The 56276-nt window shown below is 64.5% G+C and carries 50 protein-coding genes and 6 pseudogenes (1 of these 56 only partly in view); 29 read left to right on the plus strand and 27 right to left on the minus strand.

The genetic code is table 11. The annotated features are described in order from the left end of the window. Positions 1-197 precede the first annotated feature (197 nt). The 3 genes and pseudogenes from ACTGJ9_RS00280 to ACTGJ9_RS00290 all read right to left on the minus strand — a co-directional run. A complete protein-coding gene (locus ACTGJ9_RS00280) occupies positions 198-416 on the minus strand; it encodes a hypothetical protein (RefSeq protein WP_456678405.1) in 219 nt (72 codons plus the stop codon). A 308-nt stretch (positions 417-724) separates the two neighbouring features. Beyond that, on the minus strand, positions 725-1753 hold the full coding sequence (locus ACTGJ9_RS00285; RefSeq protein ID WP_456675450.1) for an SAM-dependent methyltransferase: 1029 nt from the start codon (positions 1751-1753) through the stop codon (positions 725-727). Beyond that, a pseudogene (locus ACTGJ9_RS00290) lies at positions 1750-1950 on the minus strand (DUF1295 domain-containing protein); the annotation flags it as partial. The gene ACTGJ9_RS00285 and the pseudogene ACTGJ9_RS00290, both read right to left, overlap by 4 nt. Positions 1951-2165: 215 nt before the next feature. On the opposite strand from ACTGJ9_RS00290, the gene ACTGJ9_RS00295 reads away from it, so the two are divergent. From ACTGJ9_RS00295 to ACTGJ9_RS00315, 5 genes are all read left to right on the plus strand, one after another. Next, positions 2166-3188 (plus strand): flagellar motor protein MotA, encoded by a 1023-nt coding sequence (locus ACTGJ9_RS00295; RefSeq protein ID WP_456675451.1) that lies wholly within the window; start codon positions 2166-2168, stop codon positions 3186-3188. 23 nt (positions 3189-3211) lie between these two features. Beyond that, on the plus strand, positions 3212-4240 hold the full coding sequence (locus ACTGJ9_RS00300) for a peptidoglycan -binding protein (protein WP_456675452.1): 1029 nt from the start codon (positions 3212-3214) through the stop codon (positions 4238-4240). Further along, on the plus strand, positions 4240-4686 hold the full coding sequence (locus ACTGJ9_RS00305; protein WP_456675453.1) for a GNAT family N-acetyltransferase: 447 nt from the start codon (positions 4240-4242) through the stop codon (positions 4684-4686). The genes ACTGJ9_RS00300 and ACTGJ9_RS00305 overlap by 1 nt, the downstream gene beginning before the upstream one ends. 73 nt (positions 4687-4759) lie before the next feature. Next, the gene (locus ACTGJ9_RS00310; protein WP_456675454.1) at positions 4760-5029 is read left to right on the plus strand and encodes a hypothetical protein; all 270 of its coding nucleotides are present in this window, start codon (positions 4760-4762) and stop codon (positions 5027-5029) included. Between the two features lie 208 nt (positions 5030-5237). Beyond that, positions 5238-6509 (plus strand): Nramp family divalent metal transporter, encoded by a 1272-nt coding sequence (locus ACTGJ9_RS00315; protein WP_456675455.1) that lies wholly within the window; start codon positions 5238-5240, stop codon positions 6507-6509. A gap of 69 nt (positions 6510-6578) precedes the next feature. Here ACTGJ9_RS00315 and ACTGJ9_RS00320 read toward each other — a convergent pair whose 3' ends face one another. Next, entirely contained in the window at positions 6579-8405 is a 1827-nt protein-coding gene (locus ACTGJ9_RS00320; RefSeq protein WP_456675456.1) for an ABC transporter ATP-binding protein/permease, read from the minus strand. A gap of 201 nt (positions 8406-8606) precedes the next feature. Here ACTGJ9_RS00320 and rpmE point away from each other — a divergent pair, with 201 nt between their 5' ends. Continuing rightward, positions 8607-8834 carry a 50S ribosomal protein L31 gene (rpmE, locus tag ACTGJ9_RS00325; RefSeq protein ID WP_007599895.1) on the plus strand — a complete coding sequence of 76 codons (228 nt, stop codon included), beginning with the start codon at positions 8607-8609 and terminating at the stop codon, positions 8832-8834. A 124-nt stretch (positions 8835-8958) separates the two neighbouring features. Here the strand turns inward: rpmE and rcdA are convergent, their stop codons facing one another. From rcdA to ACTGJ9_RS00340, 3 genes are all read right to left on the minus strand, one after another. After that, positions 8959-9468: a protease adaptor protein RcdA gene (gene rcdA, locus ACTGJ9_RS00330; RefSeq protein WP_456675457.1), complete on the minus strand. Its 510-nt coding sequence runs from the start codon at positions 9466-9468 to the stop codon at positions 8959-8961. A 63-nt stretch (positions 9469-9531) separates the two neighbouring features. Then, positions 9532-9900 carry a hypothetical protein gene (locus ACTGJ9_RS00335; RefSeq protein ID WP_456675458.1) on the minus strand — a complete coding sequence of 123 codons (369 nt, stop codon included), beginning with the start codon at positions 9898-9900 and terminating at the stop codon, positions 9532-9534. A 105-nt stretch (positions 9901-10005) separates the two neighbouring features. Beyond that, entirely contained in the window at positions 10006-10197 is a 192-nt protein-coding gene (locus ACTGJ9_RS00340; protein WP_456675459.1) for a DUF1192 domain-containing protein, read from the minus strand. A 112-nt stretch (positions 10198-10309) separates the two neighbouring features. On the opposite strand from ACTGJ9_RS00340, the gene ACTGJ9_RS00345 reads away from it, so the two are divergent. From ACTGJ9_RS00345 to ACTGJ9_RS00360, 4 genes and pseudogenes are all read left to right on the plus strand, one after another. Continuing rightward, a complete protein-coding gene (locus ACTGJ9_RS00345; protein ID WP_456675460.1) occupies positions 10310-11344 on the plus strand; it encodes an NAD(P)H-quinone oxidoreductase in 1035 nt (344 codons plus the stop codon). Between the two features lie 104 nt (positions 11345-11448). Continuing rightward, positions 11449-14325: an EAL domain-containing protein gene (locus tag ACTGJ9_RS00350; RefSeq protein ID WP_456675461.1), complete on the plus strand. Its 2877-nt coding sequence runs from the start codon at positions 11449-11451 to the stop codon at positions 14323-14325. A 405-nt stretch (positions 14326-14730) separates the two neighbouring features. After that, entirely contained in the window at positions 14731-15582 is an 852-nt protein-coding gene (locus ACTGJ9_RS00355) for an IS110 family transposase (RefSeq protein ID WP_456675462.1), read from the plus strand. Next, positions 15579-15773: pseudogene (locus ACTGJ9_RS00360) on the plus strand (transposase); the annotation flags it as partial. The gene ACTGJ9_RS00355 and the pseudogene ACTGJ9_RS00360, both read left to right, overlap by 4 nt. 417 nt (positions 15774-16190) lie before the next feature. Here the strand turns inward: ACTGJ9_RS00360 and ACTGJ9_RS00365 are convergent. Further along, positions 16191-16463: a DUF7662 domain-containing protein gene (locus ACTGJ9_RS00365; RefSeq protein ID WP_456675463.1), complete on the minus strand. Its 273-nt coding sequence runs from the start codon at positions 16461-16463 to the stop codon at positions 16191-16193. 146 nt (positions 16464-16609) lie between these two features. Here ACTGJ9_RS00365 and ACTGJ9_RS00370 point away from each other — a divergent pair, with 146 nt between their 5' ends. Beyond that, a complete protein-coding gene (locus tag ACTGJ9_RS00370; RefSeq protein ID WP_456675464.1) occupies positions 16610-18106 on the plus strand; it encodes a diguanylate cyclase in 1497 nt (498 codons plus the stop codon). A 111-nt stretch (positions 18107-18217) separates the two neighbouring features. On the opposite strand, the gene ACTGJ9_RS00375 is transcribed toward ACTGJ9_RS00370, so the two are convergent. Continuing rightward, positions 18218-19093 (minus strand): UTP--glucose-1-phosphate uridylyltransferase, encoded by an 876-nt coding sequence (locus ACTGJ9_RS00375; protein ID WP_456675465.1) that lies wholly within the window; start codon positions 19091-19093, stop codon positions 18218-18220. Between the two features lie 252 nt (positions 19094-19345). Here ACTGJ9_RS00375 and ACTGJ9_RS00380 point away from each other — a divergent pair, with 252 nt between their 5' ends. Together ACTGJ9_RS00380 and ACTGJ9_RS00385 are read left to right on the plus strand one after the other, a co-directional pair. Next, positions 19346-20695 (plus strand): lytic murein transglycosylase, encoded by a 1350-nt coding sequence (locus ACTGJ9_RS00380; RefSeq protein WP_456678406.1) that lies wholly within the window; start codon positions 19346-19348, stop codon positions 20693-20695. Between the two features lie 148 nt (positions 20696-20843). Beyond that, a pseudogene (locus tag ACTGJ9_RS00385) lies at positions 20844-22538 on the plus strand (SGNH/GDSL hydrolase family protein). A 77-nt stretch (positions 22539-22615) separates the two neighbouring features. Here the strand turns inward: ACTGJ9_RS00385 and ACTGJ9_RS00390 are convergent. Together ACTGJ9_RS00390 and ACTGJ9_RS00395 are read right to left on the minus strand one after the other, a co-directional pair. Further along, complete coding sequence (locus tag ACTGJ9_RS00390) at positions 22616-22984, minus strand: CsbD family protein (protein WP_456675466.1); 369 nt, start codon at positions 22982-22984, stop codon at positions 22616-22618. 72 nt (positions 22985-23056) lie between these two features. Beyond that, on the minus strand, positions 23057-23794 hold the full coding sequence (locus tag ACTGJ9_RS00395) for an SDR family NAD(P)-dependent oxidoreductase (protein WP_456675467.1): 738 nt from the start codon (positions 23792-23794) through the stop codon (positions 23057-23059). 98 nt (positions 23795-23892) lie between these two features. Between ACTGJ9_RS00395 and ACTGJ9_RS00400 the strand changes: the two genes are divergently transcribed. Together ACTGJ9_RS00400 and ACTGJ9_RS00405 are read left to right on the plus strand one after the other, a co-directional pair. Continuing rightward, positions 23893-24672, plus strand: a complete 780-nt coding sequence (locus ACTGJ9_RS00400; RefSeq protein ID WP_456675468.1) for an SDR family NAD(P)-dependent oxidoreductase — start codon at positions 23893-23895, stop codon at positions 24670-24672. Positions 24673-24765: 93 nt separating this feature from the next. Continuing rightward, positions 24766-25653 carry a TauD/TfdA dioxygenase family protein gene (locus tag ACTGJ9_RS00405; RefSeq protein WP_456675469.1) on the plus strand — a complete coding sequence of 296 codons (888 nt, stop codon included), beginning with the start codon at positions 24766-24768 and terminating at the stop codon, positions 25651-25653. 211 nt (positions 25654-25864) lie between these two features. On the opposite strand, the gene ACTGJ9_RS00410 is transcribed toward ACTGJ9_RS00405, so the two are convergent. Next, positions 25865-26509, minus strand: a complete 645-nt coding sequence (locus ACTGJ9_RS00410; protein WP_212330468.1) for a YqgE/AlgH family protein — start codon at positions 26507-26509, stop codon at positions 25865-25867. A 142-nt stretch (positions 26510-26651) separates the two neighbouring features. Here ACTGJ9_RS00410 and ACTGJ9_RS00415 point away from each other — a divergent pair, with 142 nt between their 5' ends. From ACTGJ9_RS00415 to ACTGJ9_RS00440, 6 genes are all read left to right on the plus strand, one after another. Continuing rightward, positions 26652-27491 (plus strand): protein-disulfide reductase DsbD domain-containing protein, encoded by an 840-nt coding sequence (locus tag ACTGJ9_RS00415; RefSeq protein WP_456675470.1) that lies wholly within the window; start codon positions 26652-26654, stop codon positions 27489-27491. Positions 27492-27611: 120 nt separating this feature from the next. After that, positions 27612-28994 (plus strand): oligosaccharide flippase family protein, encoded by a 1383-nt coding sequence (locus ACTGJ9_RS00420; RefSeq protein WP_456675471.1) that lies wholly within the window; start codon positions 27612-27614, stop codon positions 28992-28994. Between the two features lie 109 nt (positions 28995-29103). After that, positions 29104-29271, plus strand: coding sequence for a hypothetical protein (locus ACTGJ9_RS00425; RefSeq protein WP_456675472.1), 168 nt, complete (start codon positions 29104-29106; stop codon positions 29269-29271). Further along, a complete protein-coding gene (locus ACTGJ9_RS00430) occupies positions 29268-29555 on the plus strand; it encodes a type II toxin-antitoxin system RelE/ParE family toxin (RefSeq protein WP_456675473.1) in 288 nt (95 codons plus the stop codon). The genes ACTGJ9_RS00425 and ACTGJ9_RS00430 overlap by 4 nt, the downstream gene beginning before the upstream one ends. 215 nt (positions 29556-29770) lie before the next feature. Then, positions 29771-30595 (plus strand): sulfite exporter TauE/SafE family protein, encoded by an 825-nt coding sequence (locus ACTGJ9_RS00435; RefSeq protein WP_456675474.1) that lies wholly within the window; start codon positions 29771-29773, stop codon positions 30593-30595. A 334-nt stretch (positions 30596-30929) separates the two neighbouring features. After that, entirely contained in the window at positions 30930-32183 is a 1254-nt protein-coding gene (locus ACTGJ9_RS00440) for an IS110 family RNA-guided transposase (protein ID WP_456675475.1), read from the plus strand. A gap of 241 nt (positions 32184-32424) precedes the next feature. Here ACTGJ9_RS00440 and ACTGJ9_RS00445 read toward each other — a convergent pair whose 3' ends face one another. The 12 genes and pseudogenes from ACTGJ9_RS00445 to cysG all read right to left on the minus strand — a co-directional run bounded on the left by ACTGJ9_RS00445 (position 32425) and on the right by cysG (position 43661). Beyond that, the gene (locus tag ACTGJ9_RS00445) at positions 32425-33213 is read right to left on the minus strand and encodes a 3-hydroxybutyrate dehydrogenase (RefSeq protein ID WP_148755238.1); all 789 of its coding nucleotides are present in this window, start codon (positions 33211-33213) and stop codon (positions 32425-32427) included. A gap of 1 nt (position 33214) precedes the next feature. Beyond that, the gene (locus tag ACTGJ9_RS00450; protein WP_456675476.1) at positions 33215-34390 is read right to left on the minus strand and encodes a DUF3734 domain-containing protein; all 1176 of its coding nucleotides are present in this window, start codon (positions 34388-34390) and stop codon (positions 33215-33217) included. A gap of 78 nt (positions 34391-34468) precedes the next feature. After that, a complete protein-coding gene (locus ACTGJ9_RS00455; RefSeq protein WP_456675477.1) occupies positions 34469-34972 on the minus strand; it encodes a CAP domain-containing protein in 504 nt (167 codons plus the stop codon). A gap of 91 nt (positions 34973-35063) precedes the next feature. Beyond that, the gene (locus ACTGJ9_RS00460) at positions 35064-36101 is read right to left on the minus strand and encodes a sulfate/molybdate ABC transporter ATP-binding protein (RefSeq protein WP_456675478.1); all 1038 of its coding nucleotides are present in this window, start codon (positions 36099-36101) and stop codon (positions 35064-35066) included. Next, positions 36091-37002 carry a sulfate ABC transporter permease subunit CysW gene (cysW, locus tag ACTGJ9_RS00465; protein WP_456675479.1) on the minus strand — a complete coding sequence of 304 codons (912 nt, stop codon included), beginning with the start codon at positions 37000-37002 and terminating at the stop codon, positions 36091-36093. Before cysW ends, ACTGJ9_RS00460 begins: the two co-directional genes overlap by 11 nt. An 11-nt stretch (positions 37003-37013) precedes the next feature. Then, complete coding sequence (gene cysT, locus ACTGJ9_RS00470) at positions 37014-37799, minus strand: sulfate ABC transporter permease subunit CysT (RefSeq protein ID WP_456678407.1); 786 nt, start codon at positions 37797-37799, stop codon at positions 37014-37016. An 87-nt stretch (positions 37800-37886) separates the two neighbouring features. Further along, positions 37887-38901, minus strand: a pseudogene (locus tag ACTGJ9_RS00475) (sulfate ABC transporter substrate-binding protein). A gap of 112 nt (positions 38902-39013) precedes the next feature. Beyond that, positions 39014-39736, minus strand: coding sequence for a phosphoadenylyl-sulfate reductase (locus tag ACTGJ9_RS00480; RefSeq protein ID WP_456678408.1), 723 nt, complete (start codon positions 39734-39736; stop codon positions 39014-39016). A 5-nt stretch (positions 39737-39741) separates the two neighbouring features. After that, complete coding sequence (locus tag ACTGJ9_RS00485; RefSeq protein WP_456675480.1) at positions 39742-40257, minus strand: DUF934 domain-containing protein; 516 nt, start codon at positions 40255-40257, stop codon at positions 39742-39744. Further along, a complete protein-coding gene (locus tag ACTGJ9_RS00490; protein ID WP_456675481.1) occupies positions 40244-41899 on the minus strand; it encodes a nitrite/sulfite reductase in 1656 nt (551 codons plus the stop codon). Before ACTGJ9_RS00490 ends, ACTGJ9_RS00485 begins: the two co-directional genes overlap by 14 nt. Positions 41900-41910: 11 nt before the next feature. Continuing rightward, positions 41911-42228, minus strand: coding sequence for a DUF2849 domain-containing protein (locus ACTGJ9_RS00495; protein ID WP_456675482.1), 318 nt, complete (start codon positions 42226-42228; stop codon positions 41911-41913). Continuing rightward, positions 42225-43661, minus strand: a complete 1437-nt coding sequence (cysG, locus tag ACTGJ9_RS00500) for a siroheme synthase CysG (protein ID WP_456675483.1) — start codon at positions 43659-43661, stop codon at positions 42225-42227. Before cysG ends, ACTGJ9_RS00495 begins: the two co-directional genes overlap by 4 nt. Positions 43662-43897: 236 nt before the next feature. On the opposite strand from cysG, the gene cysD reads away from it, so the two are divergent. The 3 genes and pseudogenes from cysD (at position 43898) to ACTGJ9_RS00515 (ending at position 49079) form a co-directional block, all read left to right on the plus strand. Next, a complete protein-coding gene (gene cysD, locus ACTGJ9_RS00505; RefSeq protein ID WP_456675484.1) occupies positions 43898-44692 on the plus strand; it encodes a sulfate adenylyltransferase subunit CysD in 795 nt (264 codons plus the stop codon). Positions 44693-44710: 18 nt separating this feature from the next. Continuing rightward, positions 44711-46623, plus strand: a pseudogene (cysC, locus tag ACTGJ9_RS00510) (adenylyl-sulfate kinase). A gap of 290 nt (positions 46624-46913) precedes the next feature. Next, a complete protein-coding gene (locus ACTGJ9_RS00515) occupies positions 46914-49079 on the plus strand; it encodes a malate synthase G (RefSeq protein ID WP_456675485.1) in 2166 nt (721 codons plus the stop codon). A 112-nt stretch (positions 49080-49191) separates the two neighbouring features. Here ACTGJ9_RS00515 and ACTGJ9_RS00520 read toward each other — a convergent pair whose 3' ends face one another. After that, complete coding sequence (locus tag ACTGJ9_RS00520) at positions 49192-49347, minus strand: Thivi_2564 family membrane protein (RefSeq protein ID WP_007599832.1); 156 nt, start codon at positions 49345-49347, stop codon at positions 49192-49194. Between the two features lie 273 nt (positions 49348-49620). Here ACTGJ9_RS00520 and ACTGJ9_RS00525 point away from each other — a divergent pair, with 273 nt between their 5' ends. Continuing rightward, positions 49621-51714, plus strand: a complete 2094-nt coding sequence (locus ACTGJ9_RS00525; protein ID WP_456675486.1) for a methyl-accepting chemotaxis protein — start codon at positions 49621-49623, stop codon at positions 51712-51714. Between the two features lie 13 nt (positions 51715-51727). On the opposite strand, the pseudogene ACTGJ9_RS00530 reads toward ACTGJ9_RS00525, so the two are convergent. Together ACTGJ9_RS00530 and ACTGJ9_RS00535 are read right to left on the minus strand one after the other, a co-directional pair. Further along, a pseudogene (locus tag ACTGJ9_RS00530) lies at positions 51728-52380 on the minus strand (DUF2865 domain-containing protein). A gap of 16 nt (positions 52381-52396) precedes the next feature. Further along, positions 52397-53167, minus strand: coding sequence for a L,D-transpeptidase (locus ACTGJ9_RS00535; protein ID WP_456675487.1), 771 nt, complete (start codon positions 53165-53167; stop codon positions 52397-52399). Positions 53168-53374: 207 nt separating this feature from the next. Here ACTGJ9_RS00535 and ACTGJ9_RS00540 point away from each other — a divergent pair, with 207 nt between their 5' ends. The 4 genes from ACTGJ9_RS00540 to ACTGJ9_RS00555 all read left to right on the plus strand — a co-directional run. Next, on the plus strand, positions 53375-54487 hold the full coding sequence (locus tag ACTGJ9_RS00540) for an AI-2E family transporter (protein WP_456675488.1): 1113 nt from the start codon (positions 53375-53377) through the stop codon (positions 54485-54487). 75 nt (positions 54488-54562) lie between these two features. Continuing rightward, positions 54563-54934, plus strand: a complete 372-nt coding sequence (locus ACTGJ9_RS00545) for a DUF883 family protein (protein WP_456675489.1) — start codon at positions 54563-54565, stop codon at positions 54932-54934. A gap of 89 nt (positions 54935-55023) precedes the next feature. Next, a complete protein-coding gene (locus tag ACTGJ9_RS00550; RefSeq protein WP_456675490.1) occupies positions 55024-55476 on the plus strand; it encodes a hypothetical protein in 453 nt (150 codons plus the stop codon). 190 nt (positions 55477-55666) lie between these two features. Further along, positions 55667-56276 carry the 5' portion of an OpgC domain-containing protein gene (locus tag ACTGJ9_RS00555; protein ID WP_456675491.1) on the plus strand. 533 nt of this gene lie beyond the right edge of the window, so only the first 610 of its 1143 coding nucleotides appear in the window; its start codon is at positions 55667-55669; its stop codon lies beyond the right edge, outside the window.

Consider the following 56276-nt stretch of genomic DNA (forward strand, 5'->3'; position numbering starts at 1 on the left):
ATGCAAACGCGTTTGCGGGCGGCTCATTGCCACACACGCTATCGCCCTGACTTCAGGCTGCTTTTCCGGACTCACCAGATTGTGAGTCCGGTTCCATCAGCGCGCGCTGCGACAGAACATCGCGGGATCGAGCGCACGGCGCCAGACCCCGCGCCGGCGATGACGCCGTTCGTGGGGCCTGCAGAACGGTAGCGAACTCATCGCTTGGCAGGCGGACCACTCTTGTTGCCGGGCAATCCCTTGACGTTCGCCGGATCCTGCTCCTGCACCGATTGATTTTGAGATGCCGAGCCAACCGTGCCGGTACCAGCCGGCGGCCCGTTCTTGTTGCCGGGCGCGCCCGCAATTCCTGCCCCGGAGTTCTGCGCACTGGTTGCCGCGCTGCCGGACTCGGCACGAGCAGGGCCACCCGGGATTTGTGCGGCCGACCCGGGCTTGTCCTGTTCAGAGACGTAACCCGAAGCACCGGAGTTTTGAGTCTTGATGCCTTTGTCGGCTTCATTCTGGAGATTGTGCGATGGCGAGGCCTGCTGCGCCATCGCCGGTGCCGTAAAGCCGGCCACCAAAGCAATTGCTGCGAGTGCGAGTTGTCGCATGATGTTTCCTCCTCAGGAACGTTCGCCGATAACCGCCGAGGAGCCCGACGTTTCCGATCACCGCCGGAATTCTTTTGCAAGCAGGCGCCGCTGCTTCCCGCTCGGCGCACAATCGATCCGTACCCGCCCTAACCTGCCGTCTTCATCCGGTAGTGGCTCACGCCCCATTCGGTTCCGTCGGCGTAGCCGAACAGGCCGGCGGTGGCGAGGAAGAACCAGCGCCAGCGCCGCATCCACAACGCGGTGTCCTCGCCATAGACGTTCCGCAATGAAACTTCGATGGAGTCACGATGCGCGTCGAAATTGGCGAGCCAGTCGAGCGAGGTGCGCTGATAATGCGTGCCGCTCCAGCGCCATTCCTTCTCGATGGCGAAGATATCGTCATACTGCCTGACGAGTTGATGGCTCGGCATTACGCCACCGGTGAAGAAATGCTGCGCGATCCAGTCCTCGCGATTGGCGCGGTCGAACTGGTAGGAAGCGGCGCGATGGGTGAAGATGTGCAAGAAGAAGCGCCCCTCCGGCGCAAGCCAAGCGCGCACGCGGGTCATCAGCTTGCGCCAATTCATCATATGCTCGAACATTTCGACCGAGACGATGCGATCGAACCGGCCCTCCGGCGCGAACACGTTCATGTCGGCGGCGACGACGCGCAAATTGCGCAGACCGCGGCTCCGCGCCATCTCCTCGATATACGCGCGCTGCGACTGCGAGTTCGATGCCGCGGTCACCTTGGCATGCGGAAACTGCCGCGCGATCCACAGCGACAGCGAACCCCAGCCGCAGCCGAGTTCGAGGACGGTCTGCCCGTCGGCGATCCCCGCATGCTCGACGGTCTGACGCAGCGCTTCCTCCTCGGCCTCCCGCAAGGTCGTCGCATCGGTCTTGTAGAAGCAGGAGGAGTATTTGCGGTTCGGGCCCAGCACCTGCGCGAAGAAGCTTTGCGGCACTTCGTCATGCTGGCTGTTGGCCGTGTCGCTGTGCTCGGCGATCGGCCTTATCATCATGCGTCCGGCGAAAGCGGCATCGTCGGCTGCGCTATGCGCGGCGAGGCGCGTTGCGGTGCGCGAGCACAGCCGCTGGATCGCGGCGCGAACCACGAGGTCCGGCAGCGGCACGCGTTCGGCAGTCCCGATGATCGCGGAGACGACGCTCATGCGGCCCTTCCCTCTCTGGGTGGCAGGGGAAAGAACATGCTCGTTCGGGATTGATAGGCGCGATAGCGCTCGCCGCGCGGTCGCAGCATCCGCGCTTCCAAAGGCGGGATGCCGGTGACATGGACCAGGATCCAAGGCATGAAGATTGGCGTGAGCAGGCTGGCCCGGCCCCACGGATAGACCGCCGAGAGCGTGATGGCCGCCGGTCCACCGGGAAACATCGCCATGCAAAAATCCGACCTAAACCTGTGGAATACTGAAGTTTTGCAAAATACTTCTGTATCAAAGCCGGGTTTCAGCTTTGGGTTCCCCGAGCCCCCTTCCCGAAATCCGCACATCCGGCGCTTTTTTTGGGCGAGCGCTGTGCCATAGTGCGGATGCAAGCAAGCTTTCGTAACGGATGATACCGGCCATGCCGTCTGGCGCCTCGCCCCGCTCCTCCCTCGATATTGAGTACACAAAACTGTCCTCGCCCAGTGTCTTCCTGGTGCGGATGCTGGTTTTTCTGGTGCTGTGCGCGCTGGTCGGCGTGGTGCTCTACAAGCAGATCATCCAGGCCTTCTTCGCCAATCCCGGGCTGAACGCCCTGATCGGGGCCGTGCTGTTCATCGGCATCGTGCTGGCCTTCCGGCAGGTGATCCGGCTCTATCCCGAGGTGTCCTGGGTCAACAATTTCCGCATCGCCGACCCCGGCCTGGCGCCGGCCCGGCACCCCAAACTGCTGGCGCCGATGGCGATGATCCTGGGCGGCGAGCGCACCGGGCGGATGTCGATCACCCAGACCACGATGCGGCATCTGCTCGATTCGATCGCGACCCGCCTGGACGAGGCCCGCGACATCTCCCGCTACATGACCGGCCTGCTGGTCTTCCTCGGCCTGCTCGGCACTTTCTGGGGCCTGATCGAGACGGTCGGCTCGGTCGGCAAGGTGATCGACGGCCTCAAGGTCGGTGGCGACGCGGGCGCGCTGTTCGACACGCTGAAGGAGGGCCTCGCCGCCCCGCTCGGCGGCATGGGCATCTCGTTCTCGAGCTCCCTGTTCGGCCTCGCCGGGTCGCTGATCCTCGGCTTCCTCGACCTGCAATCGAGCCAGGCGCAGAACCGCTTCTACACCGACCTCGAAGACTGGCTCGCCACCACCGTGCGCGAGTACGGCAGCAGCGAGGTCGCCGCCGTCGCCAGCAGCGGCGGCGGGGTTGCCAGCGGCGAGCTCCAGGCGGCCGTCGAGCGGCTGCGATCCGTGCTCGAGGAGGGCAGCGCCAGCCGCACCACCACCGCGTCGATGGCGAGCCTCGCCGAAGCGATCCAGGCGCTGGTCTCGCACATGCGCACCGAGCAGCAGATGATCCGCGAATGGGCCGACGGCCAGGGCGAGCAGAACCGCGAGATCCGCCGCCTGCTGGAGCGCATCGCGCGCCAGCCCGAGAAGAGTTAGCAATCAGCATTTGAGAGGCGAGCATGGCTCTAGCCCGCGGCCGCCGCAGCGAAGGCGCCTTCAACTACTGGCCCGGATTCGTCGACGCATTGTCGACGCTGGTGCTATCGATCGTGTTTCTGCTCTCGGTCTTCCTGGTCGTGCAGTTCTTCCTGTCGCAGGAGGTCACCGGCAAGGACAAGGCGCTGGAGCAGCTCAACGCCAAGATCGCCCAGCTCAACGAGCTGCTGTCGCTGGAGAAGCTCGGCAAGCTCTCGCTCGACGACCAGGTCTCGCAGCTGAAGGCGGGCCTCGCCTCGGCAGAATCCGAGCGCGACCGGATGAAGGGCCTCTATGAGGGCCTCGCCAATGCCGGCAACGACGCGCAGGGCAAGACCGCCGAGCTCGGCAAGGCGCTCGATTCCGAGAAGGCGGTGTCGGCGCGGGCGCTGGCGCAGATCGAGGTGCTGAACCAGCAGATCAGCGCGCTGCGGCGGCAATTGGCCGCCCTCGAGGAGGCACTCGACGCCAGCGAGAAGCGCGACAAGGAATCGCAGAACCGCATCGCCGATCTCGGTTCTCGCCTGAATGTCGCCTTGGCGCAGCGCGTGCAGGAATTGTCGCGCTACCGCTCCGAATTCTTCGGGCGCCTGCGCGCCATTCTCGGCAACCGTCCCGACATTCGCGTGGTCGGCGACCGCTTCGTGTTTCAGTCCGAAGTGTTCTTCGACACCGGACAGGCAACGCTGCTGCCCGAGGGCCGCGCCGAGCTCGACACGGTCGCGGCCGCGCTGATCGATCTCGACAAGAAGATCCCGAGCGAGATCCCCTGGGTTCTCCGCGTCGACGGCCACACCGATCTGCGGCCGGTGAGCGGCGCGAACTTCAAGTCGAACTGGGACCTGTCGGCAGCGCGCGCGATCTCGGTGGTGCAATATCTGATCTCGCTCGGCGTACCCGCCCAGCGCCTGGTCGCCGCGGGCTTCGGCGAATTCCAGCCGCTCGACACCGCCAACACCGAGGACGCCTACAAGCGCAACCGCCGCATCGAGCTGAAGCTGACGGAGCGGTAGTGAGCGCGCTCCACCTCCGCCCCTACCTGGCCGCCGACGAAGCGGCGACGATCGCGCTGTGGCATCGCACCTGGCAGCAGACCTATCCCCAGATCGATTTTGCCGCGCGGGTGGACTGGTGGCGCGAGCGCTGGCGCAACGAGCTGGTGCCGAACGCCGCGATCGTGGTTGCCGAACAGGACGGCGCGCTGACCGGCTTCGTCACCATCGACCTGGCAGGCTATCTCGACCAGCTCGTGGTCGACCCTGATCATTGGGGCTCGGACGCGGCACGGCTGCTGGTCGACGAAGCCAAGCGCCTGTCACCATCGGGCGTCACGCTGCTCGTCAACAAGGACAACAGCCGCGCCATCCGCTTCTACGAGCGCAACGGCTTTGCCCATGCCGGCGAGGATGTGAACCCGACATCGGGACGGCCGGTGCTGAAGATGGCGTGGCGGCCGTGACAGCAGTCACGGAGCAGCCCGACGCCGACGCGGTTTGCTCGTGTCGCAACCCGCAAGCAGATGGAGAGGATCGATGCGGCTGAGCGATCTGGCCAAGGGCTCTTCGGTCTTTCTGGCCGTCATGCTCGCCGGCTATGTCTCGACGATCTATGTCGACCAGCGCCTCGCGCCGCCGCCCAAGACGGCGAGTGAGCCGGCCAGTGAGACAGCGCCGGCGAGCAGCCCTGCTCCGTCAGGCAGCCCGGCTCCGCCCAGCGGCGGGTCGGCCTGTATCGGTGAAGGCGGCAGCTGGAAGAATTGGCCGTGGCCGAACGTGCCGATGGGCTCGCCAAAGTGCCCGTGAGCGCAGCCGCCTCGACCAAACCACGAAAACAACCCCATGCACAGTAGCCGATGATAGCGGAATCAAGGGCTTACGCGGGCAACATCGGCTTGGCTCAGGCGAGTGTCGGGCAATCCCGTTGATCCAAATCGTGAGACCTGTGCTTCCAGGAACGATGTTCGCAACGCGCGCTTGAGGGAGTGTTCCTGCAAGCAGCGCACGGCGATAGATGTCCAGCGAGGACGACGGAAAGAAACAGGGTCTGGGAAAGGCAATCGGACTGGGCGTCATCACAGGCGCGGCCGACGACGATCCTTCCGCAATAGGAACATACGCCAGCGCCGGGGCGCAGTTCGGGCTACAGATTCTCTGGATCGCGCCCGTCGTCCTGCCGATGATGTTTACCGTCGTCTACCTGTCCTCGAAGCTTGGACAGGTCTCCGGCCGCGGCCTGTTCCACGTCATTCGCGACTTCTACCCGCGCTGGCTGCTCTGGGCCGTGCTGGTGGGCGTGATGATCGGCAACACCATCGAGGCGGCTGCAGATCTCGGCGGCATGGCGGCCGCGCTGGGCATCTTCATTCCGCTGCCAATTCCCTGGATCGTAACGCTGGTTGCCCTGGTGCTGCTGGCGCTGCAAATGCTGGGATCTTATGCGACGATCCGCTCGATCTTCCGCTGGCTTGCTCTGGCGCTGCTCGCCTATGTCGTGGCCGCCTTGCTCGCCAAGCCGGATCCCGCCGAGGTCCTGAGCGGGACATTGCTTCCCGCTGTGCACTTTGATCGCGAATTCCTTTCCATTGTCGTGGCGATCATCGGCACCTCGCTGTCCGCCTACATCTACACCTGGGAATCCAACCAGCAGGTCGAGGAGAAGATCGAAGACGGCAAGACCCGGCTTTCCCAGCGCATCGGCGCCTCCAATGCCGAGCTCGCACGCAGCCGGCGCGACGTGCTCCTGGGCATGCTGTTCTCCAACGCCGTGATGTATTTCATCATCATGTCGACCGGAGCCACGCTCCACGTCCACGGCCAGACCAACATCGAGACCGCGGCGCAGGCGGCGGAAGCGTTGCGTCCTCTTGCCGGCGCGGGTGCGAGCGTGCTGTTCACGGCCGGCATCATTGGTGTCGGGTTTCTCGCGGTGCCCGTGATGACGGCCGGTGCGGCCTACGACCTGGCGCAGGCGTTCGGCTGGAAGGCGAGCCTTCACGCCCGTCCCGTTGAAGCACCGGCGTTCTATTGGGCCATTGCCGGGCTCACGGCAGTTGCCGTCGTCCTGAACTTCCTTGGCTTCAATCCGATGCGAGCCCTGGTCTGGTCGGGAATCGTCCAGGGATTTTCAACGCCCCCACTGCTGTTGCTGATCATGCTCATGACCAACAGCCGCAAGATCATGGGCGACAAGGTGAACTCCCGCTGGATGAATGCGCTCGGCTGGGTCACCACGGCAGCGGTATTCTCGGCGAGCGCCGGGCTCGTGGCGACGTGGTTCCTTTGAGGACGAACCTCTTCGTCCTGTTGCGGGGCGCGGCGGCAACAGCGCTGACGCCGCCGGAGCAGCCACGCCTCACGCTCCCTCGAACTGCAACCTCGCCAGCCTGGCATAGAGCCCGTTCTTAGCGACCAGCTCGGCATGCGTGCCCTGCTCGACGATCTTGCCCTGGTCCATCACCAGGATGCGGTCGCAGGACAGCACGGTGGCGAGGCGGTGTGCGATCACCAGCGTGGTGCGGTGGCTCATCAGCTCCTCGAGCGCGGTCTGCACCAGCGTCTCGCTTTCGGCGTCGAGTGCGGAGGTGGCTTCATCGAGCAGCAAGAGCGGTGCATCGCGCAGGATGGCGCGCGCGATCGCGATGCGCTGGCGCTGGCCGCCGGAGAGCGTCACGCCCCGCTCGCCAAGCGGGGTGTCGAAACCCTCGGGCAGGCGGCGGATGAACTCGGTGGCATGCGCGAGCTCGGCGGCGCGCTCGACCTCGGCATCACTCGCATCGGGCCGGCCGAAGCGGATGTTGTCGCGGGCGCTCGCGGCAAACACGTTGGATTCCTGCGGCACCAGCGCGATGCGCGCGCGGAAGTCGCGCGGATCGGCAGCCTTCACCGGGACGCCGTCGAGCGAGATCGCGCCGCCCCGCGGGTCGTAGAAGCGCAGCAGCAGATGGAAGATCGTGCTCTTGCCGGCGCCGGACGGGCCGACGATCGCAACCTTCTCGCCGGGCCGCACCGCAAACGACACCGCGTCGAGCACGTTGACATCGGGCCGCGCCGGATAGGAGAAGCTGACGTGATCGAAGCCGACCTCGCCGCGTCCCGGCACCGGCAGCGCGCGCGGCGACGCCGGCGCCCTGATGTCGGGCTGCACGTGCAAGATCTCGAACAGGCGTTCGGCCGCGCCCGATGCAGCCGACACCTCGCCCCAGACCTCGCTGAGCTGGCCGAGGCCCGCAGCCGCGAACGCCGCATAGAGCACGAACTGGCCGAGCCGGCCCGGCGTGATCGCGCCGGTCAGCACGTCATGCGAGCCGATCCAGAGGATCCCGACCACGCTTGCGAACACGATGAAGATGACGATGGCGGTGAGAACCGCGCGGGCTTGCGTGGAGGTGCGTGCCGCCTCGTAGGCCTGCTCGACCTCGCCGCCAAAACGCTTCGCCGCCAGCCCTTCGCTGGTATAGGCCTGCACGGTGCGGATCGCGCCGACCAGCTCGCCCGCATAGGCGGACGCATCGGCCAGCGTGTCCTGCGCATTGCGCGACAGCCGCCGCACCCAGCGTCCGAAGGCGACCAGCGGCAGCACGATCAGGGGAATCGCAAGCAGCACGAAGCCGGACAGACGCGGGCTGGTGATCACCATCATCGCCGCCGCGCCAAAGAACATCATCAGATTGCGCAGCGCGATCGACACCGAGGCGCCGACTGCGGATTTGATCTGCGTCGTGTCGGCGGTGAGCCGCGACACCAATTCGCCGCTGCGCGCGGAATCGAAAAACGCCGGCGAGAGCGAGAGCAGATGGGCAAACACGTCGCGCCTGAGATCGGCGACGATGCGCTCGCCGATCGTCATCACGAGGTAGTAGCGCGCAGCGCTTGCGAGCGCGAGCACGGCGACCACCGCGATCATCACCGAGAAGTAGCTGTTGATCAGCGCGATGCCTTCCGGGGTCAGGCCGAAATCGATCATCCTGCGGACCGCGACCGGCACCAGCAGCGTGGTCAGAGCCGCGACCGTCAGCGCGACAAAGGCGAGCGCCGCCCGGCCGCGATAGCGGGCCACGTAAGGCGCGAGCGCCATCAGCGGCCGCAGCCGGGCGCGGCCCTTCGCGGGCTGCTCGATCAGCTCGACTTCGATCGACGGGACTTCTGCCGGCCCGGTTTCAAGCCGTTCTACTGCGCTCATGAGATCCGACCAAAAGAGATAAGTCTGCTCCAGATAGGCCGGGGGCACCGGTCGTGGCAAATCCGGGATGTCCCTTAGGGGACCGCCCGGTTCTGCTGTCGCCACAATGGCTTGTTTTAAGGGGGGCTGTGGGGTATAGACCCGCCAAATCCGTCATTCGATAGCCACTCAAGCAAGGCGCCGGGCGCCCCAGGAATTGCCATGAAAGCCGAGATTCATCCGAATTATCATACGATTAAGGTCGTGATGACCGACGGAACCGAGTACCTGACCCGCTCCACCTGGGGCAAGGAAGGCGACACGCTGAACCTCGACATCGACCCGAAGTCGCACCCGGCCTGGACCGGCGGCAACGCCCAGCTGATGGATCGTGGCGGCCGTGTCTCGCGCTTCCAGAAGAAGTTTTCGGGCTTCCTCAAAAAGGATTGATCCTGGCCGCAACGCTGGAGACGAAAAACGCCCCCGCAAAGCCGGGGGCGTTTTTGTTTTGGGGTCTTGTCATTGCGAGTTGGGACCGGCTTGAGGAGCCGACGCGCAATGACGGGAGGGGACCTTACCGCTCGAACGCGGCCTTCAGCGCGTTGAGGTGCGGCACCAGCGGATTGCCGATCGAGGGGTGATCGACCGGCGGGGTGTGGATGGTGGTGTCGAGACGGCGCACGCGGGTCTGCAGGCTCATCGAGCGATGGATCAGCTCCTGGAGCTGCGACGGCAGCTTCTCGATCGTGTCGGAGGGGCCGGGATCGGCGGCGGAGAGCTTGACCTTGGTCTTCTCGCGGTTGGCCTGGCCCAGCGTCATCTCGCCTTCCTTCACCGCGCGATGCAGCAACAGCCACGAGGCGAGCTGCATCAGGCGCGTGGTGAGACGCATGCTCTCCGTCGCATAGGTGAGACTGACGGCGCGATCGAGCGCCTTGGCCTCGGCACGGCCGGCGCCGTCGAGATAGGCGGCGGTCTCTTCGACGAGATCCATGCCTTCGCGGAACAGGGCGCCGAACGCCGCAGAATTGGTGAACCGCTCGCTGAGTTGAACGAGAGCGCCGTCGGCTTGCAAACGTTCCATGGTTAACGCCCCTTACGCAACTGTTTACCCGTCCGGCTTTGGCGCCGGCTTATGATGAACAAATCATTGCGCGCCGGGATCGCGGAGTCCAGCGACAAGAGCGGATATGGTTTCCGCGGGTCTTTCCTCGAGATTCAACCAGAACGAGACGCAAAAAAGAGCCGCCGGAAAACCGGCGGCTTTGAAAGTTGATAACAGGGAGGCGTCAAACAGAGTGGACAGGAGCCACTCGGTGTCCAAACGAGGACAGTTCCAGTCATAAACTCGAAAGCTTAATGTGGAGTAAACGAACGATTTTTTTGAGGGTTCGTTAGCCATGTCGGTCAGTGGCCGAGCGGGTTGCGAAACAATCTCTCCACCGTCGCCCCCGGCCAAGGCCGAAGGCAAATCCTCATGGTGAGGAGCGCGCTCTTCGCGCGCGTCGCGAACCATGCAGCGCCCCGCTCTCGCCCGCGGCCATCCTTCGAGACGACCGCTTCGCGGTCCCTCGGGATGGGGATTGTGTGAGTGGCCAGCTTTAATCCAGCGTCGATTGGCCTACGACTTGAAGACGCTGTTCGCCGCATCGCGCGAGGCGCGCTTTTTGCTGGCGGCTTCCTCCAGCCGCGCGATCTCGGCCTTCAGCAGGGCAACCCGCTCGGTCAGTTCCTCGACCGACAACAGTGAGAGATCCTGTCCGATCTCGTGGGTGACCTTCTTGCGCGGGCGGTAGTCGTCTTCCATCGGCATCGTCATCCTCCTGCGTGCACGTGGACCAAACAGCCTTGGGCGGTTGCCAGCTTGGGCGGCGCTGGCTAAGCAATGACCTCGTTTCATCCGCACCTTTGCTCAAGGACACATCATGGACAAGCTGCCCGCGCAAATGACCGTGGTCGCCATCTCCAAGCCCGGCGGACCGGAGGTGCTGGTGCCGGAACAACGCACCGTTCCGCAGCCCGGTCCCGACGAGATCCTGGTCAAGGTGCAGGCCGCCGGCGTCAACCGGCCCGACGTGGCGCAGCGCTCCGGCGCCTATCCGCCGCCGCCCGGCGCCAGCGACCTGCCCGGCCTCGAAATCGCGGGCGAAGTGGTTGCCGTCGGCAGCAATGCCAAGCGGCACAAGATCGGCGACAAGGTGATGTCGCTCGTCGCCGGCGGCGGTTACGCGCAATACTGCATCGCGCAGGACGCCCAGGCGATGAGCGTGCCGTCGGCGCTGTCGATGAAGGAAGCCGGCGCGCTGCCGGAAACCCTGATGACGGTCTGGCACAATGTGTTCGAGCGCGGCGGGCTGAAAGCCGGCGAGACGCTGCTGATCCACGGCGGCTCCTCCGGCATCGGCACCATGGCGATCCAGCTTGCGAAAGCGTTCGGCGCAAAAGTGTTCGTCACCGTGGGATCGCAGGACAAGATCGATGCCTGCCTCAAGCTCGGGGCCGACCGCGCCATCAACTACAAGAGCGAAGATTTCGTCGCCGTGGTCAAGGAAGAGACCGACAAGGCCGGCGTCAACCTGATCCTCGACATGGTCGCCGGCGACTATGTCGATCGCAATTATGACGCCGCCGCCGTCGATGGCCGCATCGTGCAGATCGCAACCCTCAACGGCCCCAAGGTCAGCGTCAACATCGCCAAGGTGATGGTGAAGCGGTTAACCCATACCGGCTCGACCCTGCGCCCCCGTAGTCATGCGGACAAGGCGGCGATGGTGGCTGCGATTGAAGCGAAAGTGATGCCGCTTTTGCGCGAAGGCCGGATCAAACCCCTGATGGACAGCTCTTTCCCGCTGGAAAAGGCATCCGACGCACATCGGCGCATGGAGACCTCAGCACATATTGGCAAAATTGTGTTGGAGGTTCAGGCCGCTGGCCCACGCGGCCAGGCGGAAACCCTTTGATTTTCCTCGCTTTCGTGGCATCTATCGCGACGCGCCGAACCATCTCGTTCCGTTCGGAAATCGCCTAGCACTGAAGAGTTTGCGTCGAACGCGGAGAACTCACCTTGCGTCTAATCAGGTGCCTCGCGCCCATCGCGCTGGGCCTCATGATTCTTGTCGCCGCGTCGCCTGCACGCGCGCTGGACGCTGTCAGCGTCCGCGGTGACGCGCCCGCCATCGATCTCACCGGCGTGCTTGAGCATCAGCGCAGCGACGCCGACCGCATCCAGGTCTCGACCGCGCCCGGCACCGACGGCATCGTCCGCCGCATCGAGGTGCGCGCCCGCGAAGGCGGCCAGAACTGGGTGGTGTTCGCGCTCGCCAACAACACCGACGACCAGCTCGACCGTCTGATCGTCGCCCCGCATTACCGCATCGTGTCCTCGGGGCTGTTGTGGCCCGATCTCGGGCTGTCGCGCATCGCGACCATCACGCCCTCGACCGGCGACCGGCCGGAGCGGCAGGAAAGCCCGACCGCAGACGTTTTCCGCATCACGCTCGATCCCGGCGCCGTCATCACCTTCGTCGCCGAGCTGCGCACCGACAAGCTGCCGCAGCTCTATCTGTGGGAGCCGGAAGCCTACAAGGACAAGGTCAACTCGTTCACGCTGTACCAGGGCATCGTGATCGGCATTTCCGGGCTCCTGGCGCTCGTGCTCACGATTCTGTTCGTGGTGAAGGGCAGCATCATGTTCCCGGCGGCCGCGGCGCTGGCCTGGGCAGTGCTCGTGTATATCGGCGTCGACTTCGGCTTCTGGGGCAAGGTGCTCGACATGTCGAACAACGCCGAGCGCATCTGGCGCGCGGCGGGCGAAGCGATCCTGGCGGCGACCTTGCTGGTGTTCCTGTTCGCCTATCTCAATCTCAGTCGATGGCATGTGCGCTATTCCCACATCACGGTGGGCTGGCTCGCCTTCCTCGGTTCGCTGGTCGCGCTCGCGCTGTTCGATCCGGCCGTCGCCTCCGGCATCGCACGCATCTCACTGGTGCTGATCGCCTTCGCCGGTTTCGCGCTGATCGTCTATCTCTCCACCCACGGCTTCGACCGCGCGGTGCTGCTGATCCCGACCTGGTTCCTCCTCGTGGTCTGGGTGGTCGCGGCCGGCATGACGGTCGCGGGTTCCGTCACCAACGACATCGTCGGCCCGGCGCTGCTCGGCGGCCTGGTGCTGATCGTGATGCTGATCGGGTTTACGGTCATGCAGCACGCCTTCGCCGGCGGCGGCGCCACCACCGGCGTCGTCTCCGACATCGAGCGTCGTGCGCTGGCACTCGCCGGTTCCGGTGATCTGATCTGGGACTGGGACGTTTCCGCCGACAAGGTGTTCACCAGCCCGGAGACCGAAGCCCTGCTCGGCCTCAAGCGCGGCACGCTGGAAGGCCCGGCTGCGTCGTGGCTGGAAGTGCTGCATCCGCTCGACCAGGATCGGTTCCGCGCCGCCCTGGACAGCGTGCTCGACCAGCGCCGCGGCCGGCTGGTGCAGGATTTCCGCCTGCGCACCCCGGACGGTCACTTCATGTGGTTCGCGCTGAAGGCGCGCCCGGTGGTCGGCTCCGACGGCGAGGTCTCACGCGTGGTCGGCACGCTCACCGACGTCACCGAGCTGCGCAACGCCGAGGAACGCCTGCTGCACGATTCCGTGCATGACAACCTCACCGGCCTGCCCAACCGCAAGCTGTTCATGGACCGGGTCGGCGCCGTCGCGCATTTCGCCAAGACCATGCCGACGCTGCGGCCGACCCTGATGGTGATCGACCTCGACCGCTTCAAGCAGGTCAACGATTCCGTCGGCATCGCTGTCGGCGATTCCATTCTGCTGACGCTGGCCCGCCGCCTCACCCGCATCCTGAAGCCGCAGGACACGCTAGCGCGGCTCGCCGGCGACCAGTTCGGCCTGATACTGCTCTCGGAGCAGGACCCGGCCCGCATCACCGCGTTCGCCGAGACCATCCGCAAGACCATCCGCGCGCCGATCGCCTTCAACGACCGCGAGATTTTTCTCACGGCCTCGATCGGCCTCGCGCTGTCTGATCCTCAGACACAACTGACGGACGAGATCATCAAGGACGCCGAGCTTGCGATGTATCATTCCAAGCGCATCGGCGGCGACCGCATCGACGTCTACAAGCCCGCCATGCGCGCGCGAAAGACCGACCGGCTGACCCTGGAGAGCGAACTGCGCCGCGCCATCGAGCGGCAGGAGTTGACGATCCTCTATCAGCCGATCGTCCGGCTGGAGGACCGTTCGGTTGCCGGCTTCGAGGCGCTGGTGCGCTGGGATCATCCGAAGCTCGGTCGCATGGCGCCGTCGGAATTCATCACGATCGCGGAAGAGACCGGCCTGATCGTCGATCTCGGCATGTTCGTGCTCGACCAGACCGCAAAGCAGCTCTCGATCTGGCAGCGCGCGATGCGCTCGCGCGAGCCGATCTTCGCATCCGTCAACGTCTCTTCGCGGCAGCTTTTGCGCCACGACCTCATCCACGACATCCGCACCGTGCTGTCGCGGTCCTCGGTGGCGCGCGGCACGCTGAAGCTGGAGTTGACGGAATCGCTGGTGATGGAGAATCCGGAGCACGCAGCGCAAATGCTGACGCGGATCCGCGAGCTCGGAACCGGATTATCGCTCGACGATTTCGGCACGGGCCATTCGTCGCTCGCCTATCTCCAGCGCTTCCCGTTCGACACCATCAAGATCGACCAGTCCTTCGTCCGCACCACCAACCGCGGCACACGGCCGGTGATCCTGAAGTCGATCATCGCGCTCGCGCATGATCTCGGCATGGACGTGGTGGCGGAAGGCGCCGAAACCGATTCCGACGCGGTCGAGCTGTATCAATTGGGCTGCGAATACGCCCAGGGCTTCGCCTTCGGCGAACCGATGGACGCGGACGCGGCGATGCGGCTGCTGACCGAAGTGCGGCTGGAAGCGGCGAGTTGATCGCAACATGCACGCGGCCTTCCCTTCTCCCCTTGTGGAAGAAGCTGGCGCGAAGCACCGGATGAGGGGTATGTCTCCGCGAGTTCAACGCGAGAAAATCGTAGGGTGGGCAAAGGCGCACTTGCGCCGTGCCCACCATCGATCCAACACTGCAACAGAGGTGGTGGGCACGCTGCGCTTTGCCCACCCTGTACCCTTTTGGGGTTCGCAGCCAGTCTAACGGTGTAGACTGGGAGTGCGGGCCGATCCGCCGGGAGCAGCCTTGCCCACCTGTGTCTTGAACACCGACGTACCCCGGCAGAGCGGCCGCGGTCGATATCCAGTAGGAGGTTTGCGCCGAGAGCGCCAGTACAGGGATTGATCGAGATCGCGGTGGCCCGCTTTTGAGAGCAAGGAGGTCCCAAAATGATCGAAGATGCACACTGGTTCGCCGGGATCGATTGGGCAACGCAGAGCCATAGCGTTTGCCTGCTGGATGCCGAAGGAAGACAGGTTGCTCGGCGCGAGTTCGCCCATGACGGCGCTGGGCTGACGGAGCTGCGTGACTGGCTGCTTGAGAAGACCAAGGCCGCACCGGGACAGATCGCCGTGGCGATCGAGATGCCGCACGGCCCGGTGGTGGAGATGTTGCTCGAACACGGGTTTGCGGTGTTTGCCATCAATCCCAAGCAGCTCGACCGCTTCCGTGATCGTTTCACGGCAGCTGGTGCCAAGGACGACCGCCGCGATGCCCATGTGCTCGCAGGCTCGCTGCGCACGGATCGCGCGGCCTTCCGCCGGCTTGTGGTTGATGATCCCACGATGATCGAGTTGCGTGAGTGGTCGCGCTTGGCCGACGAACTGCAGCAGGAGCGCACGCGTCTCGCCAACCGTCTTCGCCAGCAGTTGTGGCGCTATTATCCCCAAGCCACCAAGTTGACCGACGATGTCGCCGACGAATGGTTCCTGGCCCTTTGGCAGAAGGTGCCGACCCCGGACAGGGCGGCCAAGGCCAGCGAGAAGGCCATCGCGCGCATCCTGAGTATCGTATCCGCCGTTTCGATGCGGCGGCGGCGCTCAAGATCTTGCGTGAGACCCCGCTGTTCGTGGCGTCGGGCACGACCGAGGCCGCCTGCGCCCACATCCGCAGCCTGGCGGCGCGCCTGCATCTGGTCAATCGGCAGATCAAGGAGGCTCATCAGAGCCTGGACCGTCTCTGTGCCGAGCTCGAAGCAGAGGAGAGCGCCTCGGGGCAGAGCCCGGCGCAGTGCGACGTGACGATCCTACGCTCCTGGCCAGGTATCGGCAGGATCAATCTCGCCACACTGCTCGCCGAGGCCGCAGAGCCCCTGCGCAGACGAGATTACCATGCTCTGCGCGCTTTGGCAGGAGCTGCCCCGGTGACGCGGCAAAGCGGCAAGCAGCGCTTCGTGGTCCGTCGCCTCGCCTGCAACAGGCGGCTGCAGAGCGCGGTCCATCACTGGTCTCGTGTCGCCATGCAACACGATGCGGCCACCCGGAAACGGTATGATGCCTTGCGGGCGCGGGGACATGGCCACGCGCGCGCCCTGCGCAGCGTCGGGGATCGTTTGCTCTTTGCCCTCTGCACGACCTCAGGCGGCAGACCCCTTACGATGCGGACTACAACAGCGAAAACATCACCGCGACAGCGTAATCTCATTCCTTTGTTCGGCCGGGCGCGGACCATTCCTTCGTCCCGACCTGACGATCGCCAAGCGTCGCGCGCAGACGATGTCCAGGATGCCGAAGGCACCGGCAAAGCCGGCGCGCAGCGTCCTGGACTGCGTCGAGCACGGCGCTATGCTGGGTTCAGCAAGGACACTTCCCCCTTGACGGACGGTAGGAGGTCCTACGATACTGGCCGCCTAGGATACGGGCCGCCGCCGATCACTCTTCTGCTTGGTGAACCGCACCGTCTGGCCGTCGGGCATCCGGGTGGCCTTGAAGCCCGCGGCGATACAGGCTTCACGCTGCGGCATCTTGATATCCGGGCTGCGCGAGGTGTCCCACCAGGAGGCACGATTCGCCGCACGCGGCAGGGCCGCGCCGATGATCTCCTCGATCTCTTCAAAGCTCAGCACGAACTCCGTCTGCTTCTGCCGCAGCAGGTAATCGCGTAGCGCGTCGTAATCGTTCACCGCCGTCCTCTATCCCTTTGTCCGCGGTCTGACCTGCTCAAAAGCGATACCGGCGGAAACCAATCCTTAACTGATTGCAGCAGCGCCGTCGCGGCTTAAACACTACGCAAGATTTCAGGCGCATCCACTAGGGTCGGGAGCAAAGGATGCCGTCTGCATGGCGCGACGCCACGGGCCGCCGGCCCTGGCGCATTTCGGCGAAGCTGCTGATCATCTCGTCCGTCGTGACGGTGATCGGCTTTTCCGCCATTTGCGTCAACGTCATGCTCGACATGCGCCGCGGCGAGGAGGCACTGGCTCGCCAGACGCTGGAAAACCTGGCCACGTCGATCGACGCCGACATCAGCCGCAACATCGATATCTACGACCTGTCCCTCAAGGCGGTCGCCAACAACATGCTGCTGCCCGAGATCAACACGGTCTCCAAGCCGATCCGCCAGCTCATCCTGTTCGACCATGCCACCACCGCAAAGCATTTCGGCGCCATCCAGGTGTTCGATGCGGACGGCAATCTGACCATCGACGCCTCGACGCTCGACCCGGTTCCGGAAAACCGCGGCAGTGAGGACTATTTCACGGTCCATCGCGACAATCCCAACGCAGGCCTGTTCATCAGCCGCCCGATGCTGTTCCGCGGCGCCTATTCGATCGTGCTGAGCCGGCGGCTCAGCGATACCGACGGCGGCTTCATGGGTGTCGTCGCCGGGTCGATCCGCTTCACCTATTTCCACGAACTGTTCGAGCGGCTGAGCCTCGACCCCGAGGACACCATCACCGTGCTCAAGCGCGACCGCACCATCATGATGCGGCGGCCGTTCGATCTCGACATCATCGGCAGGAATCTGAACGACAGCCAGGCCTGGAAGGCCGATAATCTCCGCGCCGGCGGCTCGTTTGCGGGACAGGGCCCGATCGATCCGACCGCGAGGCTCTATGCGCGCAGCAGCGGCACCGGCGCGCTGTTCGTGGTGGCGGGCAAGCCGCTGACGGCCGTGTTCGCGCTGTGGCAGAAGGAAGCGCTTCGCATCGGCGTCGTGGTTCTGGTGCTCGCTCTGTTCGTGCTGGGCTCGGCGATCGTGCTCGCCCGCGAGATCGGCCGGCGGGCGGATGCCGAAAGCAGGCTCGAGGAGATGGCGACGACGGACGCGCTCACGGGCCTGCGCAACCGCCGCAAGTTCGATCATGTCATCGACCTCGAATGGCGCCGCGCCATGCGCCAGAAGACGCAGGTCGCTCTGCTGATGATCGATGCCGATCACTTCAAGGCCTACAACGACACCTTCGGCCACCAGGCCGGCGACCAGGTGCTGGTCGGCATCGCCATCTGCATCTCCGATTCGGTAGGCCGCGCAGGCGACTGCGCCGCGCGCTATGGCGGCGAGGAATTCGCCGTGCTGCTGCCGAACACGTCGGCCGCCGACGCCTTCAAGATCGCCGAGACCATCCGGGCCAAGGTGCTGGGCTGGTCCGACGGCGGGGCGGGATCGACCGTCTCCTGCGGCATCGCCAGCCTCGCGCCGACCAGCGGCATGGACTGGTCCATCCTGGTCGCCGCCGCCGACAAGGCGCTCTATGCGGCCAAGGCCGGCGGGCGGAATCAGTCGGTGGTGGCGAGCCTGCCGAAGTTGTCGCTGGTGGCGTGAGGCGCTCTCTCGCCGCCATGCGAGCGAAGCGAAGCAATCCAGAATCTTTCCACGGAGGCAGTCTGGATTGCTTCGCTTCGCTCGCAATGACGCGTGGAGAAATAGCGAAGCCTACTGCCCCAGATATTTCTTCATCTCCGCGATCAGCCCCTCGCGCAATTCCGGCCGCTTCAGCGCGTAGGCGATGTTGGCGCGGAGGAAGCCGGGTTTGGAGCCGCAATCATGGCGTTCGCCGTCGAACTCGACGCCGTAGAACTTTTGCGACTTGGCGAGGCCGATCATGGCGTCGGTGAGCTGGATCTCGCCGCCGGCGCCGCGCTCCTGGGTCTCCAGGATCTTGAAGATCTCGGGCTGGAGAATGTAGCGGCCGGTGATCGAGAGGTTGGACGGCGCGGTGCCCTTGGCCGGCTTCTCCACCATGCCGTCGACCTCGAACATCTTGCCGGTGCGTTTCCCCACGCCGCAGATGCCGTATTGATGGGTCAGATGATCGGGCACCGCCTCGACTGCGATGAGATTGGATTTGTCGCCGAGCGAGGACGCGGTCTCGATCATCTGCTTCAGGCAGCCGGGCGTGTTGAGGACGAGCTCGTCGGGCAGCAGCACCGCGAACGGCTCGTTGCCGACGATGTCGCGCGCGCACCAGACCGCGTGGCCGAGGCCGAGCGGCGCCTGCTGGCGGGTGAAGCTGACGGCGCCGGCTTCCGGCTGGTTCTGCGCCAGGATCTCCTGCTCGGCCTTCTTGCCGCGTTGGCTGAGCGTCGCATCAAGCTCGAACATCTTGTCGAAATGATCTTCGATGACGTTTTTGTTGCGGCCGGTGACGAAGACGAAGTGCTCGATGCCGGCTTCCCTCGCCTCGTCATAGACGTACTGGATCAGCGGCTTGTCGACGATGGTGAGCATTTCCTTCGGCATCGCCTTGGTGGCGGGCAAAACCCGGGTACCAAGGCCGGCGACGGGGAATACAGCTTTGCGGATTTTCATGTGATTGATCGAATACCTTGGGGCACATGTGAAAGAAGCAATGGCCTCTTGCTAGCCGTTTTGCAGCCGGTAACAAAGGCGGATGTAGGGCTCCCTCTCGGGGAATTTGAGAAAAAGGTGACCAGCAAAATTTCACCTTTGTTAAGATATTGGCAACCGTAACGAGGCCTCCTGATGGCTGATTTTTGGCCGGACGGGTGAGACATGAGGCAATTGGTGACAGCGGTAACTCTATCTTTGACCGGCGCGACAATGCTCGCGGCCGCGCTCCTGTTCCCCGTGTCCGCGCAGGCGCAAGGTCAACAAGGACAAAACGGCCTATCGAACCTGCTTGGCGGGATTTTCTCCGGCTCGACTCCGGGTCCCTCGCAAGCCCCGCCGGGCGCCGGCGGTGCCCAAACCGGAGCCCAGCCCTGGAGCGGCGAGGACGGCGCCTCCGGCCATCCGCTGATGACGGCGGCCGCGATCCGCGAGGCGGCTGGCAATTTCGACAATTGCGTTGCCGGGATGTGGCCTGATGCCGCACGCCGCAACATCACGCAGGAGAATTTTCAGCGCTTCACCGCAGGGCTTTCGCCCGATCTGCGCATCATGGACCTGATGGACTCGCAGCCCGAATTCAGCAAATCGATCTGGGACTATCTCGACATCCTCGTGAACGACAACCGCCTCGCCAAGGGCAAGGAAGTCCTCGCCAAGTACAAGGCGCAGTTCGACGCGACCGAGAAGGCCTATGGCGTCGATCGCTATATCATCGCCGCGATCTGGGGCATCGAGTCGAATTATTCGACCCAAATGGGCGACCGCAGCGTGTTGCAATCGACCGCGACACTTGCCTGTATCGGCCGCCGCCAGGCCTACTTCAAGGACGAATTCCTCTCCGCGCTGGAGATCCTCAACCGCGGCGATCTGCGCCCGGAGCAGATGCGGGGCTCCTGGGCTGGCGCGTTCGGCCCGACCCAGTTCATGCCGACCGCGTTCAAGCGCTTTGCCGTGGACGGGGATGGCGACGGACGGCGCGACGTTGTCGACAACGCAAGCGACCTGATCGCCTCCACCGCCAACAACCTGAAGAAGGACGGCTGGCAGAGCGGCCAGACCTGGGGCTTTGAGGTCGTGGTGCCGCAAGGCTTCAACTACATGCTGGCCGATCGCGCCAGGGCGATGACGATTGCGCAATGGGAAAAACTCGGGCTCAAGCGCGCGACCAACCAGCCCTTCCCGCATCCGGCGGAAAAGGCCTACCTGCTGGCGCCCGCCGGCGCGCAGGGGCCCGGCTTCCTGATGCTGCAGAATTTCCGGGTCATCATGAAATACAATCCGGCCGAGGCCTATGCGCTGGCGATCGGCCATTTCGCCGACCGCCTGCGCGGCGGCCAGCCCTTCGTGCAGCCGTGGCCACGGCAGGAGCGGGAATTGTCGAGGGGCGAGCGGCTGGAACTCCAGCAATTGCTGGTCCAGCGCGGCTTCTACAAGGGCACCCCAGACGGTCAGTTCGGCGGCCAGACCCGGGACGCGCTGCGCAACTTCCAGGCCTCGATCGGGGCGCCCGCCGACGGGTTTGCCTCCTCGGACGTGCTGGACCGGCTGCGCGGGCGGTAAAATCGCGCCGAAAGTAACCCTGAAGCGGGATTTTGTCCGATCTCGGTTATTGCCTCAAAGAATCTGCAAGAGAATTTGCCCGTTTGGCGCCCGATTCCGTTATTATACCAAGCCAATTCCAGACCCCGTTGCGCGCGCCCGAGATCGCATGTCGAAGCCCAAATCTTTCTTCAAGGCGCTGACCGAGACCGGCCCGTTGATCGCGCTGGGGACTGCGCTTGCGATCATGGTCGGGGTCGCGGCACCGGCTTCGGCGCAGTTCTTCAACTTCCCCGGCTTCGGCGGCCCGCCGCAGCGCCAGGCCCCGCCGCGCAGTGGCGGCGGTTGGTTCGGCGGCGATTTCTTCACACCGTTCCAGCAGCAGCAACAGCAGGCGCCGCGCCAGGATTTTTCGCGGGCGCCTTCGCCCGCCAAGCGCGAGACGATCCCCGACAAGAACGTGCTGGTGATCGGCGACGCCATGGCCGACTGGCTCGCCTACGGCCTGGAAGATGCCTACACCGAGCAGCCCGACATGGGCGTGATCCGCAAGCACAAGACCACCTCAGGCCTGATCAAATACCAGCCGAAGGGCGAGCCCTCCGACTGGGCGGCGGCCGCCAGGGGATTTTGGAAACCGAGAAGCCGGACGTGATCGTCGTCATGCTCGGTCTCAACGACCGCATCGCAATCCGCGAAGCTGCGCCGGAGAAAACAGACAAGCCGGCTGGACAAGGACAAGAAGAACGACAAGGGCGCGCGCGCCAAGCCGCAGGCCAAACCCGGCGACGCCAGGCCCGGCGACGCCAAGCCCGACACCGCCGCCAAACCCGACGACAAGCCTGTCGACACCGACCTGCCGCAGGACGATGCCGATAACGCTGATGCGCCGGCCGCCGCACCCGAAAAGACCGCGCGCAATCCGAACGGCCTCTACGAATTCCGCGAGGACCACTGGGTCGAGCTCTACAGCAAGAAGATCGAGGAGCTCGCCAACGTTCTCAAGGCCAAGGGCGTGCCGGTGCTCTGGGTGGGCCTGCCTGCGATCCGCGGCCCGAAGGGCACTGCGGACATGCTGTTCCTGGATTCGCTCTATCGCGAGGGCGCGGCCAAGGCCGGCATCACCTATGTCGACGTCTGGGACGGCTTTGTCGACGAAGCCGGCCGCTTCCTGCAGAAGGGGCCGGATTTCGAAGGCCAGATCCGCCAGCTGCGCAGTGGCGACGGCGTCTACTTCACCAAGGCGGGCGCGCGAAAGCTCGCCCATTATGTCGAGCGCGAGATCACGCGCCTGCTGGCGGGACGCTCCGGCCCGATCGCGCTGCCGAGCGAGCCGGCAACGCCGGACACCAGTGCCGAGCCCGGCAAGCCCGCGCCGCGGCCGCTCGCCGGCCCGATCGTGCCGCTGGTCGCGGCCTCGATCTCGACCGATCAATTGCTGGGTGGACCGGGCACGCGCCCCGCGGCCGTCGATGCGCTCGCAGCCCGGACGCTGGTGAAGGGCGAACCGCTCGCCGCCCCCGCAGGCCGTGCCGATGATTATTCCTGGCCGCGCCGCGAAGTCGGTCGCGAGCAGGCCAAGGGCGATACGCCGGTGGCGGCGACGACACCTGAGGGTGGGGCTGCGGCTTCCGGCACGCCGGGCGCTGCGGCTGCAATCGCGCCGCCGCCCAAGCTCGCGCCGAAGAAGCCGGCAGCGCCGCAGCAACCGGCCCAAGCCACGCCGTCAATTCGCGATTTCTTCGGCTTCGGCGCACCGCAGCAGCCGCCGCGGCAACTGGCACCGGGACCGCGCAACCCGAATCCCAATCCCGCGATCCCGCGTCCGCCGGCTAACGTTGGACGAGCGGCGGAAGTTCGGTGATCGTTGCTCTGAATTGAGGTGTCATCCCGGGCTCGCGCCCAAAGGCGCGCCCCGGAATGAGGGTGCAACTATCAGCCCTAATAGCGCCAGCGCGGCGGCGGGCGGCGGGCGGGACGCGACATCAGCAAAGCGAGCGCGAAGCCGATGCCGCCGGCGACGAGCAGCGCACCGAGCGGATTGTCCTGCACCTTTTGGGCGATCGCCTGCGAGCCATCGCGCAAGGTGTCCGCCGGCTTCTCGTAGGCATCTTTGGCATAGCCAGCCGCAGTCTCACCGGCTTCACGCATGGCATCCTTGGCCTGACCATACAGATTCTGCACGGTCCCGGCGGCTTCGCGCGCCTTGCCCGATGCCTGGCTTTGCGCATCGCCTGCGAGATCGCCGACGGCGCCCTCAGCGCGTCCAGCGAATTCCTTGGCCGATCCGACGATCCTGTCCTTGTCCATGATGCTCCTCCTCGGGGGTCAGCCGGAGTAACCGATCAGGAGCAGCGCAGTTCCACGCCGCGAAGAATACGCTCAAAGAATAAGCCCGCCATCGACGACCAGCGTCTGGCCGATGATGTAGGACGACAATGGCGACGCCAGGAACAGCGCCGCGCCGGCCATGTCGGCGGGCGTGCCCAATCGCCGCAGCGGAATGCGCGCCAGCGCGCCTTCGAGCCGCTTGGGATTGTCGGTGGTCACCTTCGTCATCTTGGTGTCGACGAGGCCGGGTGCGATGCCGTTGACGCGGATGCCGTCCTCGGCCCAGGCCTCGCCCAAGGTCCGCGTCAATCCGACCGCGCCGGTCTTCGAGGCGTTGTAGGCGGGATTGCCCATGGTGGAATGATAGGCCGCTGTCGACGACACCATGATCAGCGCGCCCTTCGCATCCCGCAACATAGAATGAAACCGCGTCGCGCACGCCATCAGGCTCACCAGGTTGACATCGACGACCTTGCGGAAACCGCTCATCTCGAACTCGCCGCGGCGATAGATCACCGCGCCTTGCGCGAGCACCAGAATATCGAGCCGGTCGAACGACGGCTTGAACGCTTCGATCGCGCCGGAATTGCTGACGTCGAGCTGCGCATAAGCAAGACCCGTGAGATCGGAGCCTTCCTCCGCCGAATAGTCCGTGGGCCGAGCACGCGTGCCGCACACCGCAACTGCTGCGCCCCTTGTGCGAAAGGCTTGCGCGATGCCGTTGCCGATACCGCTGGAACCACCGACGACAAGAACCTGCTTGCCTGAAAAATCGAGCTCGTTGGCCATCGCGGTCTCCCTCTTCTTTTGCTTGTTTGACCTGTCTGCGGATCGATGCCAGCCTTGTCGATCCCGGAACAAGAAACAAGAGCCCGCGAGGAAGCAGCATGTCCGAATTCAAGCAGCTCAGCCGCTCTGTGAAGGGCCTGACCGTTCTCGTCACCGGCGCGGCCAGCGGCATGGGACGCGCCACCGCGCGCGTGTTCGCGTCTGAAGGCGCGCATGTCGCCGTCACCGACTATGATGAGCAAGGCGCGAACGCGGTTGCCAGGGAGATCGCGGCGAGCGGCGGTTCGGCGAAGGCATGGAAGCTCGACGTCGCCGATGGCGGCGAGATCAAGCGCGTGGTGGGTGACGTCGCGGCGCATTTCGGCGGGCTCGATGTCGTCGTCAACAATGCGGGCATCTCCGTGCGCGTCGCGATCGACGATGAGGCTTATGAAGACGCCTGGGCCAAGGGCATCGCGGTGATGCTGACGGCGCATCCGCGCATCATCCGCGCCGCGCTGCCGCATCTGCGCAAGTCGAAGTCCCCGCGCATCGTCAACATCGCGTCCACCGAGGCGCTTGGTGCCACCGCATTGCACAGCCCCTATTCGGCTGCGAAGGGCGGCGTCGCCAGCCTGACCCGCTCGCTCGCGGTCGAGCTCGGCCGCGAGGGCATCACCGTCAACTGCATCTGCCCGGGCCCGATCCGCACCGCTATCACCGATCGCATCTCCGAGGAACACAAGACCATCTATGCCAAGCGCCGCACGGCACTCGGCCGTTACGGCGATCCCGAGGAGGTCGCGCATGTGACGCTGAGCCTGTGCCTGCCGGCGGCGTCGTTCCTCACCGGCGCCGTGATCCCGGTCGACGGCGGGTTGATGGCGCGCAACGCGTGAGGCATGCACGCAAGGCGTTGACATCGATCGGCGCCGGGGTAGCTTTTTCACCGACAGAGCGGGGCCAACCGCTCGCGGTTCCCGGGAGACGCCATGACGATCGCCATCCGGCAGCTTCAGAAGCATTTTATCGGCGAGGTTTCCGGCCTCGACCTGCGACAGCCTCTCACACCTGACGAGGCCCGCGAAGTCGAGGCCGCCATGGACAAATATGCCGTGCTGGTCTTCCATGATCAGGACATCACCGACGAGCAGCAGATGGCTTTTGCGCTGAATTTCGGCCAGCGCGAGGACGCACGCGGCGGCACCGTCACCAAGGCGCAGGACTACCGGCTACAATCCGGCCTCAACGACGTCTCCAATCTCGGCAAGGACGGCAAGCCGCTGGCAAAAGACAGCCGCACGCACCTGTTCAATCTCGGCAACTGCCTGTGGCATTCCGACAGCTCGTTCCGCCCGATCCCGGCCAAATTCTCGCTGCTGTCGGCGCGCGTGGTGAACCCGAAGGGCGGCAATACCGAATTCGCCGACATGCGCGCGGCCTATGACGCACTCGATGACGAAACCAAGGCCGAGATCGACGACCTCGTCTGCGAACACTCGCTGATGTACTCGCGGGGATCGCTCGGGTTCACCGAATACACCGACGACGAGAAGGCGATGTTCAAGCCGGTACTGCAGCGGCTGGTCCGGACCCACCCGGTGCATCGCCGCAAGTCGCTGTATCTGTCATCGCATGCCGGCAAAATCGTCGGCATGAGTATGCCGGAGGGACGGCTGTTGCTGCGCGATCTCACCGAGCACGCGACGCAACCAGAATTCGTCTACGTCCACAAATGGAAGCTGCATGACCTCGTGATGTGGGACAACCGCCAGACCATGCACCGCGTCCGCCGCTACGACCAGTCGCAGCCGCGCGACATGCGCCGCGCCACCGTGGCGGGGACGGAGCCGACGGTACAGCAGCAGGCGGCGGAGTAGGCGCTTCACTCGCCGCTCTCGTGCCGGGCGAAAAATAGCGACGATACCGCAGGATGCGAGCCGGCGTTGAAAGCAATACAGCCTCAACAAGCTCCGTCATTGCGAGCGAAATGAAGCAATCCAGACTGTCACCGCGATAAGATTCTGGATTGCTTCGTCGCTTCGCTCCTCGCAATGACGGCGATGAGAGTTATGCTATGCTAGCGACCAGCTACGCGTGCCCGGCCTCGTTCGACAACATGCCGGGATCGATGCCGATCTTGCGCAAGGCGCGGCCATATTTCTCGTCGACGTCGTCGCCGAAAATCAGATCCGCATCTGCGTCGCAATGCAGCCAGCCATTGCTCTGGATCTCGGTCTCGAGCTGGCCCGGCGCCCAGCCGGCATAGCCGAGCGCAAGGATGGCGTGCTTGGGACCGGAGCCATTGGCGATCGCGCGCAGGATGTCGACGGTCGCAGTGAGGCAGACGCCGTCGTCGATCCGCAGCGTCGCGTGCTCGATGTAGAAGTCGCTGGAATGCAGCACGAAGCCGCGGCCGGTGTCGACCGGGCCGCCGGCCAGCACCTTCATGCTTTCGGCATTTTGCGGCAGCTTGATGTGCTCGCCCTTCTTGACGATGCCGAGCTGCTCCAGCAGCTCCGGGAAATCGATGCTTCCGGCCGGATGATTGACGATGATGCCCATCGCGCCCTCGGCCGAATGCGCACAAAGATAAATCACCGAGCGCTCGAAGCGGGAGTCGCCCATGACAGGCATCGCGATCAGGAGCCGGCCGTCGAGATAGCCGGCCGAATTGGGGAGCGCAGGGCCCGCGCCGCGGGTGCTTTCGCCCGTCCTCTTGCCTGTGGGAGCCATCGATAAAGCACTCCGGTTTCAATTCCTATCCTGATGTCGGGCCGCCCAGCTGTCAAATCAAGGCTTGCAGAGACTTGAATCAAGTGCATCCATCACAAGCAATTCAATGGTTTGCCTCGGAGCGACCCTGTAAAGACGTGCGATGTTGACAAGAGTTCCCCTGCATGCGGCGGTTGGCGTCGCGACAACCGTGCTTGCGTCGTTGCTGGCGATGGGTGCCCATGCCGACGATGCTTCACCGTGGCAGCGCGACGGACATTCCGCGGTTCGGTTGCTCGCGGGATCGCGTAGCGGCGCGGTCCTGCTCGGCGGTATCGCTTTCCAGCTCCAGCCTGGCTGGAAGACTTACTGGCGCATGCCCGGCGATTCCGGCGTTCCACCGCGGTTCGACTTCTCCAAATCCGACAATGTCGAAACGGTGACCGTGATGTGGCCCGCGCCACTGAAGTTCGACGACGGCGCGGGCGGCCATTCGATCGGCTATCACGACCACATCGTGTTGCCCTTGCGCATCGTCGCCAAGGCTGCCGACAAGCCGGTGACGCTGCGCGCCGAGATCAATTACGCGGTCTGCGAAAAGCTCTGCATCCCTGTCGAAGCCAGTGTCGAGCTCGGCTTCAACAACGTCGCCTCGACCGAGGATGCCAATCTGCGCACGGCGCTCGACACCGTGCCGAAGCCCGCCACGATCGGCGATCCCAATCCGCTGACCATTCGCGACGTCAGGCGCGACGGGCCCAAGAACGTGGTGGTCGACGTCGTTGCGCCCGAGAACAGCAACGTCAATCTGTTCGTGGAAGGACCGACGCCCGAATGGTCGTTGCCCATTCCTGATCCGGTCGCGCACAGCCCGCCCGGCGTGAAGCGATTTTCCTTCGAGCTCGACGGCTTGCCGCCGGGCGTCAAGCCCGACGGCGCGGCGCTGAAGTTCACGCTGGTCGGGCCGGAGAAATCGTACGAGTTCAATACGAATTTGGAGTAGTTCGTCCTCCTGGCGGGACGACGCCGGTAACACCCAACCGAATCTTAACGAATCCTTGCTAATCCCGGGGACCACCGCATCAAGCCTGCCGCAGCACGCGGGACGCCTGGGGATCTCGACGTGGCCGTGATGGATGCAGAACCCGCAACGACCGGACCGGCCGGGCTGATCGCGCGGTTGCGCGCCAGGCTGACGGGCGGTTCGAGCGAAGCGTCGCTGACGCGGCGGCTGGCCGGCACCATCTTCATCATCCGCGTCATCAGCGCGGGCCTCGCCTACTGTTCGCAGATCCTGCTCGCACGCTGGATGGGAACGTCCGACTACGGCATCTACGTCTATGTCTGGACCTGGGTGCTGCTGCTCGGCAGCATGATGGATTTCGGCATCTCGGCTTCCGCGCAAAAGATCATTCCGGAATATCGCGCCAGCGGTGACCATGCGCTGCTGCGCGGCTTTCTCTCCGGCAGCCGCTGGCTCACCTTCGCAGTCTCCACGCTGATGTCGCTCGGCCTCGCCGGAATCGTCAAGCTGCTGTCGCCCTGGATCGACCCGGCCGAGGAACTGCCGCTCTATATCGGCTGCATGACGCTGCCCGCCTTCGTCGTCGCCAACACCCAGGACGGCATCGCGCGATCGCATGACTGGATGCGGCTTGGATTGATGCCCCAGTTCATCATCCGCCAGGCGCTGATCATCGGCATCACGGCGTGCGCCTTCCTGCTCGGCTATCATCTCGGCGCGATCGCCGCGATGGTGGCGAGCGCCGGCGCGGTGTGGATCGCGATGACCGGGCAGATGGTGGTGCTGAACCGCAAGCTCGCCGAGCACATCGCGCCCGGCGCCAAGGCTTATGACATCAGCGGCTGGCTCGCGGTCTCGCTGCCGATCCTGCTGGTCGAAAGCTTCTATCTCCTCTTGTCCTACACCGACGTGCTGGTGCTGCAGCAGTTCCGCCCGTCCGACGAAGTCGGCGTTTACTTCGCGGTGGTGAAGACGCTGGCGCTGGTGTCCTTCATCCACTACGCGATGTCGGCGACAACCGCGCATCGCTTCGCCGAATACAACGCGCTCGGCGACAAGGCGCGGCTCTCGGCCTACGTCGCACACGCCATCAAGTGGACATTCTGGCCGTCGCTGGCGGCGACCGCCGTGCTGCTCGCGCTGGGCAAGCCGCTGCTCTGGCTGTTCGGGCCGCAATTCACGGTCGGCTACGACATCATGTTCGTCGCCGCGATCGGCCTCGTGGTGCGCGCCGCGATCGGCCCGGTGGAGCGCCTGCTCAACATGCTGGGCCAGCAGAAGATCTGCGCGCTGGCCTACGCGCTGGCCTTCGTGATGAACCTCGTGCTCTGCATCGCGCTGGTGCCGCGCTTCGGCGGCCACGGCGCCGCGGCCGCGACCTCGATGTCGCTCACCTTCGAGACAGTGCTGCTGTTCTGGATCGTGCGGCAGCGGTTGGGGCTGCACGTGCTGGCGTTTGGTCAATCCCCGTCTCATCAATAGAGACGTTGGCCAATCGCCTTCTGCCTGCTAAAATCCGTTCATGGCTGTGCCCGACCTGAGAGATTTGCTGCAGCGCGCTCAATCCTGGCCTGACGAGGCCCAGAAAGAGTTGATCGCCGTTGCCAATGAGATCGAAAGCGAACTCCGTGGCGGCGAATATTTGGCAAGCCAGGAAGAGCTGAGGGTTATCGATGCGGCCATGGCGGCCATTGATCGCGGCGAGGTCGCGACCGAAGCCCAGATCGATGCGGCTTTCGCAAAATTCCGCCGCGGATGAAGGTCCTCTATTCCCGACAGGCACTTTCTGATCTCAGCGATATCGCGAATTACTATACAACCAGCGCAAGTCCCGCCGTCGCAGAAGCCGTTGCGCGGAGACTCCTCGACGTCATCGAACGCATTCAGCGCGCACCGCTATCGGCCCCCGCGTGGCGCAACGCTCCACCGTCCGGGCGGCATCCGCGGTCCGCTACCCATTTCGAATCTTCTACCGGGTTCGCAGCGACACGATCGACATTCTCCATATTCGCCACACATCCCGGCGGCCGCTCACGGGACTGAATGAGCCGTCACAACCCGACATCGCTGATCGCTGACTGCCGACCAGGCACGCAAAACGTCCGTTTCGCCACGGGGCGGCGATTTGGATGGAATGACCCCTCACGGCGAGCAAGGAAACAATTTTTCTTATTCCACCCAAGTGGTTGCGCCCTAGGGGAAATTTATTCTACGTCGTATTGCCCAACTGACGAGATAAATCTAGATTCGCCCAGACCATGATTGACCCGCTTTACGTCGCCTCGGGATTCGGCGTCGGCCTGCTTGTCGGGCTGACCGGCGTAGGAGGCGGCTCGCTGATGACGCCGCTGCTGATCCTGCTGTTCGGCGTCCACCCGACCACCGCCGTCGGCACCGACCTGCTCTACGCCGCCGCCACCAAGACCGGCGGCAGCGTCGTGCATGGCTGGTCGCGTAGCGTGCACTGGCCGGCGGTGCTGCGGCTTGCCTGTGGCAGCATCCCGGCGAGCGCGTTGACGCTGCTGGTGCTGTGGAAGCTCGATCTCAGGGGCGATGCCGAGCGCAATCTCGTCAATCTGGTGCTGTGCTTTGCGCTGATCCTGACCGCGACATCGCTGATCTTTCGCAGGTCGATCATGGAGCGCTATCGCCGGCGCATGGAGCAGGTCAGTGATCGCACCACTCTGATTGCGACCGTCGTCACCGGGGTCGTGCTCGGCGTGCTGGTCTCGATTTCGTCGGTCGGTGCCGGTGCGGTCGGCGTGACCGTGCTGCTGCTGCTATACCCGCGCCTGCCGATGGCGACCATCGTCGGCTCCGACATCGCGCACGCGGTGCCGCTGACGCTGGTTGCCGGCATCGGACACTGGATGCTCGGTTCGGTCGACTGGGCCCTGATGGGCGTGCTGCTGCTGGGCTCGCTGCCCGGCATCATTCTCGGCAGCTACAGCGCGACACGCGTGCCCGAGACGGTGTTGCGCGTTGCGCTCGCCAGCGTCCTCGTCGTGGTCGCCGGCAAGATCATGTTCGCGGAGCTCAACTTGCAATCCGCGATCGTGACGGCTCTGGCCTGGAGCCATTGAGGCCCGATCGAAGGACGGAGTCGTAGGGTGGGCAAAGCGAAGCGTGCCCACCACTTTTCTCAATCGGCGAAAGATGGTGGGCACGGCGCTTGCGCGCCTTTGCCCACCCTGTACCCTTTTGGGGTTCGCAGCCAGTCTAACGGTGTAGACTGGGAGTGCGGGCCGATCCGCCGGGAGCAGCCTTGCCCACCTGTGTCTTGAACACCGACGTAGGAGCCGCGCCCCGGCAGAGCGGCCGCGGTCGATATCCAGTAGGAGGTTTGCGCCGAGAGCGCCAGTACAGGGATTGATCGAGATCGCGGTGGCCCGCTTTTGAGAGCAAGGAGGTCCCAAAATGATCGAAGATGTACGCTGGTTCGCCGGGATCGATTGGGCAACGCAGAGCCATAGCGTTTGCCTGCTGGATGCCGAAGGAAGACAGGTTGCTCGGCGCGAGTTCGCCCATGACGGCGCTGGGCTGACGGAGCTGCGTGACTGGCTGCTTGAGAAGACCAAGGCCGCACCGGGACAGATCGCCGTGGCGATCGAGATGCCGCACGGCCCGGTGGTGGAGATGTTGCTCGAACACGGGTTTGCGGTGTTTGCCATCAATCCCAAGCAGCTCGACCGCTTCCGTGATCGCTTCACGGCAGCTGGTGCCAAGGACGACCGCCGCGATGCCCATGTGCTCGCAGGCTCGCTGCGCACGGATCGCGCGGCCTTCCGCCGGCTTGTGGTTGATGATCCCACGATGATCGAGTTGCGTGAGTGGTCGCGCTTGGGCGACGAACTGCAGCAGGAGCGCACGCGTCTCGCCAACCGCCTTCGCCAGCAGTTGTGGCGCTATTATCCCCAAGCCACCAAGTTGACCGACGATGTCGCCGACGAATGGTTCCTGGCCCTTTGGCAGAAGGTGCCGACCCCGGACAGGGCGGCCAAGGCCAGCGAGAAGGCCATCGCGCGCATCCTGAGTGCATATCGTATCCGCCGTTTCGATGCGGCGGCGGCGCTCAAGATCTTGCGTGAGACCCCGCTGTTCGTGGCGTCAGGCACGACCGAGGCCGCCTGCGCCCACATCCGCAGCCTGGCGGCGCGCCTGCATCTGGTCAATCGGCAGATCAAGGAGGCTCATCAGAGCCTGGACCGTCTCTGTGCCGAGCTCGAAGCAGAGGAGAGCGCCTCGGGGCAGAGCCCGGCGCAGTGCGACGTGACGATCCTACGCTCCTGGCCAGGTATCGGCAGGATCAATCTCGCCACACTGCTCGCCGAGGCCGCAGAGCCCCTGCGCAGACGAGATTACCATGCTCTGCGCGCTTTGGCAGGAGCTGCCCCGGTGACGCGGCAAAGCGGCAAGCAGCGCTTCGTGGTCCGTCGCCTCGCCTGCAACAGGCGGCTGCAGAGCGCGGTCCATCACTGGTCTCGTGTCGCCATGCAACACGATGCGGCCACCCGGAAACGGTATGATGCCTTGCGGGCGCGGGGACATGGCCACGCGCGCGCCCTGCGCAGCGTCGGGGATCGTTTGCTCTTTGCCCTCTGCACGACACTCAGGCGGCAGACCCCTTACGATGCGGACTACAACAGCGAAAACATCACCGCGACAGCGTAATCTCATTCCTTTGTTCGGCCGGGCGCGGACCATTCCTTCGTCCCGACCTGACGATCGCCAAGCGTCGCGCGCAGACGATGTCCAGGATGCCGAAGGCACCGGCAAAGCCGGCGCGCAGCGTCCTGGACTGCGTCGAGCACGGCGCTATGCTGGGTTCAGCAAGGACACTTCCCCCTTGACGGACGGTAGGAGGTCCTACCGCACCGATGGATGCCCCGCCTTCGCGGGGCATGACGTGGAACTACTCCGCGGTCCAGCCGCCGTCGATCGACAGATTCGTGCCGGTGATCTGCGCGGCATCGTCGCTGCACAGGAACAGCGCCAGAGCTGCAACTTGCTCGGACGTCACGAACTCCTTGGTCGGCTGGGCATCGAGCAGCACGTCGTTGATGACCTGCTCGCGGGTGAGATTGCGGGCCTTCATCGTATCAGGGATCTGCTTCTCCACCAGCGGCGTCCAGACATAGCCGGGGCTGATGCAGTTGCAGGTGATCTTGTTGGTCGCGACTTCCAGCGCCACGGTCTTGGTCAGGCCGGCGATCCCGTGCTTGGCCGACACATAGGCCGACTTGAAGGGCGAGGCGACCAGCGAGTGCGCCGAGGCCGTGTTGATGATGCGGCCCCAGCCCTTCTTCTTCATGCCGGGGACGGCGGCGCGAATGGCATGGAAGGCCGAGGACAGGTTGATCGCGATGATCTGGTCCCACTTCTCGGGCGGAAACTCCTCGATCGGCGAGACGAACTGGATGCCGGCATTGTTGACGAGGATATCGACCGAACCGAACGACTTCTCGCCGAGCGCAATCATCCCGGCGATCTCGGCCGGCTTGGTCATATCGGCGGGCGAATAGACCGCCTTCACGCCGAAATCGGACTCGATCTTGGAGCGCTCCTTCTCGATGTCCTCCGGCGAGCCGAACCCGTTGATGACGACATTGGCGCCGGCAGCCGCAAACGCGCGCGCATAGGCGAGCCCGATGCCGCTGGTCGAACCGGTCACGACGGCGTTCTTGCCTGACAGAGTACCCATATTATTCGCTCCTTTTTGGCGGGGGCGCGGTGACGTCCCCCGTGAGATCGTAGGTCATCATGGTCTCGCCGGACTGCGGCTTCTCGAGCCAGTCCTTGTGGCGCATCGACAGATGCACGTCGCGCACGCCGCTTTCCCAATGCTCGACCATCGCAACATGCGAGAAGTCATAGTCCTTGGACGAGGATTCGTAGTTCTTGCTGCGATAGATCAGGTGCACCACGGTGACCGTGCTTTCGCGCGAGACTTTTGCGAGGAATTCGACGGAGGGGTCGTTCTTCAGAAAGTCCGGCAATTTGCCGATCAGGTCCCGCACCGCCCTGCGCGCATTGTGGATCTGCTTGTTCTTGTCGGTGTTCATCCGCGTGCGGCTGGAGAAGCGGATGTCCTTCTCGCGCTCGGTGGCCTCGATCAGCGAATTCGGCAGATCGCCGCGCGCGCTGAACAGATCGACCTGGAAGATCAGCATGTCGCGATCGACCTCGGCATCGAGCACGAAGTCGAGCGGCGTGTTGGAGGCGATGCCGCCGTCCCAATAATGCTCGCCGTCGATCACGACCGACGGAAAGCCCGGCGGCAGCGCACCGGAGGCCATGATGTGCTCGGGGCCGATTTTCTTGCCGAGCTTCTTGAACTCGTAATTGTCGAAATATTTGAAGTTGCCGGAGGTGACGCCGACCGCACCGACCGACAGGCGGGTCTTCAGGTCGTTGATGCGGTCGAAATCGACCAGCCGCTCCAGCGTCTTCTTCAGCGGCGCGGTGTCGTAATAGCTCTCGGCCTGCGGGCTGCCCGGCGGCCAGAGCGGCGCCGGCGGAATGCGCGGCGTGAAGAAGCCGGGCACGCCGAACGTCGCGATCAGCGCGGCGCTGGTGGAATTGAACAGCTCCCGGCTGTGGTCGCTCTTGCCGAGCGGCTTCCACGGCACCGGCTTGGAAACCATCTCCCAGAATTCCTTGAGCCGCTTGACGCGGGTGTGGCCCTCATTGCCGGCGATGATGGCGGCATTGACCGCACCGATCGAGATGCCGGCAACCCATTCGGGCTCGAAGTCGAAATGGCACAGGGCCTGATAGGCGCCGGCCTGATAGGAGCCGAGCGCCCCGCCGCCCTGAAGAACCAGGACACGCTGCGCCTTCGCGGGGACTGTTGCGACTTCCGGGCTATGATCGGTCATTCGGGAACATTAGCAGAAGGCGAGCCACCGTGGCGACAGCCTGCCGCGGCGTTAATGCATCCCGGGATCAAGTCTGGCTTATCGGGGATCGGTCGACGCCAGGATCATGGTCCAGAACACCTTGTATTTGGTGCCCGGAGCATAACTCGCCGCTATGCCCAATTTTGTGACACCGCCCTTGAGCATGTTCGCCCGGTGCGGAGGCGAGTCGCGCCAGCCGGAAAACGCTTCCGCCAGCGTATGATAGCCGGCCGAGATGTTCTCGACCGCCACGGTCGCGGGATAGCCGCCGGCGGCAAGGCGCTTGGCGAGCGGCGCGCGGACGTCATGGTCCATCTTGTTGGCGACGGCCATGGCGCTGGACTGGGATTCGGCGAGCCGCATCAGATCGGGGTCGACGACGACGGTGCCGAGGCCGTTGTTCTGGCGATACTGCGAGATCATGATCGCGGCCGCCGGCGCATCGAGCTTGGCGCCCGGGACCGACATGTCGGCATACATCGACGGCTGCTGAACCGGCACTTCGTTGCCAGCGCAGCCGGCGAGAAGCAAAGTGATGAGAATTGCGGCCGCAGCGCGCATGAATCGGAGCCCCCAGATGAGGCGCCGTTGTTGCATACCAACCGTGGCTGAAAGGTGAATTTTGAGGAAAATTCGATCTCTCGGGACCCGCTCAGGTGCCCGCAAATATGCGGTAGCGGCGGGGCTCGAGGCCGATGGTGTCACCGGCGCGCAGTTCCCGGTCGCGGGGGGCGTCGATCTCGATGGTCTCGCCGCCGGACAATGCAACCTCGGCCCGCTGCACCGGACCGAAATTCCGGACATGCTGAACGGCGCCCTCGAAGGCGCCCGAGCCGGGCGGACCGACCAGCATGTCGTGTCGCCGTACGAACAGTTTTGACGCGCCAGACACCAGACCGTCGACGGCAAGATTGAGCGGGCGGTCACCGAGCCTGATGACGCCGCCCTCGATCTGGACCGGCAGCTCGATGGATTCGCCGATGAAGCCATGCACGAAGGCGGTCGCCGGCGTCTCGTAGACGTCGTCGGGCGAGCCGATCTGCTCGATCCTGCCCTTGTCCATCACCACGACGCGGTTGGCGACTTCCAGCGCCTCTTCCTGATCGTGGGTGACGAAGATCGAGGTGACGTTGATCTCGTGATGCAGCGAGCGCAGCCATTTGCGCAGCTCTTTCCGCACCTTGGCGTCGAGCGCGCCGAAGGGCTCGTCGAGCAACAGGATGCGCGGCTCGATCGCGAGCGCGCGGGCGAGCGCGATACGCTGGCGCTGGCCGCCGGAGAGCTGGCTCGGATAGCGGTCGGCGAGCCAGTCGAGTTGCACGAGATCGAGCAGCTCCTTGACCCGGGCGCGGATTGTCGCCTCATCCTTGCGGATCGCACGCGGCTGCACGCGCAGTCCGAAGGCGACGTTCTCGAACACGCTCATGTGGCGGAACAGCGCGTAGTGCTGAAACACGAAGCCGACATGGCGTTCGCGCGCGCCCTGCGCCAGCGCATCCTCGCCATTGAAAAGGACTTCGCCTGTGTCAGGCCAGTCGAGACCGGCGATGATCCGCAGCAGCGTGGTCTTGCCGGAGCCGGAGGGGCCGAGCAGAGCGAGCAGCTCGCCGTCATTGACCTTGAGGTCGACGCCATCCAGCGCTGCGAAGCTGCCGAACTTCTTGACGAGATTTCTGACTTCAATGGTCATTGACGTCGTGTCCTTCGTCGAGATGACGTTCGAGAATGGTCTTGGCGACCAGCGTGATCAGCGCCAGCATCGCCAGCAGCGAGGCGATCGCGAACGCGGCGACGAACTGGTACTCGTTGTAGAGAATCTCGACCAGCAGCGGCATGGTGTTGGTCTCGCCGCGGATATGGCCGGAGACGACGGAGACCGCACCGAACTCGCCCATCGCGCGCGCGTTGCAGAGCAGGACGCCATAGAGCACGCCCCATTTGATGTTGGGCAGCGTGACGCGGAAGAAGGTTTGCAGGCCCGAGGCGCCGAGCGAGATCGCGGCCTCTTCCTCTTGCGTGCCCTGCTCCTGCATCAAGGGGATCAGCGCGCGCGCCACGAACGGGAAGGTCACGAAGGTGGTGGCGAGCGCGATGCCGGGCACTGCGAACAGGATCTGGATGTCGTGATCCCTCATCCAGCCGCCGAAATAGCCTTGCGCACCGAACAGCAGCACGAAGACGAGGCCCGAGATGACCGGGCTCACCGAGAACGGCAGGTCGATCAGCGTGATCAGGAAGGTCTTGCCGCCAAACTCGAACTTGGCGATCGCCCAGGCGGCGACGAGGCCGAACACGAGGTTGAGCCCGACCGAGATCGCCGCGACCATCAGCGTCAGCTTGATCGCAGCCAGCGCCTCCGGCTCGGCGAGCGCGTCGAAATAGGCCAGAATGCCCTTCGAGAAGGCCTGTGCGAACACCAGCACCAGCGGCAGAACGACGAAGACGGAGAGAAACAATATCGCCAGCACGATGATAGCGATGCGCACCGCCTTCGGTTCGGTGCGGAGATTGTTGCGCGCAGCGGCGGCATGCGCACGCGCCTTCGCCTCGGGTGAAGACAGCGACACGGAGTCGGCGATCTGCATCGTCATCGCATCCCGCCCTAGTGCACCGGGACCCGGTTCTGCGCCCAGCGCTGCAACCGGTTGACCGCGAAGATGATGACGAAGGAGACGACGAGCATGACGACCGCGATCGCGGTTGCGTCGGCATAGCGGAATTCGGATAGCCGGATCACGATCAAGAGCGGCGCGATCTCGGAGACGTTGGGCAGATTGCCGGCGATGAAGATCACCGAGCCGTATTCGCCGACCGCGCGCGCAAAAGCGAGCGCGAGCCCCGTGAGCAGCGCCGGCGCAAGCGAGGGCAGGATCACGCGAATGATGGTCTGCCAGCGGCTGGCGCCGAGGCTGCCGGCCGCCTCCTCGATCTCGGGGTCGAGATCCTGCAGCACCGGCTGCACCGTGCGGACCACGAAGGGAATGCCGATGAAGATCATGGCGACGAAGATGCCGAGCGGCGTGAACGCCACCTTGATGCCGAGCGCGGCGAGCCGCGCGCCGAGCCAGCCCTTCTCGGCAAACAGCGAGGTCAGCGCCACACCGGCAACGGCTGTCGGCAATGCGAACGGCACGTCGACGATGGCGTCGAACAGGCGGCGTCCGGGGAAGCGGTACCGCACCAGCGCCCAGACGATGATGCTGCCCATCACGAGATTGACGCAGGCCGCAGCGAACGCGAGTCCGAAGGAGACGCGGAGCGCGTTCAGGGTGCGGCGGCTCGAGAGGATGTTCCAGAATTGCTCGGGGCTGAGCTCGAACGACTTCAGGAACAGCCCGGCGAGCGGAATCAGGATGATGACGGACAGCCAGGTCAGCGTCAGCCCCATCGTGAGACCGAAGCCCGGCAATGTCCGGCGTCGTGCTGCGATTGCGCTCACCAGGCCCCCTGTTCAAACCCCTCCGACAGCCCCCGATCAGTTCTTGTAGATCTGATCGAAGACGCCGCCATCGGCGAAATGTTCCTTCTGCGCCTTGGTCCAGCCGCCGAACACATCGTCAATCGTGAACCGCTCGACCTTTGCGAAGGAGTTTTCATACTTTTTTGGCGATCTCGGGATCGCGCGGACGATAGAAGTTGCGCGCGGCGATCTCCTGCCCTTCCTTGGTGTACCAGTACTGGAGATAAGCATCGGCGACGTTACGCGTGCCCTTCTTGTCGGCAACCTTGTCGACGATCGCGACCGGCGGCTCGGCCAGGATCGATTGCGGCGGCGCCACGATCTCGAATTTCTCCGGGCCGAACTCCTTCAGCGCGAGATAGGCCTCGTTCTCCCAGGCCAGCAACACGTCGCCGACACCGCGCTCCACGAAGGTCACGGTGGCGCCGCGCGCGCCGGTGTCGAGGACCGGCACCTGCTGATAGAGCTTGCCGATGAAGTCCTTGGCCTTGTCGGCCGAGCCGTATTTCTTCTGCGCAAAGCCCCAGGCCGCCAGATAATTCCAGCGCGCGCCGCCAGAAGTCTTGGGGTTCGGCGTGATCACGGCAACGCCCGGCTTGAGCAGATCGTCCCAGTCCTTGATGCCCTTGGGATTGCCCTTGCGTACCAGGAACACGATGGTCGACGTGTAGGGTGATGAATTCTGCGGCAGCCGCTTCTGCCAATCGGCTGCAGTGAGGCCCTTGCCGGCGATGGCATCGATGTCATACGCGAGCGCGAGCGTCACCACGTCGGCCTGCAATCCGTCGATCACGGCGCGCGCCTGCGAGCCGCTGCCGCCATGCGACTGCTTGATCTCGACGCTCTTGCCGGTTTCCTTCTGATAGGCGGTCGCGAACGCCTTGTTGAACTCGACATAGAGCTCACGCGTCGGATCGTACGACACGTTCAAGAGGTTGATGTCAGCGGCGAGAGCCGAGCTTGCCAGAAATCCTGTCACGAGCAGCCCTGCCGCGAGCGGAACGATACGGCGCATCATGTCCATCTCCATTCACCTCGACGACTTCAGCGTCGTCGATGGCACGCGGGCATAACTCGGGGCGAAACGCGCTCAAGTCAACGGAACCGGATTTTCTTGTTCGCAGCCGGGCGGCTTGCCTGTGCTACGAAATCTTCGTCGTGTGGATGCCACATTCTGTCTTGGCGCGGCCGCGCCAGCGACCCGCGCGCTCGTCCTCGCCCTCGGTCGTTCTGCTCGTGCAAGGCATACACCCAACCGACAGGAAACCCGACGCTTGAAGCGGATGCTGCGGCAATTTGGCACGCGCATAGATGTCCTTGATCTCCTCGCGCGAGGCATTGGCGAAAGGATTGAACTTCAGCCGCGCGCCATCCAGCTCGACGACCGGAATGTCGGCGCGCACGCCGCCCTGAAACCGCTTGCGGCCGTTGACCCACGCGGAAAACGGCTTCAGCGCCCGCGCCAGCGGCTCGACCTTGCGGATACGGCAGCAGGCGTCGGGATTGGAGAACCAGAGCTCCTGATCGGGATCCTCCCGCTTCAGCGCCTCCTCCAGCGGCTTGATCGAACGAACATCTCTCAAGCCAAGCGTGGCGATCAGCGCGTCGCGATAGGCAAGCGTCTCTTCGAACAGCCAACCGGTATCGAGAAAGATCACCGGAATGGCCGGATCGACATCGGCCATCACCTTCAACAGCGCGGCCGACTCCGTCCCGAACGACGACACCACGGCGAGCTGGTCGCGGCCGACGGTCTTCAGCGCCGCAGCAATGATTTCGGCCGGAGCGGCGTCGCGCAGAGCGCGGTCGAGCTCATCCGCGGTCGGCAACACCGAGGTGGATTGGGATGCAAATTGAGCAGTCACGGCGTTCACGTGCCGACCCCCTCGGAGTGACGCAGCTGCATGCGCCGGTGCAGCGCCGTGATCCGGCCGTCGCCGGTCGGCTGGTAGAACACCGAGTAGCGCTTCGCGGTCTGCATGAACGCTTCCGCATCCGCCTGCTTCTTGACCTCGAAGGAATCGAACCCGGCGCGCAGCATGAACACGAACTGGTCGCGCAGGATCTGGCCCGTCGCGCGCAATTCGCCGCGATAATTGTAACGCTCTCGCAGCAGCCGCGCCTGGCTGTAGGCGCGTCCGTCCCGGAAGGTCGGGAACACCAGCGCGACGACGGCAACCTTGCCGAGATACGGCACGAGTTCGTCGATGTCGCGGTTGTTCGGCCAGATCACGCCGAGCTTGCCGGCGCGCTTGAGCAACGCCTCCGCCTCGCCGACGAAGCGCTCGGCCGGCACCAGGATGTCGCCGCTCTCGGGCAGCGGCGTGTCGACGGCCAGCTTGACGAAACTGTCGTCGACGATTTTTCCGCCGTTAACGAGTGGCATAGACGCGCTCCTTGAAAGGTTCGACGCCGAGGCGCTTCACCGTGTCGATGAACAGCTCTTCGGGCCGCTCGCGCAGCGCAAGATAGGCTTCCACGACGTCTTCGATGACGTCGGCGACCTCGTCGAACTTGACGCCGGGGCCGATCAGATTGCCCAGCGCAGCACCCTCATCGGCACGACCGCCGATGGTGATCTGGTAGACCTCCTCGCCGTTCTTCTCGACACCGAGAATGCCGATATGGCCGACATGGTGGTGACCGCAGGCATTGATGCAGCCGGAGATGTTGATGTGCAACCGGCCGATCAGATTGGCGAGCCCATGGTTGGCGAAGCGTCGCGTCAGCTCCTGCGCGATCGGGATCGAGCGCGCATTCGCCAGCGAGCAATAGTCGAGCCCCGGGCAGGCGATGATGTCGGTGATCAGGTTCACGTTCGGCGTCGCCAGGCGGAGCTTGTCGAGCGCCTTCCACAACGCCGGCAGGTCGCGCTTGGCGACATGCGGCAGCGCCAGGTTCTGCTCGTGGCCGACACGGATTTCCCCGAAGGAATATTTGTCGGCGAGATCAGCCAGCGCGTCCATCTGCTCGGCCGTGGCATCTCCCGGAGGTGCGCCGATCGGCTTCAGCGAGATCGTGACGATGGAATAGCCCTGCACCTTATGCGGCGAGACCGAGTTCTTGCGCCACGCCTCGAAGTCCGGGTCCGCCGCAGCCTGACGCAGTTCGTCCGGCATGTGCGGCAGCTTCTCGTAGTTCGGATAGCTGAAGCGCGAGCGGATGTCCTCGATCACCTCGTCGTCGATCTGGAGCGAGGAGTTGCGGATGTGCTGCCACTCCTCCTCGACCTCGCGCGAGAATTTCTCGATGCCGAGCTCGTGCACCAGGATCTTGATGCGCGCCTTGTAGATGTTGTCGCGGCGGCCGTACTGATTGTAGACGCGCAGGATCGCCTCGATATAGCTGAGGATATCGCGGCCATGCACGAAATGCTTGATGGTCTTGGCGATGAACGGCGTGCGGCCGAGACCGCCGCCGACGAGCACCTCGAAACCGGTCTCGCCCTTCTCGTTCCTGATCAGCCTAAGACCGATGTCGTGAATCTTGATCGCGGCGCGATCATGGTCCGACGCCGTGATCGCAATCTTGAACTTGCGCGGCAGGAACGAGAATTCCGGATGCAGCGTGGTGTGCTGACGGATCAGCTCCGACCAGATGCGCGGGTCCTCGATCTCCCCGGGCGCGACGCCGGCCCACTGGTCCGAGGTGACGTTGCGCATGTTGTTGCCGGAGGTCTGCATCGCATGGATGCCGACCTGGGCGAGATTGGCGAGCGCATCGGGCAGCTCGGCAAGCTTGATCCAGTTGAACTGGATGTTCTGCCGCGTGGTGAAATGGCCGTAGCCGCGGTCGTATTTGCGCGCGACATGGGCGAGCGCCCGCAGCTGGTTCGTCGCCAGCGTCCCATAGGGAATTGCGACGCGGAACATGTAGGCGTGCAATTGCAGATAAACGCCGTTCTGAAGCCGCAGGATCTTGAACTCGTCCTCGGTGAGCTCACCCGAGAGGCGGCGCTTCACCTGGTCGCGGAACTCCGAGACGCGCTCGTTGACGAGCGTGCGGTCGATTTCGTCGTAAGCATACATCAGAGAATGCCTTAAACCTGTGCCGGCTGTCCGATGGTGACACCGGTGCGGCGGATCTGTTCGCGCAGATTGCCGGGTTCGATCTTGCCGTCCGCGCCGACCTGCACCGGGGCGATATAGGGACCGATCGCGCCGACGTCATCGGCGACCGACTCCGCAAGCAACGCCTTCGCCTCGTCCGAGTTGCGCACGATCGCGGCTTCCGACAGTTCCGCGGACCAGCTCTTGGCGGCGGTGCGATACACCACGATGCCATCCCAGGTGCGATTGGCGGTCACGACCGAAGGACCGGCGATTTTGATCTTCTTCTGTTCAAGCGGGGAGGTCATTCGGCTGCATCCAGTAGGTCAGAGATGATTTGAGCTGGGTTTTTCTTGGGGGATTGACGGTGAAGCGAACCGGCATGCCGGACCACGTCGCCGATGATGAGAATGGCGGGACCGCCATTGACGTGCCGCACGAGCTCGGGCAGGTCACGCAGCGTGCCGATTACGCCTTTCGCGTCCGGCCGCGTGACCCGGGCGAACACGCCGACCGGCGTTTCCGGCGAACGGCCGGCGGCAAACAGACCGGCGCGAACAGCGGGCGCAGCGGTCATGCCCATGTAGACCACGACAGTCATTTTGGTGTCGGTCAGCGTCGACCAATCCACCGTCTCTGCGTCGCGCGCCCTGTGCGCGGTGAGGAAGGTGATGCGGGTCGCTTCATGACGGTAGGTGAGCGGCACCTCGAAATCGGCGGCGCCGCCGAGGCCTGCGGTGATGCCCGGAATGATCGAATAGGCGACACCGGCAGCGCGCAGCGCTTCCACCTCTTCGCCGCCACGGCCGAACACGAAGGGATCGCCGCCCTTCAGCCGCACGACCCGCTGGCCAGCTTGCGCGGCCTCGATCATGCGCCTGTTGATGGCGTCCTGGCCGATGCCGGGCTTGCCGACACGACGGCCAACGGCAACACGCGTGGTATCGCGACGGATACGGTCGAGAATTTCGGGCGAGACCAGCTCGTCGTGGAAGACAATGTCGGCATCCTGCAGCGCGCGCAGCGCCTTGATGGTGAGGAGATCCGGATCGCCGGGGCCGGCGCCGACCAGCGCCACCGAGCCCTCCGGCTTGTCGGCGCGCGCAAACGCGGAGGCATCGGAAATCTGCTTGAGCGCTGCGTCGGCCTCGTCCTTGCGGCCGGCCAACACGGCTGCGCCGATCGGACCGTCAATGACGCGCTCCCAGAAGCGCCGGCGCAGCGGAAACTCGGCGATACGTTCGTTGATGGATTTGCGGAAGCCGCCGATGAATTCGGCGAGTTCGCCGATCCGCGCCGGCAGCAGCGCCTCGATCTTCTCGCGCACGCGACGCGCCACCACCGGTGACGCACCGCCGGTGCCGACCGCGACCACGACATCGCCGCGATCGACGATGGCCGGGAAGATGAAGCTGGAATGTTCGAGATCGTCCATGACGTTGACCGGCAGGCCAAGCGACTTAGCCCGGGCCGACATCACCACGCCGACATCGCCCGCGCCCGCGCAGACGACGGCAATGACACCGGCAAGATCGGTCGTGAGCGGATCGCTCGTCGCGATCTCGATACCCGCCGCGTCATCGGCGCCGAGGCTCAGATCCTGATTGCCGTCGATCGCATGCACGCGGATGCGCGCACCGGCAGCCGCGAGCACGCGCAATTTTGCGCGCAAAAGCTCACCCGCGCCGATGAGGACCACCGGACCGGCCTTGAGATCGAGGAACACCGGCAAGAACCGCATGCGATACTCGCTTCCCCCACATCCGGGGTTGACTGGAATTATTTTCTATATATGTGTCATTTCTGACGCGCAAAGAGAAAATTTTTTCTTCTCTTCTGCGCTGCAACTATAGAAAATTCGCCTCCAAACGCAAAGTGGCAGAGATGCATCTTCTCAGGACCGATTCCGGTGCAGATGGACGGGACCCCCGCGCCCCGCTTTCCGAGCAAATTCCAGTCGCGCTGGCGGCCCCCAGCATGGACCATCTCGACCAGCTGGAAGCGCAGAGCATCTACATCTTTCGCGAGGCCTTTGCCCGCCTGAAGAAGATCGCCCTGCTGTGGTCGCTCGGCAAGGACTCCAACGTCATGATCTGGCTGGCGCGCAAGGCGTTCTTCGGCCGCCTGCCGTTCCCGGCCCTGCATGTCGACACCGGCAAGAAGTTTCCGGAGATGTATCGATTTCGCGATCACTACGGGAAGGAGTGGGAGCTCGATTTGCGCGTCGAGCCCTGCCCGCCCATCGATGCCGTCGACCCAACGCTGCCGCCCGCCGCCCGTTCCGCCGCGCGCAAGACCGAAGGCCTCAAGATGGCGCTCGGAAAATACGGTTTTGACGGGCTGATCGCCGGCATCCGCCGTGACGAGGAAGCGACGCGCGCGAAAGAGCGCGTGTTCTCGCCGCGCGGTCTCGAAGGCAATTGGGACGTGCGCGACCAGCCGCCGGAGTTCTGGGATCACTTCAATGCATCGCCGCCGCAAGGCGCGCATTTGCGCATCCACCCGATCCTGCATTGGACCGAGGCCGACATCTGGGCCTACACCAAGCGCGAGAATATCCCGATCATCCCGCTGTATCTCGCCAAGCACGGCAAGCGTTATCGCTCGCTGGGCGATCAGGACATCACCAACCCCGTGAATTCGACCGCGTCGAACATCGACGAGATCCTGGCCGAGCTCGAGCAGACCAAGGTGCCGGAGCGCGCAGGCCGCGCGCTCGATCACGAGACCGAGGACGCTTTCGAGCGCCTGCGCGTCGCCGGCTATCTCTGATCAAGGACGCGCAGTCGTATGAACATGATCGTCACCCCCGCTTCGCCTGCCACGCCGAATGGCACCACGCGTCCTCAGGTGCGCATCGTCATCGTCGGCCATGTCGACCACGGCAAGTCGACGCTGGTCGGCCGCCTGCTGCACGAAACCGGCAGCCTGCCCGACGGCAAGCTCGAAATGCTCAAAGCCGTCAGCGCGCGGCGCGGCATGCCGTTCGAATGGTCGTTCCTGCTCGATGCGCTGCAGACCGAGCGCGATCAGGGCATCACCATCGACACCACGCAGATCCGTTTCCGCACCAATTCGCGCGACATCGTGCTGATCGACGCGCCCGGCCATGCCGAATTCCTGCGCAACATGATCACCGGCGCCTCGCAGGCCGACGGCGCGGTGCTGATCATCGACGCGCTCGAAGGCGTGCGCGACCAGACCCGGCGTCACGGCTACCTGCTGCATCTGCTCGGCGTGAAGCAGGTCGCGGTCGTCGTCAACAAAATGGACCGCGTCGATTTCTCCGCCGAGCGCTTCAAGGAAATCAGCGACGAGATCTCCGCGCATCTCAACGGCCTCGGCGTGACGCCGGCCGCGATCATCCCGATCTCCGCGCGCGACGGCGATGGCGTTGCCGAGCGCACCGACCGCATCGGCTGGTACACGGGTCCGACCGTGGTCGAGGCGCTCGATGGACTCGAGCCGGCGCGGCCGCTGGAAGCGCTGGCGCTGCGCCTGCCGGTGCAGGCGATCTACAAGTTCGACGACCGCCGCATCGTCGCAGGCCGCATCGAATCCGGCAGCCTGACTGCCGGCGACGAGATCGTGATCATGCCGGCCGGCAAGATCGCCAGGATCAAGACGGTCGAGAGCTGGCCGGTGACGCCGGTCGCGGGACGTCAGGGCGCCGGCCGCTCGGTCGGCATCACGCTTGACCGCGAACTGTTTCTCGAGCGCGGCGACATCATCGCGCATGTGAGCGCCGCCCCACGCGAGACGCGGCGGCTGCGCGCGCGTATTTTCTGGCTGCACGACAAGCCGCTCGCCAAAGGCGATCAGCTCCTGGTCCGCTGCGGACCGAAGGAAAGCCGCGCCACCGTCGTCGCCATCGAGAAGGCGGTCGATCCCGGCGAGCTCGAGAGCCGCGAGAACGAGGCGATTGGCCGCAACCATGTCGGCGAGATCGCTCTCTCTCCAATCCGATCGCGGTCGATCCCTACACCGAAAATCCGCGCACCGGCCGGCTCGTGATCGAGGTCTCCGGGCGTATCGCCGGCGGCGGCCTGGTGCTGTCGGTCGATGCCGGTCAGCGCGCCGTGCCGGTCGACATCGTGCCGGTGGAATCGGCGCTGCGCCCCGACGAACGCTCTGCGCGCTATCGCCATAACGGTGCCGTGGTCTGGCTCACGGGCTTGCCGGCCTCCGGCAAGTCGACGCTGGCGAAGGCGCTGGAGCGGCGTCTCTTCACCAATGGCGGCTCGCCGATCCTGCTCGATGGCGACACGCTGCGCGCCGGGCTCAATGGCGATCTCGGCTTCTCCGCAGCCGACCGCAGCGAGAACATCCGCAGGCTTGCCGAGGTCGCGACCCATCTCGCCCGCAACGGCCACATCGCCATCGTCGCCGCCGTTTCGCCGGCCCGCGAGGACCGCGCCACCGCGCGTCGCGTCGCCGATGCCGCGTTCCGCGAGATCCATGTCGCGACACCGGCCGAAATCTGCGAGGAGCGCGATCCCAAGGGCCATTACAAGAAGGCTCGCGCCGGCGCCCTTGCCTCCTTTACAGGCATCGGCAACGACTACGAGCGGCCCGAGGCCGCCGAGCTCGTGATCGATACCTCGACACGGACGGTTGCGGACGCGACCGACGAGATCGAGCAGATGCTGAAGACGACCGGCGTGCTGTTCGACGAAGTCGTGGACCTCGCCGCAAATATTTGAGCCCTCCTGTTCCCGGCTGTCGTCGCCCGGCTTGGCCGGGCGACCCGGTATTCCAGAGACAACGTTGGGATACGGAGACGCTGCGGCTTACTGGATTCCCGCCTTCGCGGGGAATGACAGCAGCGGAGCGGCCGCCAGCTCCTCATTGACATTTTGACAGACGTCGGGGGTCTTCTCAGCGTCCCGATTTTGGGGCTAATAGGTCCCGAAAGCCGCCCCACGTGGGCGCATTTTGCTGCTGTCGGGTCAAAAGCAGCCAAAAACAGCCATTTCCAACAAGAAAGACCATCATGAAACGCGTCGACGCCCACGGATTGAAGATCGCCCCCGTCCTTTTCGATTTCATCGCCAAGGAAGCCGCCCCGAAAACGGGGATCGCGCCGGATGCGTTCTGGGCCGGGGTGGCCGCCATCATCAAGGAGCTGGGGCCGAAGAACCGGTCGCTGCTCGCCTTCCGCGACTCGCTGCAGGCCAGGATCGACGATTGGCACCGCGCCCACAAGGGCAAGGCGTTCGACCTCGGCGCCTACACCGCCTTCCTGAAAGAGATCGGCTATCTCGTCCCCGAGCCCGCGACGCAGAAGGTCGAGACCGCCAATGTCGACGAGGAGATCGGCAAGATCTGCGGCCCGCAGCTGGTCGTGCCGCTCACCAACGCGCGCTATGCGCTGAACGCGGCGAATGCGCGCTGGGGCTCGCTCTATGACGCCTTCTACGGCACCGACGCGATCCCGCACGATCCGACCGAGAGCGGCAAGGGTTACAACAAGGCACGCGGCGACAAGGTGATCGCAAAGGCCAAGGCGTTCCTCGACGCCGCCGTGCCGCTGGCGACCGGCAGCCACACCGACGTTACCGCCTATAGCATCGTCGCGGGCCAGCTCGCGGTTAAGCTGAAGAGCGGCAACGCCACCGCGCTGAAGAACGCCGCGCAGTTCGCCGGCTTCCAAGGCGATGCGGCCGCGCCAAGCGCGGTGCTGCTCGCCAATAACGGCCTGCATGTCGAGGTCAAGATCGACCGCAACAGCGTGATCGGCAGGGACGATCCGGCCGGCGTCGCCGACATGATCATGGAATCGGCAGTGTCGACCATTCTCGACATGGAGGACTCGGTCGCCGCCGTCGACGCCGAGGACAAGGTGCTGGTGTATCGCAACACGCTCGGCCTGATGAACGGCACGCTGTCGGCGGACTTCGAAAAAGGCGGCAAGACGCTGACGCGCTCGCTCAACGCCGACCGCTCCTACAAGACGCCGGACGGCAAGGGTGAGGTGAAGCTGCACGGCCGCAGCCTGCTGTTGATGCGCAATTGCGGTCACCACATGTTCACTGATGCGGTGCTGGACGAGACCGGCAAGGAAGTCCCGGAAGGCCTGCTCGATGCCGCGGTCTCCGGACTTCTTGCCATTCATGACTTGAAAGGCAACTCCAAGGTCAAGAACAGCCGCACGGGATCTGCGTATATCGTCAAGCCGAAGATGCACGGCCCGGACGAGGTCTCGTTCACCTGCGAGATCTTCGACCGCGTCGAGAAGATGCTGGGCCTGCCGGAGAACACGCTCAAGGTCGGCATCATGGACGAGGAGCGGCGCACCACCGTCAATCTCAAGGCCTGCATCCAGCGCGCCTCGAAGCGCATCATGTTCATCAACACCGGCTTCCTCGACCGCACCGGCGACGAGATCCATACCTCGATGGAAGCGGGTCCGATGATCCGCAAGAACGAGATGAAGGCGCAGGCCTGGATCAAGGCCTATGAGGACTGGAACGTCGACATGGGCCTGATTGACGGTCTGCCCGGCCATGCCCAGATCGGCAAGGGCATGTGGGCGGCGCCTGACAAGATGGCGGACATGCTGCAACAGAAGCTTGCCCATCCGCAGGCCGGCGCCACTACGGCGTGGGTGCCCTCGCCGACCGCGGCAACGCTGCACGCGCTGCACTATCACCAGGTCAACGTCACTGCGCGCCAGCAGGAGCTGACCAAGGGCGGTCCGCGCGCAAAGCTCTCGGACATCCTCACCATTCCGGTGTCGAAGTCGAACTGGGCGCCCGACGACGTCAAGCAGGAGATCGACAACAATTGCCAGGGCATTCTCGGCTACGTCGTACGCTGGATCGACCAGGGCGTCGGCTGCTCCAAGGTGCCTGACATCCACGATGTCGGCCTGATGGAAGACCGCGCGACCTTGCGTATCTCCAGCCAGCATCTGGCCAACTGGCTGCACCAGGGCGTCATCACCGAAGCGCAGGTGATGGAATCGCTCAAGCGCATGGCCGTCGTCGTCGATAAGCAGAACGCGGGCGATCCGATCTACAAGCCGATGGCGCCCGCCTTCGACGGCACAGCCTTCAAGGCGGCCTGCGACCTCATCTTCAAGGGCCGCGAGCAGCCGAACGGCTACACCGAATACATCCTCACGGCGCGCCGCCGCGAGGCCAAGGCGCTTGGGTAACAAGGCGCTTGGCTAACAGGGCGCTTGGCTAAAGGCGACCTGAGTCCGAACATTCGAACACCAAAAGCCCCGGCTCGCGCCGGGGCTTATTTGTTGGAGATCAGAAGCTCCGCTAAAACACCGCGAGATATTTCAGCAGCGACACGATGCCGATGATGATGACCACGACGCGAGCGATTTGCTTGGCGCGGCCGTCCATCGGCAGCATGTTGATGAGATAAAGTACGAGAATGACGACGAGAAAGGTGACGAGTACGCCGACCAGCATTGCGAGGCCCCCTTCAGGCAAATTGCTAACGAGGTTCTAACGCCTGTCTCGCGCGCCGGTTCCATTCGCGCAACCTATTGCAACTTCGGATAAATACGTAATTCTACCGGCAGGCTGCCTGCCGAAAACTTTACCCTTTTGGTTTCAGATGCAGAAACCGCACGGCCTGCGTGCCGCGAACGGTATGCCCTTGCCGATGCTGCCGCCCCCGTTTTCTCGATTTTGCCGGGGCGTCCTTGACCGACTTTGAAATGGGAATTTGGGGGGACTTCGATGCTCAATCGTCTGACCGTGTCCGCACTGTTGAAGACAGTGATCGCTATCACGTCGATCTGCGTGGTGATCGAGCTTTCGCTCACCGCCTACGAGTCCTGGGATCGCCTCAAGACCGCCAACCGCATCTCGCAAATCGCCGATGCCTCCTCCGATCTGTTCAAGGCGATGCACAATCTGCGCACCGATCGCTCGACCACCTCGCGGCTCCTCAACGCGACCGAGCCGATGGATTCCGAGATCGAGAAATATCTGCGTGCGCTGCGCGATGCGCAGATGCCGGCGATGGCACGCGCGCTCGAGCTGCTGCCGAGCATGGACTTCCCGCGATCCGGCACGCTGGTGCCGGAGCTCGCGCGTCTCAACAAATTGCTGGTCGAGGAGCAGAAGCAATTCTGGGAGGACGTCGCCAAGCCGAAGGACCAGCGCCGCGCGGGGCTGACCAAAGAATACATGGAGACGACGCAGGGCCTGCTCGACGTGCTCGACAATCTGGGGAACACGCTGGCCGCGACCGTCAACCACCAGGACCCCGCGATCGATCAGCTGCTGTCGATCAAACAGAATGCCTGGCTGCTGCGCAACACAGCGGGCGAAGCTTCGCTGATCGTTTCGATCGGCCTTAACGCCGGCAAAATCTCGCCCGAGAGCCGCTACGCCTACACCCAATATGTCGGCGGCACGAGTGCGATGTGGAAGGCGCTGGAATTGTCGACCTCGGGCATGCAATTGCCGCAGGCACTGGCCTCCGCCATGGCCGGCGCCAAGACCGCCTATTTCGAACCGCAATATCTGACGCTGCGTGACCGCCTCGCGGACGCACTGGTCAAGGGCGAGAAGGCCGAGCTGACCGCCAATCAGTGGAGCCCGCTCACGGTCGGCCGCATGGCGAGCGCGGTCGCGGTGGCCGAAGCCGCCCTCGACGCCGCCAGGGCGCACACCCTCGACCAGCGCGGCGCTGCGCTGCGCGCGCTGATCGTGCAGCTCGTGCTGCTCGCGCTCGCGATTGGGCTTGCCGTCGGCGCGATCATGCTGGTCAGCCGCCGCGTCATCAATCCGCTCAATACCATCCGTGACGCCATGCTCAAGGTCGCAGGCGGCGATCTCGCCGTCGACAGCGGCTATCTCGATCGCCAGGACGAGATCGGCGCCCTTGCTAGCGCGCTGGAGACCTTCAAGCAGCAGGCCACCGAAAAGCTCAAGATCGAAGAGCACGAGCGCGAGCGCAACGTCGGAGCCGCTGCGCGCCAGCGCGCAGTCGAGTCCTATGTCGGGGAGTTCGAGGGCGCTGTACGCAAGACGCTGGGTGAGCTGAACGACGCGTCGGGGCGGATGCGCAAGACCTCGGGCGATCTCTCCGCCGTCTCGCGCCAGACCAACGAGCGCGTCAAGGTCGCCGGCAAGGCCTCCAACGACGCCTCGATGAGCGTCGACAGCGTCGCGGCAGCCGCGGAAGAGCTCTCGGCCTCGATCAACGACATCAGCCAGCAGGCGGCGCATGCCGCCGGGATCGCCGGTCGCGCCGTCACGCAGGCGCGCGAGACCGACGGCACCGTGCAGGGGCTACAGAAGTCCGCAAGCCGCATCGGCGAGGTCGTCGGTCTCATCAACACCATCGCGCAGCAGACCAACCTGCTCGCGCTCAACGCCACCATCGAGGCCGCGCGCGCCGGTGAGGCTGGACGCGGCTTTGCCGTCGTCGCCTCCGAGGTGAAGTCGCTGGCGAGCCAGACGGCGAAGGCGACCGAAGAGATCTCCGAGCAGATCGCCGACATCCAGAAGGTCGCGGGCGATGCCATCAACGCGATCCAGACGATCGGCGGCATCATCGGCGAGGTCAACGAAGTCGCGACTGCGATTGCGGCCGCCGTGCAGGAGCAGGGCGCGGCGACCCAGGAGATCACGCGCAGCACCCAATACGCCGCGCAGGGCACCAGGAACGTGTCCGACAACATCACCGGCGTGAAGGCCGATGCCGACACCGCAGCCGGCGCTGCCGACAACGTCAAGCAGGCCTCGCAGATGCTGGAGACCCAGAGCCGCCAGCTCGGCGATCAGGTCAGCGATTTCCTCGGCAAGATCCGCGCGGCGTAACGGACTTCGCCCGCTACTCCTTCGCCACCACCGGCACCTGGCGGAATTTGGCGCGGATCGAGTCCGGCAACGGGGAGAAGTTCATCGCGACACCGCGGCGATCGTTGGCATTGCGGCTGGCGACGACGAGGCCGTCGTTCCCTGCAACGATATCGCCTTTGCGCAAGGTTGGATCATTCTCCGACTTGACCGAAGCGAGACCAGCCGGATCCTTGCCGTTGCAGGTACACCCGGACACGATCTCGTTACGATAGCGGAACGCATTCGGCAGGTCGGAATAGGATTTGCCGCTGTCGGTGGTGGCGTCGTCGATATTTCTGCCATAGACGAGCGAGGTCTCCGACGCTGGGCAGAAGCTCTTGCAGGATTGCGCCTTGCTCTCGGCATCATTGCCTTGCGCCGGGAAATAACGGCCGTCACAGCCGCGAACGCAATAGGCCGTGCCGCCGCCATAGGACGCGCGCTGACGCGGCGCATCGTAGCGCGGCATGTCGTCATTCGGGAACGGCCCCCGAATCTCCGGCGGTGGCCGCATCCGGAAGCCGCCGAACAGCGCCGAGAAGAAATCCTCCGCATGCGCCGAAGGCGCCAGCGCGAGGCCGAGGAGCCGATCGCGACGAACGCGGCCGTTCCGCAAGCCAATTTGCTGATCGAACGTCTCATCATGTGACCTCGCTCGACCCTAGTCCACCGACGACGCCGAGATGTTCAGCGCCTGGCGCCCCGAGGGCAGCGCCGTCACTGCCGGCCGCTTGCGTACGGGATCACCGTCGCGTGCCATCAGGGGCGCATTCTTCGGCAGCACCACGACCTTGGCACCGACATTGACGCGGCTGAACAGGTCGCTGACGTCCTCATTGGTCAGGCGGATGCAGCCGGAGGAGACGAACTTGCCGATCGTGGTGGGATCGTTGGTGCCATGGATGCGGTATTCGCTGGAGCCGAGATACATCGCGCGCGCACCAAGCGGATTGCCGGGGCCTCCGGCGACGAAGCGCGGCAGATAGGGCTGCCGCGCGATCATCTGTGCCGGCGGATGCCAATCCGGCCACTCCGCCTTGCGGGTGATGCTCTGCACGCCCGACCAGGTGAAACCTTCGCGGCCGACGCCGACCCCGTAGCGAATGGCGCGCCCCTGGCCGAGCACATAGTAAAGATAGGTGTTGGCGGTATCGATGACGATGGTGCCGGCCGGTTCGTTGCGATCGAAGCTCACGACCTGCCGCCGCAGCCGATCCGGCAGCGCCGCATCCTCGTCGGCGGACTGTGATGCCTCGCCGGCGTAGCCCTGCGAATAGGTCTGGTCCTGCGGATAGGCCTGCGGCTGCATCGGCGCATACCCGAACGTTTGGGCGTGTGCTGCGAACGGCACCGTCAGCAAAGCTGTCGCAAAGGCAAAAGCGGTGACGACGCGCGGCGAGAAGCTGCGACCGACGGCTGAGAATTTTGTCATGTGCTGCCCCGTGTGATGTCTGCATCTTGAGTGATGCGGCTTTCCAACAAACGCAGCAGAACCGACTCAAGTTCCGCGCGCTCGCGCGGCAACCACGTCACAGTCAAGCGAACGCAACTTCACGAAGCCGCGATGGAACCGCAATGGCCCCTGCGCGTTTTCTGATGACCAATGGGCGCCCGGACACCTCCGTGCGGGAGAGAAATTGTGCGCGTCCTTCCCAGTGAACGTCTGATTTCCGGCGACGACGAAGGTACTCCGCTTCCCGACAGCCATACCGAGCTGCCGCCGGTCATCCGGCGCACCGAGTTCGTTGCCTTCGCACTTGCGGGCCTGTTTCTGATCGCCATCGTCGCCGTGCTCTACGTGGCCAAGGCGTTCTTCCTGCCGGTCGTGATGGCCGTCGTCGCCGGTACCATGCTGTCGCCAGCCGCAAGCTTTCTTGAGCGGCGGCACGTTCCGCGCGCCCTCGGCGCCGTGCTGATCGTGATCGCGGTGACTGCGGTGGTCGCCTTCGTCGTCACGCTGATTGCCGCTCCCGCAGTGGAATGGAGCTCACGCCTGCCGGAGCTGGGCGCGCAATTGAGGGAGAAGGCGCATGTGTTCGACCGACCGCTCGCGCTGTGGAAGGAGCTGCAAACCATGGTCGGCGGCTCTGATGGCCTGCCAAGTGTCCCTCTGCCGAAAGCGGAATGGGTGCAGCCGACGCTGGAATTCGTATCGCCGACCTTCGCTGAATTCCTGCTGTTCTTCGCCACCCTGATCCTGTTCATCGCAAGCTGGCGCGATCTGCGGCGCGCCATGATCATGAATTTCAGCAACCGCGACGCACGGCTGCGCACGCTCCGGATCCTCAACGAGATCGAGGTTCATCTCGGCAACTATCTGCTGACGGTCACGATCATCAATATTGGCGTCGGCATCGCCACCGGCATCGTCTGCGCGGTCACCGGGATGCCCAATCCCGCCGGGCTCGGCGCGCTTGCGGCTGCGCTCAACTTCATTCCGATTATCGGACCGGTCGCGATGTTCATCGTGCTGGCCGTAGTCGGGCTGGTCGCATTCCCGACTATCAGTGGCGGCCTGATGGCCGCACTCGCCTTCGGCGGTATCACCTTCATGGAGGGGCACTTCGTCACGCCCACCATCATCGGCCGCAGGCTGTCCTTGAACGCGCTCGCCGTCTTTATTGCGCTGGCGTTCTGGACCTGGCTGTGGGGACCGATGGGCGCTTTTCTGTCGTCTCCGCTCCTCATCGTGGGGCTGATCCTGAAAGAGCATCTTTTGCCGGAGGATTCGCCGCAATTGCCGCAGGGATGACGGGCTCCACCAAGGGAACTTCCACCACAACGAAACGTTTTCTGCCCATCTCACCGCCAAAATCCGGAGCTTGTGATGTCAATAACCGATGGCGAAGCCAGGATGAAAGACGGGACCGACAAAGCCACCGCAGAACGCCTCGAGAAGGATGTAGCAGCCGTGAAAAGCGATATCGCCGCCCTCACCGACCAGATCACCGACGCCCTCAATACGTTCGCCAACGCCACGGGCAAGCAGGCCCGGCGCGGCTACAAGCAGGCGCGCGACAACGTGGATTCGACGCTCGACGACTTCTCGGAGCGCGGCGGCGCAATGATGGACGCGGCGCAGAATGCCTACGGCTCGATCGAGGAGACGTTGGAGGATGCGATCGCGCAGCGACCGCTCGCGACCGTCGGCATCGCGCTCGGCATCGGTTTCCTGATCGGCGCCGCCTGGCGCCGCTAGGCGCGCGATAAATTTAAAAGTCGCGACGGCCTCCGCCGCAGCGAACGAGACGTGACGAATTGGCTTGTGGAGACCTGAGGAGCAAGGCCGTGTTTCAGCGCATCATCGACGGTATCAGCGCATCGACGGGAACGACTGTGCGGCTGACCTCGCTGGCGGCGGCCGCAGCGTTCGCCCTCTTCATCACCACATGCTTCCTTTGCGCGGCGGTCTTCATCGCCGTGCTGGAAAAATACGGGCCTGTGCAGGCCTGCCTTGCCGGTGCCGGCATCTTCTTCCTGCTGACGCTTGCCGCCGCGGCGAGCTATTGGGGCTCCAAGCGGGAGATGCGGACGCATGCCCGCATCGCCGCAGAGCGCGCCGCGAAGGCGGCCCCGAGCATGCTCGCCGATCCCATGCTGCTCGCGACGGGCCTGCAGATCGTCCGCGCGATCGGGGTGAAGCGGCTGTTGCCGATCCTCGCCATCGGCGGCGTCGCGCTCGGAATCATGGCAAGCCGCGCCGGCGCTGCGGACGAGGCATCGGTCGAGCCGGCGGAGTAAGGTTGAGACCGCAATCAAGAAAGTTGCGCTGCCGGCCCGGCGAGCGGGCCCGCGGGAATTCGACGGCCCGTCCCTGCGCAATTTTTCATCAGCGCCGCTACGATCGGCCCTCCTTCACGCAAACGCTACTCGGACAGGCAGGCGGTTGCCGCTAAAAGCATCGCCCTGATTCCAAGTGAAATAATTAGCAATGAAGCCGTCTGTTAGGGCTAACCTCGCCGCATTCGACCACGACGCAAGGCTGTATTTGACACTCGGCATTGCAACGTTGTCGGTCTTTGTCGATCACATCCCGAACAACGTCGTCAACCTTCTGACGCTGCGCAACTTCGGCTTCAGCGGCGCTGCGGACCTGTTCGTGTTCGTGGTGGGCTATGGCGTCGCCGTCATCCACGGCAAGATGGCGCTGGAGCGCGGCTATGTCGTCGCCGCGACGCGCATCTTCCGCCGGGTCTGGCGGCTCTATGCCGCCTATGTCGTGCTGTTCGTGATTTACATCGACGTCATCGCCTATGTCGCCTCGCAATCCATGGCGCCGGAGATCATCAGCGACTACAACATCTCAGGGATTCTCGAACATCCGCTGCGCATCCTGATCCGCGGCCTGCTGCTTCAGGAAGAGCCGCTGAACCTCGATCTGCTGCAACTGATGATCCCGCTGATGGCCTTCTTTCCGTTTGCGTTGTGGGGGCTGTTGCGGCGGCCGAACGTGACGCTGGCGCTCTCTGTCGCGTTCTATTTCGCGGCGCGCTGGTTCGAGTGGGGTTTCCGGACTTATCCGGACCAGGAATGGACGTTCA

Source organism: Bradyrhizobium sp. RDM12 (assembly GCF_051917485.1).
Lineage (GTDB): Bacteria > Pseudomonadota > Alphaproteobacteria > Rhizobiales > Xanthobacteraceae > Bradyrhizobium.

What these genes read in the sequence shown, in the direction of transcription:
- ACTGJ9_RS00285 (WP_456675450.1), bottom strand. Translation starts at nt 1,753, where the DNA reads ATGAGCGTCGTCTCCGCGATCATCGGGACTGCCGAACGCGTGCCGCTG.
- ACTGJ9_RS00295 (WP_456675451.1), top strand. Translation starts at nt 2,166, where the DNA reads ATGCCGTCTGGCGCCTCGCCCCGCTCCTCCCTCGATATTGAGTACACA.
- ACTGJ9_RS00300 (WP_456675452.1), top strand. Translation starts at nt 3,212, where the DNA reads ATGGCTCTAGCCCGCGGCCGCCGCAGCGAAGGCGCCTTCAACTACTGG.
- ACTGJ9_RS00310 (WP_456675454.1), top strand. Translation starts at nt 4,760, where the DNA reads ATGCGGCTGAGCGATCTGGCCAAGGGCTCTTCGGTCTTTCTGGCCGTC.
- ACTGJ9_RS00315 (WP_456675455.1), top strand. Translation starts at nt 5,238, where the DNA reads ATGTCCAGCGAGGACGACGGAAAGAAACAGGGTCTGGGAAAGGCAATC.
- ACTGJ9_RS00320 (WP_456675456.1), bottom strand. Translation starts at nt 8,405, where the DNA reads ATGAGCGCAGTAGAACGGCTTGAAACCGGGCCGGCAGAAGTCCCGTCG.
- rpmE (WP_007599895.1), top strand. Translation starts at nt 8,607, where the DNA reads ATGAAAGCCGAGATTCATCCGAATTATCATACGATTAAGGTCGTGATG.
- rcdA (WP_456675457.1), bottom strand. Translation starts at nt 9,468, where the DNA reads ATGGAACGTTTGCAAGCCGACGGCGCTCTCGTTCAACTCAGCGAGCGG.
- ACTGJ9_RS00335 (WP_456675458.1), bottom strand. Translation starts at nt 9,900, where the DNA reads ATGGTTCGCGACGCGCGCGAAGAGCGCGCTCCTCACCATGAGGATTTG.
- ACTGJ9_RS00340 (WP_456675459.1), bottom strand. Translation starts at nt 10,197, where the DNA reads ATGCCGATGGAAGACGACTACCGCCCGCGCAAGAAGGTCACCCACGAG.
- ACTGJ9_RS00345 (WP_456675460.1), top strand. Translation starts at nt 10,310, where the DNA reads ATGGACAAGCTGCCCGCGCAAATGACCGTGGTCGCCATCTCCAAGCCC.
- ACTGJ9_RS00355 (WP_456675462.1), top strand. Translation starts at nt 14,731, where the DNA reads ATGATCGAAGATGCACACTGGTTCGCCGGGATCGATTGGGCAACGCAG.
- ACTGJ9_RS00370 (WP_456675464.1), top strand. Translation starts at nt 16,610, where the DNA reads ATGCCGTCTGCATGGCGCGACGCCACGGGCCGCCGGCCCTGGCGCATT.
- ACTGJ9_RS00375 (WP_456675465.1), bottom strand. Translation starts at nt 19,093, where the DNA reads ATGAAAATCCGCAAAGCTGTATTCCCCGTCGCCGGCCTTGGTACCCGG.
- ACTGJ9_RS00380 (WP_456678406.1), top strand. Translation starts at nt 19,346, where the DNA reads ATGCTCGCGGCCGCGCTCCTGTTCCCCGTGTCCGCGCAGGCGCAAGGT.
- ACTGJ9_RS00390 (WP_456675466.1), bottom strand. Translation starts at nt 22,984, where the DNA reads ATGGACAAGGACAGGATCGTCGGATCGGCCAAGGAATTCGCTGGACGC.
- ACTGJ9_RS00395 (WP_456675467.1), bottom strand. Translation starts at nt 23,794, where the DNA reads ATGGCCAACGAGCTCGATTTTTCAGGCAAGCAGGTTCTTGTCGTCGGT.
- ACTGJ9_RS00400 (WP_456675468.1), top strand. Translation starts at nt 23,893, where the DNA reads ATGTCCGAATTCAAGCAGCTCAGCCGCTCTGTGAAGGGCCTGACCGTT.
- ACTGJ9_RS00405 (WP_456675469.1), top strand. Translation starts at nt 24,766, where the DNA reads ATGACGATCGCCATCCGGCAGCTTCAGAAGCATTTTATCGGCGAGGTT.
- ACTGJ9_RS00410 (WP_212330468.1), bottom strand. Translation starts at nt 26,509, where the DNA reads ATGGCTCCCACAGGCAAGAGGACGGGCGAAAGCACCCGCGGCGCGGGC.
- ACTGJ9_RS00415 (WP_456675470.1), top strand. Translation starts at nt 26,652, where the DNA reads ATGTTGACAAGAGTTCCCCTGCATGCGGCGGTTGGCGTCGCGACAACC.
- ACTGJ9_RS00430 (WP_456675473.1), top strand. Translation starts at nt 29,268, where the DNA reads ATGAAGGTCCTCTATTCCCGACAGGCACTTTCTGATCTCAGCGATATC.
- ACTGJ9_RS00435 (WP_456675474.1), top strand. Translation starts at nt 29,771, where the DNA reads ATGATTGACCCGCTTTACGTCGCCTCGGGATTCGGCGTCGGCCTGCTT.
- ACTGJ9_RS00440 (WP_456675475.1), top strand. Translation starts at nt 30,930, where the DNA reads ATGATCGAAGATGTACGCTGGTTCGCCGGGATCGATTGGGCAACGCAG.
- ACTGJ9_RS00445 (WP_148755238.1), bottom strand. Translation starts at nt 33,213, where the DNA reads ATGGGTACTCTGTCAGGCAAGAACGCCGTCGTGACCGGTTCGACCAGC.
- ACTGJ9_RS00450 (WP_456675476.1), bottom strand. Translation starts at nt 34,390, where the DNA reads ATGACCGATCATAGCCCGGAAGTCGCAACAGTCCCCGCGAAGGCGCAG.
- ACTGJ9_RS00455 (WP_456675477.1), bottom strand. Translation starts at nt 34,972, where the DNA reads ATGCGCGCTGCGGCCGCAATTCTCATCACTTTGCTTCTCGCCGGCTGC.
- ACTGJ9_RS00460 (WP_456675478.1), bottom strand. Translation starts at nt 36,101, where the DNA reads ATGACCATTGAAGTCAGAAATCTCGTCAAGAAGTTCGGCAGCTTCGCA.
- cysW (WP_456675479.1), bottom strand. Translation starts at nt 37,002, where the DNA reads ATGACGATGCAGATCGCCGACTCCGTGTCGCTGTCTTCACCCGAGGCG.
- cysT (WP_456678407.1), bottom strand. Translation starts at nt 37,799, where the DNA reads ATGGGGCTGACGCTGACCTGGCTGTCCGTCATCATCCTGATTCCGCTC.
- ACTGJ9_RS00485 (WP_456675480.1), bottom strand. Translation starts at nt 40,257, where the DNA reads ATGCCACTCGTTAACGGCGGAAAAATCGTCGACGACAGTTTCGTCAAG.
- ACTGJ9_RS00490 (WP_456675481.1), bottom strand. Translation starts at nt 41,899, where the DNA reads ATGTATGCTTACGACGAAATCGACCGCACGCTCGTCAACGAGCGCGTC.
- ACTGJ9_RS00495 (WP_456675482.1), bottom strand. Translation starts at nt 42,228, where the DNA reads ATGACCTCCCCGCTTGAACAGAAGAAGATCAAAATCGCCGGTCCTTCG.
- cysG (WP_456675483.1), bottom strand. Translation starts at nt 43,661, where the DNA reads ATGCGGTTCTTGCCGGTGTTCCTCGATCTCAAGGCCGGTCCGGTGGTC.
- cysD (WP_456675484.1), top strand. Translation starts at nt 43,898, where the DNA reads ATGGACCATCTCGACCAGCTGGAAGCGCAGAGCATCTACATCTTTCGC.
- ACTGJ9_RS00515 (WP_456675485.1), top strand. Translation starts at nt 46,914, where the DNA reads ATGAAACGCGTCGACGCCCACGGATTGAAGATCGCCCCCGTCCTTTTC.
- ACTGJ9_RS00520 (WP_007599832.1), bottom strand. Translation starts at nt 49,347, where the DNA reads ATGCTGGTCGGCGTACTCGTCACCTTTCTCGTCGTCATTCTCGTACTT.
- ACTGJ9_RS00525 (WP_456675486.1), top strand. Translation starts at nt 49,621, where the DNA reads ATGCTCAATCGTCTGACCGTGTCCGCACTGTTGAAGACAGTGATCGCT.
- ACTGJ9_RS00535 (WP_456675487.1), bottom strand. Translation starts at nt 53,167, where the DNA reads ATGACAAAATTCTCAGCCGTCGGTCGCAGCTTCTCGCCGCGCGTCGTC.
- ACTGJ9_RS00545 (WP_456675489.1), top strand. Translation starts at nt 54,563, where the DNA reads ATGTCAATAACCGATGGCGAAGCCAGGATGAAAGACGGGACCGACAAA.